This window comes from Desulfobacula sp. (assembly GCF_014237455.1).
Taxonomy (GTDB): domain Bacteria; phylum Desulfobacterota; class Desulfobacteria; order Desulfobacterales; family Desulfobacteraceae; genus Desulfobacula.
In genome coordinates this window covers 1-57,671 of record NZ_JABZFL010000002.1, presented here as the reverse complement: position 1 = coordinate 57,671, position 57,671 = coordinate 1, and the positions used below count along the sequence as shown (strand labels likewise).

44 protein-coding genes (1 of these 44 running past the window's edge) are annotated in these 57,671 nt (G+C 42.0%); 23 read left to right on the top strand and 21 right to left on the bottom strand.

The window, feature by feature from the left end; translation table 11 throughout:
• Positions 1 to 1,274, top strand: partial view of a sigma-54 dependent transcriptional regulator gene (locus tag HGJ91_RS00310; protein ID WP_291345668.1) — the 3' portion only. Its footprint begins 73 nt before the window's first position; 1,274 of the gene's 1,347 nt are visible here — the last part of the coding sequence; the start codon falls outside the window, past its left edge; the stop codon is at positions 1,272 to 1,274.
• A gap of 11 nt (positions 1,275 to 1,285) precedes the next feature.
• On the opposite strand, the gene tyrA is transcribed toward HGJ91_RS00310, so the two are convergent.
• On the bottom strand, positions 1,286 to 2,428 hold the full coding sequence (gene tyrA, locus HGJ91_RS00305) for a bifunctional chorismate mutase/prephenate dehydrogenase (RefSeq protein ID WP_291345667.1): 1,143 nt from the start codon (positions 2,426 to 2,428) through the stop codon (positions 1,286 to 1,288).
• 217 nt (positions 2,429 to 2,645) lie between these two features.
• Between tyrA and HGJ91_RS00300 the strand changes: the two genes are divergently transcribed.
• Positions 2,646 to 3,536 (top strand): DMT family transporter, encoded by an 891-nt coding sequence (locus HGJ91_RS00300; protein ID WP_291345666.1) that lies wholly within the window; start codon positions 2,646 to 2,648, stop codon positions 3,534 to 3,536.
• 70 nt (positions 3,537 to 3,606) lie between these two features.
• On the opposite strand, the gene fabG is transcribed toward HGJ91_RS00300, so the two are convergent.
• The 4 genes from fabG to HGJ91_RS00280 all read right to left on the bottom strand — a co-directional run bounded on the left by fabG (position 3,607) and on the right by HGJ91_RS00280 (position 8,292).
• Complete coding sequence (gene fabG, locus HGJ91_RS00295; protein WP_291345665.1) at positions 3,607 to 4,350, bottom strand: 3-oxoacyl-[acyl-carrier-protein] reductase; 744 nt, start codon at positions 4,348 to 4,350, stop codon at positions 3,607 to 3,609.
• Between the two features lie 175 nt (positions 4,351 to 4,525).
• Positions 4,526 to 5,041 carry a hypothetical protein gene (locus tag HGJ91_RS00290; RefSeq protein ID WP_291345664.1) on the bottom strand — a complete coding sequence of 172 codons (516 nt, stop codon included), beginning with the start codon at positions 5,039 to 5,041 and terminating at the stop codon, positions 4,526 to 4,528.
• Entirely contained in the window at positions 5,025 to 7,253 is a 2,229-nt protein-coding gene (locus tag HGJ91_RS00285; protein WP_291345663.1) for an efflux RND transporter permease subunit, read from the bottom strand. The genes HGJ91_RS00290 and HGJ91_RS00285 overlap by 17 nt, the downstream gene beginning before the upstream one ends.
• 127 nt (positions 7,254 to 7,380) lie before the next feature.
• Positions 7,381 to 8,292, bottom strand: coding sequence for an MBL fold metallo-hydrolase (locus HGJ91_RS00280; RefSeq protein ID WP_291345662.1), 912 nt, complete (start codon positions 8,290 to 8,292; stop codon positions 7,381 to 7,383).
• Positions 8,293 to 8,474: 182 nt separating this feature from the next.
• Between HGJ91_RS00280 and HGJ91_RS00275 the strand changes: the two genes are divergently transcribed.
• The 12 genes from HGJ91_RS00275 to HGJ91_RS00220 all read left to right on the top strand — a co-directional run bounded on the left by HGJ91_RS00275 (position 8,475) and on the right by HGJ91_RS00220 (position 22,536).
• Positions 8,475 to 10,298 carry a PAS domain-containing sensor histidine kinase gene (locus tag HGJ91_RS00275; protein ID WP_291345661.1) on the top strand — a complete coding sequence of 608 codons (1,824 nt, stop codon included), beginning with the start codon at positions 8,475 to 8,477 and terminating at the stop codon, positions 10,296 to 10,298.
• 374 nt (positions 10,299 to 10,672) lie between these two features.
• Entirely contained in the window at positions 10,673 to 10,924 is a 252-nt protein-coding gene (locus HGJ91_RS00270) for a hypothetical protein (protein WP_291345660.1), read from the top strand.
• A gap of 327 nt (positions 10,925 to 11,251) precedes the next feature.
• Positions 11,252 to 11,857 carry a hypothetical protein gene (locus tag HGJ91_RS00265; RefSeq protein WP_291345659.1) on the top strand — a complete coding sequence of 202 codons (606 nt, stop codon included), beginning with the start codon at positions 11,252 to 11,254 and terminating at the stop codon, positions 11,855 to 11,857.
• A 28-nt stretch (positions 11,858 to 11,885) separates the two neighbouring features.
• Positions 11,886 to 12,143: a hypothetical protein gene (locus HGJ91_RS00260; protein ID WP_291345658.1), complete on the top strand. Its 258-nt coding sequence runs from the start codon at positions 11,886 to 11,888 to the stop codon at positions 12,141 to 12,143.
• A 5-nt stretch (positions 12,144 to 12,148) separates the two neighbouring features.
• Positions 12,149 to 12,532: a hypothetical protein gene (locus tag HGJ91_RS00255; protein ID WP_291345657.1), complete on the top strand. Its 384-nt coding sequence runs from the start codon at positions 12,149 to 12,151 to the stop codon at positions 12,530 to 12,532.
• Between the two features lie 590 nt (positions 12,533 to 13,122).
• On the top strand, positions 13,123 to 13,695 hold the full coding sequence (locus tag HGJ91_RS00250) for a response regulator (RefSeq protein ID WP_291345656.1): 573 nt from the start codon (positions 13,123 to 13,125) through the stop codon (positions 13,693 to 13,695).
• Between the two features lie 14 nt (positions 13,696 to 13,709).
• Positions 13,710 to 14,588 (top strand): methylenetetrahydrofolate reductase, encoded by an 879-nt coding sequence (locus HGJ91_RS00245; protein WP_291345655.1) that lies wholly within the window; start codon positions 13,710 to 13,712, stop codon positions 14,586 to 14,588.
• A gap of 14 nt (positions 14,589 to 14,602) precedes the next feature.
• Positions 14,603 to 15,889, top strand: a complete 1,287-nt coding sequence (locus tag HGJ91_RS00240) for a (Fe-S)-binding protein (RefSeq protein ID WP_291345654.1) — start codon at positions 14,603 to 14,605, stop codon at positions 15,887 to 15,889.
• A gap of 15 nt (positions 15,890 to 15,904) precedes the next feature.
• Complete coding sequence (locus HGJ91_RS00235) at positions 15,905 to 20,347, top strand: NAD(P)-binding protein (protein WP_291345653.1); 4,443 nt, start codon at positions 15,905 to 15,907, stop codon at positions 20,345 to 20,347.
• 89 nt (positions 20,348 to 20,436) lie between these two features.
• Positions 20,437 to 20,865, top strand: a complete 429-nt coding sequence (locus HGJ91_RS00230) for a hydrogenase iron-sulfur subunit (RefSeq protein WP_291345652.1) — start codon at positions 20,437 to 20,439, stop codon at positions 20,863 to 20,865.
• Positions 20,866 to 20,904: 39 nt separating this feature from the next.
• Positions 20,905 to 21,582, top strand: a complete 678-nt coding sequence (locus tag HGJ91_RS00225) for a methylenetetrahydrofolate reductase C-terminal domain-containing protein (protein ID WP_291345651.1) — start codon at positions 20,905 to 20,907, stop codon at positions 21,580 to 21,582.
• 21 nt (positions 21,583 to 21,603) lie between these two features.
• On the top strand, positions 21,604 to 22,536 hold the full coding sequence (locus tag HGJ91_RS00220; RefSeq protein WP_291345650.1) for a methylenetetrahydrofolate reductase: 933 nt from the start codon (positions 21,604 to 21,606) through the stop codon (positions 22,534 to 22,536).
• Positions 22,537 to 22,603: 67 nt separating this feature from the next.
• Here HGJ91_RS00220 and HGJ91_RS00215 read toward each other — a convergent pair whose 3' ends face one another.
• Positions 22,604 to 23,287 (bottom strand): histidine phosphatase family protein, encoded by a 684-nt coding sequence (locus HGJ91_RS00215; RefSeq protein ID WP_291345649.1) that lies wholly within the window; start codon positions 23,285 to 23,287, stop codon positions 22,604 to 22,606.
• A 112-nt stretch (positions 23,288 to 23,399) separates the two neighbouring features.
• On the opposite strand from HGJ91_RS00215, the gene rocF reads away from it, so the two are divergent.
• Together rocF and HGJ91_RS00205 are read left to right on the top strand one after the other, a co-directional pair.
• The gene (rocF, locus tag HGJ91_RS00210; protein WP_291345648.1) at positions 23,400 to 24,311 is read left to right on the top strand and encodes an arginase; all 912 of its coding nucleotides are present in this window, start codon (positions 23,400 to 23,402) and stop codon (positions 24,309 to 24,311) included.
• Positions 24,308 to 27,196, top strand: coding sequence for a DEAD/DEAH box helicase (locus HGJ91_RS00205; RefSeq protein ID WP_291345647.1), 2,889 nt, complete (start codon positions 24,308 to 24,310; stop codon positions 27,194 to 27,196). Before rocF ends, HGJ91_RS00205 begins: the two co-directional genes overlap by 4 nt.
• Positions 27,197 to 27,208: 12 nt before the next feature.
• Here HGJ91_RS00205 and HGJ91_RS00200 read toward each other — a convergent pair whose 3' ends face one another.
• Together HGJ91_RS00200 and murJ are read right to left on the bottom strand one after the other, a co-directional pair.
• Positions 27,209 to 27,964 carry a Sir2 family NAD-dependent protein deacetylase gene (locus HGJ91_RS00200; RefSeq protein WP_291345646.1) on the bottom strand — a complete coding sequence of 252 codons (756 nt, stop codon included), beginning with the start codon at positions 27,962 to 27,964 and terminating at the stop codon, positions 27,209 to 27,211.
• Positions 27,943 to 29,556, bottom strand: coding sequence for a murein biosynthesis integral membrane protein MurJ (gene murJ / locus HGJ91_RS00195; RefSeq protein ID WP_291345645.1), 1,614 nt, complete (start codon positions 29,554 to 29,556; stop codon positions 27,943 to 27,945). Before murJ ends, HGJ91_RS00200 begins: the two co-directional genes overlap by 22 nt.
• A 234-nt stretch (positions 29,557 to 29,790) precedes the next feature.
• Here murJ and HGJ91_RS00190 point away from each other — a divergent pair, with 234 nt between their 5' ends.
• The gene (locus tag HGJ91_RS00190; protein WP_291345644.1) at positions 29,791 to 31,731 is read left to right on the top strand and encodes a Na/Pi cotransporter family protein; all 1,941 of its coding nucleotides are present in this window, start codon (positions 29,791 to 29,793) and stop codon (positions 31,729 to 31,731) included.
• On the opposite strand, the gene HGJ91_RS00185 is transcribed toward HGJ91_RS00190, so the two are convergent.
• Genes HGJ91_RS00185 through HGJ91_RS00155 form a run of 7 tightly spaced genes read right to left on the bottom strand, consistent with a single transcriptional unit; the run spans position 31,728 to position 41,207 of the window.
• On the bottom strand, positions 31,728 to 32,309 hold the full coding sequence (locus tag HGJ91_RS00185) for a 1-acyl-sn-glycerol-3-phosphate acyltransferase (RefSeq protein ID WP_291345643.1): 582 nt from the start codon (positions 32,307 to 32,309) through the stop codon (positions 31,728 to 31,730). The genes HGJ91_RS00190 and HGJ91_RS00185 overlap by 4 nt on opposite strands.
• Positions 32,310 to 32,322: 13 nt before the next feature.
• Positions 32,323 to 33,573, bottom strand: coding sequence for a hypothetical protein (locus HGJ91_RS00180; protein ID WP_291345642.1), 1,251 nt, complete (start codon positions 33,571 to 33,573; stop codon positions 32,323 to 32,325).
• Complete coding sequence (locus tag HGJ91_RS00175; protein ID WP_291345641.1) at positions 33,570 to 36,797, bottom strand: type I restriction endonuclease subunit R; 3,228 nt, start codon at positions 36,795 to 36,797, stop codon at positions 33,570 to 33,572. Before HGJ91_RS00175 ends, HGJ91_RS00180 begins: the two co-directional genes overlap by 4 nt.
• Positions 36,784 to 37,419: an abortive infection family protein gene (locus HGJ91_RS00170; protein ID WP_291345640.1), complete on the bottom strand. Its 636-nt coding sequence runs from the start codon at positions 37,417 to 37,419 to the stop codon at positions 36,784 to 36,786. The genes HGJ91_RS00175 and HGJ91_RS00170 overlap by 14 nt, the downstream gene beginning before the upstream one ends.
• Complete coding sequence (locus HGJ91_RS00165) at positions 37,419 to 38,645, bottom strand: restriction endonuclease subunit S (protein ID WP_291345639.1); 1,227 nt, start codon at positions 38,643 to 38,645, stop codon at positions 37,419 to 37,421. Before HGJ91_RS00165 ends, HGJ91_RS00170 begins: the two co-directional genes overlap by 1 nt.
• A complete protein-coding gene (locus tag HGJ91_RS00160; protein ID WP_291345638.1) occupies positions 38,632 to 39,660 on the bottom strand; it encodes a PDDEXK nuclease domain-containing protein in 1,029 nt (342 codons plus the stop codon). The genes HGJ91_RS00165 and HGJ91_RS00160 overlap by 14 nt, the downstream gene beginning before the upstream one ends.
• Positions 39,657 to 41,207 (bottom strand): class I SAM-dependent DNA methyltransferase, encoded by a 1,551-nt coding sequence (locus HGJ91_RS00155; RefSeq protein ID WP_291345637.1) that lies wholly within the window; start codon positions 41,205 to 41,207, stop codon positions 39,657 to 39,659. The genes HGJ91_RS00160 and HGJ91_RS00155 overlap by 4 nt, the downstream gene beginning before the upstream one ends.
• Before the next feature lie 383 nt (positions 41,208 to 41,590).
• Between HGJ91_RS00155 and HGJ91_RS00150 the strand changes: the two genes are divergently transcribed.
• The 6 genes from HGJ91_RS00150 (at position 41,591) to aroF (ending at position 49,986) form a co-directional block, all read left to right on the top strand.
• Positions 41,591 to 41,869 carry a hypothetical protein gene (locus HGJ91_RS00150; RefSeq protein ID WP_291345636.1) on the top strand — a complete coding sequence of 93 codons (279 nt, stop codon included), beginning with the start codon at positions 41,591 to 41,593 and terminating at the stop codon, positions 41,867 to 41,869.
• Between the two features lie 54 nt (positions 41,870 to 41,923).
• Positions 41,924 to 43,270 (top strand): M48 family metalloprotease, encoded by a 1,347-nt coding sequence (locus tag HGJ91_RS00145; protein WP_291345635.1) that lies wholly within the window; start codon positions 41,924 to 41,926, stop codon positions 43,268 to 43,270.
• A 6-nt stretch (positions 43,271 to 43,276) separates the two neighbouring features.
• Positions 43,277 to 45,109 carry a UbiD family decarboxylase gene (locus HGJ91_RS00140; RefSeq protein ID WP_291345634.1) on the top strand — a complete coding sequence of 611 codons (1,833 nt, stop codon included), beginning with the start codon at positions 43,277 to 43,279 and terminating at the stop codon, positions 45,107 to 45,109.
• A gap of 99 nt (positions 45,110 to 45,208) precedes the next feature.
• On the top strand, positions 45,209 to 45,580 hold the full coding sequence (locus HGJ91_RS00135; protein WP_291345633.1) for a hypothetical protein: 372 nt from the start codon (positions 45,209 to 45,211) through the stop codon (positions 45,578 to 45,580).
• 1 nt (position 45,581) lies between these two features.
• Entirely contained in the window at positions 45,582 to 47,849 is a 2,268-nt protein-coding gene (locus tag HGJ91_RS00130) for a hypothetical protein (RefSeq protein WP_291345632.1), read from the top strand.
• Positions 47,850 to 48,117: 268 nt separating this feature from the next.
• Positions 48,118 to 49,986, top strand: a complete 1,869-nt coding sequence (gene aroF, locus HGJ91_RS00125; protein WP_291345631.1) for a 3-deoxy-7-phosphoheptulonate synthase — start codon at positions 48,118 to 48,120, stop codon at positions 49,984 to 49,986.
• Between the two features lie 65 nt (positions 49,987 to 50,051).
• Here the strand turns inward: aroF and HGJ91_RS00120 are convergent, their stop codons facing one another.
• From HGJ91_RS00120 to HGJ91_RS00095, 6 genes are all read right to left on the bottom strand, one after another.
• Positions 50,052 to 51,005: an NAD(P)/FAD-dependent oxidoreductase gene (locus HGJ91_RS00120; RefSeq protein ID WP_291345630.1), complete on the bottom strand. Its 954-nt coding sequence runs from the start codon at positions 51,003 to 51,005 to the stop codon at positions 50,052 to 50,054.
• Positions 51,006 to 51,017: 12 nt separating this feature from the next.
• Complete coding sequence (gene cfa / locus HGJ91_RS00115; RefSeq protein WP_291345629.1) at positions 51,018 to 52,139, bottom strand: cyclopropane fatty acyl phospholipid synthase; 1,122 nt, start codon at positions 52,137 to 52,139, stop codon at positions 51,018 to 51,020.
• A gap of 225 nt (positions 52,140 to 52,364) precedes the next feature.
• Positions 52,365 to 53,249, bottom strand: a complete 885-nt coding sequence (locus HGJ91_RS00110) for a DMT family transporter (RefSeq protein ID WP_291345628.1) — start codon at positions 53,247 to 53,249, stop codon at positions 52,365 to 52,367.
• 9 nt (positions 53,250 to 53,258) lie between these two features.
• Entirely contained in the window at positions 53,259 to 54,941 is a 1,683-nt protein-coding gene (gene ettA, locus HGJ91_RS00105; RefSeq protein WP_291345627.1) for an energy-dependent translational throttle protein EttA, read from the bottom strand.
• A gap of 13 nt (positions 54,942 to 54,954) precedes the next feature.
• On the bottom strand, positions 54,955 to 55,332 hold the full coding sequence (locus tag HGJ91_RS00100; protein ID WP_291345626.1) for a RidA family protein: 378 nt from the start codon (positions 55,330 to 55,332) through the stop codon (positions 54,955 to 54,957).
• Between the two features lie 16 nt (positions 55,333 to 55,348).
• Complete coding sequence (locus HGJ91_RS00095) at positions 55,349 to 57,475, bottom strand: DEAD/DEAH box helicase (RefSeq protein ID WP_291345625.1); 2,127 nt, start codon at positions 57,473 to 57,475, stop codon at positions 55,349 to 55,351.
• Positions 57,476 to 57,671 lie beyond the last annotated feature (196 nt).

The window sequence follows — 57,671 nt, the reverse complement described above, 5'->3', positions numbered from 1 at the left end:
GAGTTGATGTTCATCTGGCAGATGATGGGACAACTGCCGTTGCAATGGTAAAAGAACAGCCCTTTGATATTGTTCTGATGGATATGAAAATGGTGAAAATGTCCGGGATGGAAGCGTTGCAGCTGATTAAAACCTATAATCCTTCCCTGCCTGTGATTATCATGACGGCCTATTCATCCGTTCATACAGCCGTAAATGCCTTGAAAATCGGTGCCTATGATTATCTGACCAAACCATTGGATTTTGATAAGCTGAAACTGACGATTGAACGTATCTTTGAAAGCATTTCTTTGAAAACGGAAAACAGGCATTTGAAGACCCGGTTAAAGGAGCAGTCCTTTGCCCATGACATCATCGGAAAAAGCCCTGCCATACTCTCTTTGATGGACACCATCCACATGGTGGCACCGACCGATGCCAATGTCCTGGTAATGGGAAAATCGGGAACCGGTAAAGAACTGGTGTCATCTGCCATTCATTTTAATTCTTCACGAAAAGATTATCCGTATGTAAGGATCAATTGTGCCGCTATTACAGAGACCCTGCTTGAGTCCGAACTTTTTGGCCATGAGAAAGGATCGTTCACCGGTGCGGATAAGAAAAGAAAAGGAAGATTTTTACTGGCAGACAAGGGCAGTATTCTATTGGATGAAATCGGTGAAATGAGTCTTGCCATGCAGGTAAAGCTGTTGAGGGTGATCCAAGAAAAAGAAATCACACCCGTGGGAAGTGATCAAAACATTAAAACAGATGTGAGGATTATTGCCGCAACCAATAAGGATTTAAAAAAATTGTCCGAGCAGGGAAGCTTTCGTCAGGATTTATACTACCGGCTGAATGTTGTGACTGTTGAAGTTCCACCCTTGAGGGAGAGGAAGGAAGATATCCCAACCCTTGCGTTGCATTTTTTAGAAATGTTTTCAAAGAAAAACAAACGGGATATCAAAGGCTTTTCACCTGATGCCATGGATGCCATGATCCGGTATGAATGGGAAGGCAATGTCAGAGAATTGATGAATTGTGTGGAAAGAGGCGTCGTCCTTGCCAGATCCGATTATATCTGCCTGGAAGACCTTTCGTTTATGAAGGCAAACATAGTTGGCAATATTGATGCCGGGACGGATTTTGGGAATATCAGGCTTTCACAGATAGAAGAGAAAGCCATTCTTTCCACCCTTGAATCGGCCGGCGGCAATAAAAGTGAAGCTGCCAGAAGGCTTGGTATCACAAGGAAAACCCTGTTAAAAAAATTAAAACAATATGGAAAAAGCTAAATTAAAATCTATTAAAATCTTTCGATCAGTTTGTCGATCAGAAAGGTGCTTTCCCGCATGGCCTGTTCACTGAAGGGGCCAAACCAGTTGGCGATATGATTGAATTTTTTAATAAAAAGATGCTTATCATTGGCTTCCAACATCTCAAGATGGTTATTCAAGGATGCAATATAGTCTTTTAAAAGACGTCGTCGTTCCTTTGTTGCAAAAATAATTTCAGAATAAAGAGGAGCGTCCTGGGCAAACAGCCTTCCCACCATCCCCAGCTCAAGGCGGTAAATCGGGCTTGAAAATTCAAGGGTACTTTCAATGCGGGCATGCTTTTCATATAAAAATTGTCCAAAACTAAAAGTGGCAAAATGGCGCAATGCCTGAACAATTCCCATTATTTCATCATGGTCTTTGGCCTTCGACCGGACAATAACGGCACCCCAGAGGGTGAGCTGTTCCACCAGCCACTGGCAGCGATCCGAATCTCTTCCCGGGGTGACAATAATGATCTGTTTGTCAAGAGAGCCTGTGGTAGGACCAAACAAAGGATGAAGTCCTGTCACGGGGCCTGGATGGGATCCAAGCATTTTTTTCAATGGTCCCGCTTTGATGCTGGTCAGATCGGCAAGAATGGTTTTGAGTTCAAGAAATGGTGCAATCTGTTCAATAATATCTTCGGTTTTTTCAATGGGGACACAGATAAGGCAAAGGTCAATATCTTTGCAAAGTTTTTTTGCTTTATCCCAGTCCTCTTCCGTAAGGATTCTAACTTCATAACCGGATTTTTGAAAGAGTGAACCAAAAAATCGTCCCATCTGACCGGCACCGCCGATAATTAATATTCTGGCATTCGGCCTGACACCTTTGTGCTCCATCTGGTCGGTCTGCTTGACGCGTGACTGCTTTAAAATCACCCGGTAAAGGTCTTCCATAAAATCAGGATCTATATTTACTTTTCCGGCCTGAATTCGAAGTTTTGAAATCAGATCTTCCTCCCTTGCAGGATGATACACCGGAATATAGTGCTTTTTCTTTAATTTGACCACTTTTTCAACCTGGGCCTGGCGTTGAGAAAGAAGGGAAAGTATCTGCGAATCAATGTGATCAATATGGGTCCGTAAAGAAAGGATTTCTTTGTTAAATGTAGGGTTGTCTTTTTCCATCTTTTTCTCTTTTTAAGTCGTTGAACCAAAGGCAGCATGGATTACCACTAGAGCCTAACAATTTCAGGAGCAATTGGCAATTTCAAATTTTTGTTTGATAATAAATCCCAAATCGGGACAAATGAAACAAAAAAATCCGGGGAATGATTTGCTAAACCACTCTAAATGGTTTATAGAAAATCTTTTGTTATTCAAGCACACTAAGGAACTTTAAACAGTGCAGGAAAAGTTTCAATTTGATTTAAAGGTATTGATTGGATGCATCTGTGTTTTTGGTTCGGCCTTCTTTTTTTACCTGGCCACAGTCATTATCAAGTGGGCACGGATCAAAGGGTTGCAGATCGATACCGCTTCTTTTGTGTTTGCAAGATTTTTATTGGGATTTATCAGTGTGTTGATCCTGGTAGCCCTCAAAAAGAAGAGAATCAGAGTTAAAAAAAAACGGTATCTAATTGGCAGGACGATTGCCAACTGTGTTGCAGTATACTGTTTTTTTAAAGGGGTTGATTTAACATCCGTGGCCCAGGCCAATATTTTAAATATGACCTATCCCTTGTTTATCGCAATTTTTTCATGGATTTTTTTAAAGGAACAGCGGGATGCCATTGCAATCCTTATTGTTGTTTTTGCATTTGCAGGGGTCTGGTTGATTTTAGCGCCTGGAAAAATGAGCTTTAATATGGATTCTTTATGGGCGCTGGCATCGGGGATCAGCGCGGCCATTGCCATTATGTACCTTAATCTTTCAAGGCAGATGCATGATACGGAAACCATTTTGTTTTTCCTGTTTGGCCTTGGGTCTGTACTAATTTTTATCTTCTTTTTTAATAAGATGCATCTGCCCCAATACTCAGAATTGAAATATCTTTTTTTCTGTTCATTCTCTGCCATTGTGGGGCAATACCTGATTACCCTTGGTTTTAAATATGTGACCGCCATTGAAGGGGGTATTATTTCTTCAACCCGGATTCTGCTGGCAGCCGTGTTAGGTCCTGTTATTGCAATGGACCCGGCCCTTTCGGCTTCCGGATGGACAGGAGCGTTCCTGATTTTTACCGGGAATGTGTATTTAACCCTGAGAAAGACCGGACGATACAATAGCAAATAGTTGAAACCCGTATTTTGCCAGGATCAGTGTCGGTGTGCTGACAATACCGGCGGTACCTTTCCGATATATTTTACAGAATTCCTCCATTAATACCAATCACCTGGCCGGTAATATATCCAGCGTCTTTTGAACATAAAAAAAGAACAGTTGCGGCAACTTCTTCAGGCTTGCCAAGCCTGCCTGCCGGTATGGTGTCCGCGATTTTTTCCAAAGACAACCCCTTAATCATTTCGGTTTCAATAAAGCCCGGTGCTACTGAATTTACAGTGATATTCCTTTTTGCAATCTCACGGGAAAGTGCCTTGGTTGCTCCGATAAGACCCGCCTTTGATGCAGAGTAATTCACCTGACCCGCCTGTCCGATCTGGCCTGATGTTGAAGATATGTTGATAATTCTTCCAAACCGTTTTGGCAGCATGTTTTTGACGACAAGCCGTGTGACATTAAAAAAACCTGTCAGGTTGGTATCCAGAACGGTTTGCCAATTTGTTTTTTTCATCCTGACCATGAGCTTGTCATCCCTGATGCCGGCATTGTTTACTAAAATATCGATTTTCCCTTGTTCCTTAATGATTTTTTCAATGGCTTTTTCAGATTCCTCCTGATTGGTGACATCAAACTGAAGAAGAGCTCCATTCCCTCCGCTGCTGATAATTTCTTTCAGAGTTGTGTCTGCTTTTTCCCGGTTTAAATTAAAATTTAGATATACAAATCGGTCGGTTTTGGCAAGAGCCTTGGCTATTGCTTTTCCAATCCCTCTACTGGCACCTGTTACAAGAGCGATTTGAGTATTATCGGTTTTTGTTTCAGACATGTTTTCTCCTTTTTCCTGGATTAACAATTAAAGCGGTATTTGATTTTTTTAAAAACCTACGGTGGATCCTATCGTTTGGACAGCCAACAGAAAAACCAAGCTCTAATTTTATTAATCATATATCACATATTTGCATCGCTTGAGCAGAAAAATTTTTGAGTATGAGAATGGACACTCAAATATCCGTCGGAGCCCGTGAGGAGATTTTTTGGACAATCATGCGTGTAAATCCCGAGATGATTTGTTCCATTATATAATTATGATTTTCTATGAAAATAGTTCTCGCAAATGGAGAACTCATCTTTATCCATAATTGAGTGGGTGAAACTTTCCAAATGAAATTGACGGTAGTGTTATTTTGAGAAGGCAAAAGGGAACAAAGTCCTTCTCCACGCAAATCACCAGTTACAGTGAAGGATAAAAATGAATATCGCATAAAATCCTTTATGGCGGAATCAAACGTAATACTATAGGGAAGAAGACCTTTCCAAGTAGATCTTATGTTGTTTCCTATCTGAAGATGGTCAAATTCATCAAGTTGCTCGATTCTTTCCAGCCCATCACACCAAAAAGGCCATTGCTTATAGTTGATCAATTCATCCCAAATCAATCCTATAGGTGCATCAATATCCCAGGAATTATTAAAGCAATATTGGTTTTTTTTATTTAAAAAGTCATAAAAGGGGTTCATTATGGTTATTTTTAATTCCTTTGTTTTGTATTTTAAGTTCAGATGATAGTAGAGAAGATAGAGGGTCGGACATTATAACAATAGCAGGCATAAACATAAGATCGCCAGCCAGCGCAACGATTGATGCTGAAGAAATTAACAACCCCAGGGAAAAAACATGCTGGAATGAAGAAAAAAGTAACCCCATAGCAGATAAGAAAAGGACAGCAGTTGTTGAAACAAGAGCACGGGATGTTTTGTAGTAGGCTGTTGACAAACACTCGTGAACATTGCTGGTCTCTTTTAAATGCATCATTTTTCTTTTTAATTCTGTTAGGTAATGAATGGAATCATCCACGGATAATCCGAAAGAGATTACAGCAGCAAATATGGTTAACGGATCAAGGGGGATATGAAACCAACCCATTATTCCAAAAATTGTGATAAGGGGAAACAGATTGGGAATCAAACTCAGCAAACCAAGAACAAAAGATTTAAGCTGGATCATCATTAAGACGGTAATAACAAATAGTGCCCAAAACAATGTTTTTAGTTGGGATGAGACCAGATCTGCGGTTTGTGATCTAAGCATGATCAATTGGCCGGATAGGGCGACCTCTATTCCTTGAGAAAAGGTGTGTTCAGCTTTATTTTTAACCTGTTTAAGGATAGCTTCTATTTGATCTGATGAATGATTTTTTATATGGATAATCAATCTAAGGCTTTTTGAAATCGGATCAAAATAGGATTTCATCATCTCATTTTCAGAATCTTGGGACACAAGCTGCCGGAATACAAATTCCGGCATCACACCAGAAGGGGACAATCCGAGGGATAGGCGAAAGACAAGAGGTGTCAACGATTCAACGCTTTGAATGCCAGGGATGGACTTCAAAGTGTTTTCAAATTGATAAAGATTGTACCAGAATTTTCTATAATCAAAACTCTTGTCCTGGGATTTTAAAATAATGGAAAAAGAGTAACCAGTAGAGATATGCTGCTCAATAAAATCAAGGTCTTTAGCTTCTCGTGTGCTCTTAATGACGGGATTTGTTAAATGTTTTACAGCTTGGATTTTAGGAATTCCTGATGCCATGATAATGAAAAATAAAATCCCTGCCAATACTATTATGCCAGGTTTTTTGAAGCCTATGGTTAGGTACTCTTTGACAATCCGATCTATAAAATCTCCTTCTGTTTTAGGATGGACCCTATGATTAGATATAAAATATCTTGGCAAACAAAAGGATGTGATCGCTAAGGCCAATAGAAAAGCCATCATCACTCCAATGGAAATAATGATGCCGGCCTGGCAAACCATTTTAACAGGACTTATTGTCAAACTAAGAAATCCGGCTGAGGTGGTTAAAGCACACATAAAACAAGGACGTATAATTATTTCAAATGTCTTTTGCAGTGCAACGTCTTTTGAATAATCTTTCAACGATTGAAAATATTTTGAGACAATATGAAAAACCGTCGTTGTAGAAACAACAAGGATAAATCCAAAACTTAGACCTGTAGCAAGATTTAACTCAATTCCGAAAACGCCCATGATTCCCAGGGTCCATATCAGAGAACCCAAACTTGCCAGCATGACCATCATTCCGGCCCTCATGGTTTTAAAAAGGTAAAAAGCAATTAGGGTTCCAAATAGCAGACCGAGTGATCCAAAAATAAGAGCATTCATAAGATTATACCGTTCAAAAGCAGCTCTTAGGACAGGAATTCCTGCAGCATAACAACGGGGATATTCAGGAAAAGCACTGACAACAATTTGTTTCATCTGCTTGAGGTTCTTTTCCAATTGAAATCCATTGAGTTTTTCATTGTCGATTCTTACAATAAATGCGAGGGTTTTCATATCTTTGGAAATCAGTCGATTGAGTCCGGGAATAATATGTAGGGAATCAGAAAGGATTTTTTCATCCCAGAAATGAGAGGTGCTGATTAGTCTGGATAGATTAGACGATTCCATCGTTCCAAGATCAATAACCTTTAAAATAGAATCTATGGAATTGAGTTCTTCATTAACCCTATTCACTCTTTTTTTTAGTTCAGGATCAGTGATGGTTAGACTATTTTGAATAGCTAAGACTATATATTCATCTGTCCCAAAAGTTTCAATGAATGATAGATAATCTTTGTATTCCTCAGAATCAGTCGCACTGAAAGAAACACCAGAAGCATCTATCCGCAATTGAGAAGCAGGTATGATAAAAAGTAGAGTCATCAAAATCAAACACCACATGATGAACTTGTTATAGTGTATCAACCATTCTGATATTTGGTTTGATGAGAAAGGGGATAGCTTTACACGACGCATAAAATTATTTTTCCCGTCTTGGTTTTTTAGTACCTCAACTAAAGTTGATTTTAGACTCTTTTGCCCTCTTTACAATCAGGGCGGCACAGTTTTTAATATTATCTACTGTATAAAGGGCAAACTCATCTTTATAGCTTTTCTTAAATATGTCCCTGGCAAGCGTTTTACCGGAAAGAGTCGACAGCTTTATATTTTTAATGGTGTTGAGTGTAATGTCCAGGGATTCTTGAATGCCCGTTGCCGCAGCTTTCCCCGACAAAGGGCCCTGATGTGCAGGGCAGATAATGGAAGGGTTAAATTCCTTAATAAAATCAAGGGTTGAAAGATATGAATCGGCATGGGTGAAGAATAACGGGAGATATCCTCTGCCTGGAAAATGAAAGCCAAGGCTGTCGGAGCAGAATAGGATTCTTTTTTCGTTTAAAACCCCGATCAGGTTTCCAGGGGAATGGCCTTTGATTTTGATCAGATCCAATGTGATCCGGCCAAGGTCTATTGATTGTTTGTCATGAACAACCATTGATCCGGCAAGATTTGGAATTTTTTCCAATGAAGGTCTGCCGGGTTTGATGTTATGGATAGCCAGGCTTTTTGACATGAATATGTCCTCTTTGAACAGCAAAGGTCCGGCTTTGGGATGTTCAATAAATTCTTTTGCCCCCGCTGCTGAAACAATTCGGGCCTTTGGATATCTTTGGGCAAGGCCTGGCAGTCCTGTGATATGGTCGGAATGGGGATGGGAGGAAATGATAAAATCCGGATCGATATCAAGAAGTTCCAATTGGTTGATCACCGTATCAACGACAGCTGAGATACCCACTTCAAACAGTGCGGAGTGTCTGTTGCCGATAATTAGAAAGAGATTGAAAAAATAATTACCCAGTATAAATATGTTCCGATCAATCTCAATGGGAAATTTATTTTCAGGTATGTAATGATCTTTCATTAATACTCCTTTTCAATCATTTTCAGATATCCTGCTATCAAACAACAGCGTTTATATACTTTTCCTTGATTCAAAGTGTCAAGGAAAAGCCTTCCTGATGTTCAGTCAAGGTCCCTGTCCTTGACAAAAAACAGGGTGGCAAGTATTTAGTTAATTATCATTTATTTTAAAGGAGATATGTCATGGCCGAACACACCCCGAGGCTCTTGGATGCACTGGATGTTTTTGAAGATGGTATTTACATTATCAACGAGGATTATACCGTTGAATACATGAATAAATTCATGAAAGAATTGTTTGGCGAAGGGATCGGGAAGAAATGTCATGAAGTATTGATCGGATCTGATACCCCTTGCGACTGGTGTAAATACGATGAGGTTTTTATTAATAATGAAACGCATCACAGTGAGGTCTATATTGAATCCCTTGATAAAATATTTGTCCTGTCAGAGCTTCCGGTAGTCAATCAGGACGGAACCAAATCAAAACTTTCCATCTACCGTGATATTACTCACAACGTACTGCAGGAGGAAAAACTAAAAGCCTCTAAAGAAAGCTATCAAAGACTTTTTTCACATGCCGGATGCGGGGTATTTGTCAGCAGTAAAAAAGGGCGATTCCTTGATGTCAATCCTGCGCTGTTAAAGATGCTTGGGTATCAGGATAAGGAAGAATTTCTTTCGCTTGATCTTGCAAGAGATGTCTATTTAAGTCCCGATGACAGGCGTAAGTACACTGAAATTATAGAAAAAAAAGGCCGGGTTGTTGATTATGAAGTAAGGTGGAGAAGACGGAACGGGCACATACTTCATATTCTTTTAACCAGTAATGTCCGGTATGATCCCAAAGGGGTGATCCTTGGTTATGAAGGGATTGTTGTCGATCAGACCCGAAGAAAAAAAAGTGAAAATCAGATAAAAGAAGCCCATGATTTTTTGGATAAGATTATTTCATGTTCCCCTAATGCTATTATGGCGATGGATATGAGGGGGGTTATCAAGCTGTGGAACCAGGGGTCTGAAGATATCTTCGGACTTGATGCCGACGAAGTGGTTGGAAAAATGAGTATACAGCAGATTTTTTCCAGTAAAGTGGCTAAAAATGTCATGGGAATGATAAGAGATGAAAAGTTTGGGGGTAAAGGTAAGCTGAATTCCTATCTATTGAACTTTAAAAAGGAAAATGGAGATCTGATCGAGGGAAATCTTTCTGCCAGTATCCTTTATGATGAAAAAGGGGATGAACTGGCATCTGTAGCAATATTTGCCGATTTAAAGGAGCAGTACCAGGCAGAAAGAGAGCTCAGCGAAGCCAGGCAACATCTGCTCCAATCTGAAAAACTCGCCGCCATGGGAAGGCTTACTTCCCAGATTGCCCATGAACTGAACAACCCTTTGTTTGGCATTATGAACACCCTTGAATTGATGAAAACCGAAATTTCTCCTGAAAACAAGAGGCGAAAACTTTTGGATATGTCTTTGTCTGAGATTGAGCGGTTGGCGGATATGTTGAAAAAAATGCTTTCTTTTTCAAAGCCGGATCAGGACAAACGTATAGAGATAGATATTAATGTGATTATTGATGAACTGATGATGTTATATGAAAAACGGTTCAGGGAAAACAGTATAAAAGTAAGCCTCGATCTTGTTGAGGATCCAGGCGCTATTATAGCATCCAGAGATCAATTGCGTCAGGTATTTATCAATATGTTTTCCAATGCCATGTATGCCATGCCGGATGGTGGAAGCCTTGATATATCCACTGAGGTTGCTGCCGGGAAGCTCTTTGTCATTATCCAGGATACGGGAACAGGTATAAAACCCGAGCATGTGAAAAAGATTTTTGATTCTTTTTTTACCACCAAAAAAGAGAGTGTTCAGGGAGTGGGGCTCGGGCTTTCTGTCTGCTATGGTTTTATTAAAGACCATGGCGGAGACATAATAGTTGAATCTGAAGAAGGACAATGGACAAAGTTCGCCATCATGCTTCCCATCGTCCGTAAATAAGCTGTAAATGATAATTTTGCTTTAACCCGGCCGAGGCATGCTTGCAGGGAATCGTTGATTGGGCATCTGTATTTTTACCCATAATCATGGTAAATCCAACCTTTTTTTAAATCGAATATGGTTACTGACGTAAGTTGAAAAAGCTCTTTTAGCTTTGGTTATGCTAATCTCCAATTAAAATGAATATCGGGATAAGATCTTGGCTCTGTTTTTGTATGTATCAAGTGGATTTTGTGAAAGATCGTTGAGCTATAAAGAGACAGATGCAAATGTACCAAAATACATTTCTATTTCAGTCTTTGAACTAGTATACAGGCAGGGGGTTTTAGTTTATTCTATGGTTAATTTTAACCCTTAAATTAAAGGAAAAATCAATGAAACCATGCTACTTATGCAGAACTATTGCAAAAATAGTTGAGCGTCCTGATGGGTATGACGGTAATTTTGTAAAATGTCCCGAATGTACTGAATATAAAATTACCAGGAATGCTATCAGAAAAATTTTAAACACAGGACCACCATACTCATCAGAAAGTCTCGTGAAAAAAATAAAACGCATTTTTAAAGAGACGAAAAGAAAACATGAAGTTACCACTATAGAATTAGAATTACATAAAACAGGATAAATTCATGGGAGCCTTATATTTTCTTCACATAGGAAAAAGAGCGAACTCCGTAAGGTCCCCTCTTTTTTCAAAAAGCTGATCTGCACTTGACCGTCTTTGGAATATCATTGACGCTGCCAAAACAAAATAGTTAAGTCAATCAAGGCCATTGTTTTATTGATATTTTTTCAATAGCCTTCCTCCACCCCAAGGAATTTGAATAACCCTTGGAGATTACTTTTATAGGATAATATTATAAAAATGCATCAGATGCAAAAAAGTTATTGACAAATCCAAAACGAATCATTATTTTTTGATATAATCATTTACCTAATCGGAGGATATATCATGAAAAATGATCAAAAAATTTCTAATTTTCCAAAAATTAGAAACCTCGCTGATAAAAAGTCTGTTCGCACAACGTTTAAGTTAAGCAATAAATGTATCAATGTTTTGAATAAGCTCTTGGAAACACACAATATAAGACCCAAGGAATTGTTCGATCTTATATGTATTGACAATATAATCGATTCTATTTCCGATTTTCAATCGAATACTACAAGAAAAATCAATAAGGATTCTTCCGTACAATTGATACGAAAAACTTTTGTCATAAGTAAAGGAGCACTGCGTATATTCAATAAAAAATCAGAAGAGTTTAAGTTATCAAGAGATTCAGTAGTTGAAAGAATAATTTTAATTTACAAAGCTCTCTTAGATTCTGTTACAGAAATTGAAAGAAAAAAAGAAAAAAAGGCGTATTCAATTATATCTGATTTTGTGCAGAAGGCTGATGATATTGAAAATAAACTTGAATGCCTACTTAGAAACGATGACCCAATACTTGAAAGATTTGGTCTGATTATCGTCATAATTCAAAATCTCCAAATGGCGATTCAATCAAAGCTGGAAGATGGTGTTTTAATAGACCCTGATGATTTCAGTCAGTCTTAAAAATAAATAATTATTCGGAGAAAATATCATGAATATTACAAAACATGCCATAATTAGATGTCAACAAAGAGGTATCTCAGAAGACATTATCGATTTGATTTTTCAACTCGGCAAACCAACATCAAGACCTGGAGGAGCGATTGAATATAAGATCAACAAAAAAGATAAACTTAAACTACAGGCACAATTAAAGAAATTGGCTAATCGCCTTGATAAGGCAGCAAACAAAGCGGTGTTAGTAGTAAAGGATAAAGTCATAACCGTTTATCATAAAAAAGGGGATTAAGAACCATGAACGGCCTAAAACATGCATGCAAGAATAATCAATCGGGTAAGTATTTTTTATTCATAGAAGAAAAAAATAATGTAGAGTTCTTACTATGTATCCCTACCGGTGAAGTGAAAACTCTTGAGAAATCTCTTTTCCGAGAGATAGAGGAAGTCGGTATTATCGACTTGCTAAATAACGGTCTACTTACTCAGCATCAAATTGATGGATATAAAAAATTTGTGGAAATAGATTCATTTGAAATATTTAACGAAATAATGAAATCGAGTGAGGATGCAAATAGCTTGATTGAAAAATTACAAATAGCACAAGAGAGCATGTCAAAGAAGCAATATGAATTTGTTATTAACCTTTGGACAACCAAAATTCACAGATTAATAAAATGAAATACATTTTAATACCGTTTACAATGTTCTTTTGGTACTTTATCACTTATTATGGGATGTATTTTGCGGTTAAACCGGTAACAAAAAAGACGATTATGAAAAAGGTTCGCCTTTACGGAGTATTTTGGGACGTCTTGTTACAGGCTTTGTCGAGCGTAACGCTAAGTGGCGGGAACTGTTTGAGCGTAGCGAGTTTTTCCGCCACAAGTGCAGCCCGACATAGAGCCTGTCAAGGCATTCCATCCAGCGACGGAAAGGCGAACCAACCTGAACGGGTAAGAAGGTGAACATAAAAAAGTTACTTTCGCTCACCCTGATTTTTCGCCCGGTCTTTCAATTTTTTTTCCAACGCCCTGAAATTTTTTTAAAAAAAATATCAGGATGCTAAAATATTTTTTTTATCCTGTATTGATATTTTATCTTCACGATTTGTTGAAAGCCTTTGTGACAGCGGGTATTCTTTGTTTTGATCGCAATAGTTATTATGCTTATAATAGTTATTATATTTATTTTTTATTACTTGACAAAGTAAATTATATATAATAACTATAATAACTATAATTCTAAAATCTTTAAAATGAGGAGGTGTTATGGAAGACACGTTGACTGTATTCACCGCAAGCAAACACTGTAATGTTTCGTCTAAAACCATCATCAACTGGGTGGAAGCCGGACACATTAAAGCGTATCGTACTGTTGGCGGACATCGCAGGATAAAAAAATCTGATCTTGAAACCTTTATGAGAAGCCAGGGGATCCCTATCCCTGAGGAAAAAGATGAAGGCGCCAGGAAAAAGATTCTGGTTGTGGACGATGATATGATCATTGTTGAGTCAATTGTACAGGCTCTGGAGGAAGATGAATTTAATTATGAGGTTCTTTCCGCCTCGGATGGTTTCGAAGCCGGACTTCAGGTGAACCATTTTAATCCTGACCTTTTGATTCTTGACATTATGATGCCTGATATCAAAGGGTATGAAGTCTGTAAAAAAATTAAGACCAACGAGAAAACAAAAGACACTAAAATTATCGTATTATCTGCATATCTGGATGATGATAAATTCGCGCAGATGAAAGAGAACGGTGCGGATGTCTGTTTTTCAAAGCCATTGCCCCTGCCCAAGCTTAAGGATGAAGTGGCCAAATTACTCGGATTAAAATAAAAAGGAGGCAAATCATGAATTTAAAGGAATCTTTGGAAAAAAAGAGATTTGTTGTGACGTCCGAATTACAGGTTCCCCTCGGTGATGAAGAACCCGGGGTTATTATTGATAGCCTTAGCAGGGTAAAAGGCCGTGTGGATGGGGTAGCTGTTTCGGAAATAGAACTTGAAGGTGTTGTGAGTGACACCATCAAAACCTGTGGCCTTTTAAAAGAGAATAATTTGAATGCGATTTACCAGACCACTACAAGAGATAAAAATAGATTCCAGCTGCAAAAAGATTTGACAACTGCCCATGAGACCGGTGTTGAAAATCTTCTGGTATTTACGGAAGACTACAGGATTGCAGGAGATACACTCCAGGAGTCAATGTTCTTCCATGTTGATTCAGGAAAATTGGGATCGGTTATGGATCACTTGAAACAAGGGGTGACTATTGAAGGAAAAGAGCTTGACAGCAAGATTGATTTTGTCTTGGGATCCGGCATTGAAACACCCTGGGGAAAAAACATGCCAAAACGCGGCATGGAAGAAATGGAAGACATGATGAATGTGGGTACGGGGTATTTTTTAACGACGCCTATTTTTGATGTGGATCAGTTTGCCAGGTTCATGAAGCAGGTTGAACCTTTTAAAGTCCCTGTCATTGCTGAAGTCATGATTTTGAGAACAGCAGGGATGGGCAAATTTTTGAACCGCCATTTTAAATCCGGACTTGTACCTGAGTGGGTTATCCAGAACCTGATGAAAACACCGAATAAAAAAAAGGCAAGCATGGAGCTTTTTGCCGATACTGTAAACAGCCTGAAAGATATCTGCCAGGGGGTTCATATTATTACCATCGGCGGCGTTGATAATCTGGTGCAGTATCTGAATGCAGCCAAATTAAGATAAGGGAGAATTTTAAAATGGCAGAGGCAATTAAGATTGATGAACTTGACATTGAGTTTAAAGATGAGGTTCTATCGAAGGTGCCGGAAGCGAACTTTGATCTTTGTCTGACATGTGGGACCTGCACGGGTGGATGTCCCGCATCAGAACAGTTTGGCATGGATCCCAGAAAGCTCATTAGAATGCTGAACTTAGGGATGGATGATGAAGTGCTGAAAACCGATTGGAAATGGGTTTGCAGTATGTGCGCACGTTGTGTGTCAGCCTGCCCCATGAAAATTAATGTGCCGGCATTGATTTATAATCTGCGTGCAAGCGTTCCCAGGGAAAAGCGGCCCAAAGGAATTCTTGGCTCATGTGATCAGCATATCAGAACCGGCAGTGCCATGGGAGCTGCAAAGGATGATTTTGAATTCACTGTACTGGACGTGGCCGAGGAAATCAGGGAAGAGCATCCGGGATTTGAGGATTTACAGGTCTCGGTGGACAGAGTTGGTGCTGTAATGGCACTCAACCAGAATTCAAGAGAACCGGTGACAGAACCTGAGGAAATGGGGCCTTTATGGAAAATTCTTCACACAGTGGGGGCGGATTGGACATATCCTTCAGTGATGTGGGCTGGAGAAAATTACTGCATGTTTTTGGCCGATAATGAGGGATGGAAATACATAATAGAGGAGTTTGCTCACCATGTGGACAATAATTTAAAAAGCCCTCTTGTGGTCAATACTGAGTGAGGGCATTCATACTTTGCAATCCTGGAGGGATTGCGCAGATTCAAGATACCTCATAAGTTTGAATTGATAACCATTATCGAGCTGTATGCACAGTGGATCAGAGAGGGTAAGCTGAAAGTCAACTCTGATTGGAATAAAGATATCAAAGCCAAATTTACAGTTCAGGATCCCTGCAATATCGGAAGAAAAACCGGGTCTAATAAAATTGTAGATGATCTAAGATTTGTTGTTAAAACTGCTGTGGGCGAAGAAAATTTTATTGATACTGTCCCCAACCGGGATAACAATTATTGCTGCGGCGGCGGCGGCGGTGCTTTGCAGGCCGGATTTCCCGATCAGAGAAGGGCCTATGGCAGAACAAAATTTACTCAGATAGCGGTAACCGGTGCAAATTATGTGATCGCACCCTGCCATAATTGTCACGCTCAGATTGAAGATATTGGCGAACATTATGGCGGCAATTACCATGTGGTTCATTTGTGGACGATCATATGCCTTGCCATGGGTGTACTTGCTGACACGGAACGAACCTATCTTGGGCCGGATCTGGCTGAAGTGGGACTATAAAAAGGAGGTATCCAAATGGCCGAAAAAGGTAGAGGGTCGGTAATGGTAGTCGGTGCCGGCATAGCAGGTATTCAGTCATCCCTGGATCTGGCGGATTCAGGATATTTTGTATACCTCGTAGATAAAAATACAGCCATTGGCGGAACAATGGCGCAACTGGATAAGACCTTTCCCACAAACGATTGCTCAATGTGTATCATATCCCCAAAACTTGTTGAAGCAGGACGTCATCTCAATATTGAGCTTTTGACCATGACCGAAATTGAAGAAGTCACGGGGGAAGAAGGGGATTTTACGGTTAAATTAAAGGAAAGATCACGGTTTATTGATCTTGATAAATGTACAGCCTGCGGAGAATGCTCTGATGTGTGTCCGGTTGAGCTTCCCAGCCAGTTTGATGAAGAACTTCAGGATAGAAAAGCCGCATTCAAACTATATCCTCAGGCAATGCCATCGGGCTATGCCATAGAGAAAAAAGATAAGGCCCCGTGTCGTTTGACATGTCCTGCCGGACTGAATGTGCAAGGGTACGTCCAGATGGTCAAAGAGGGCAAATACAAAGAATCCCTGGAAATTATTATGGAACAGCTCCCGCTGCCGGGAGTCTTAGGGCGGGTCTGCCCCCATGAATGTGAAGATGCCTGCAGACGTTGCCAGGTGGACGAACCGGTTGCCATCCGGGATTTGAAACGTCTTGCAGCAGACAGTTTTGATGCAAGAAAAGTGGAAATTAAATGTTCGGAAAAGATCGGCAAAAAAGTGGCTGTCATCGGTTCCGGTCCTGCCGGGCTATCCGCTGCCTATCACCTGGCAAAGCAGGGGGTTGATGCCACCATATTTGAAGCATTGTCCCAGGCTGGTGGTATGCTCAGGGTCGGCATCCCTGCTCACCGCCTGCCAAGAGAAGTCCTTGATAAGGATATAGAGGTTGTCACCAACTTAGGGGTTGAGCTCAAGCTGAATTCCCGCCTTGGCGAGGATTTTACCGTGGACAGCCTTATGACTGACGGCTATGATGCGGTCTTTCTGGGCCTTGGTGCTCACAGAGGTATCGAACTTGGCATTCCGGGTGAAGATCTTGAAGGGGTCCGCCAGGGGGTTGATTTCCTAAGAGAACTTAACCTGACCGGAACAACAACGGTCGGCAAAAAGGTCTGCATTATCGGTGGCGGCAATGTGGCCATTGATGTGGCAAGATCTGCGGTTCGACTGGGTGCGGAAGACGTCACCATTCTGTACCGAAGGACAAGAAAAGAAATGCCGGCCTGGGAAGAGGAAATCTGTGCTGCAGAAGACGAAGGTGCTAAGATTACTTATCTTGCAGCCCCCCAGAAAGTCATTGAAGAAAACGGCCATGTCAAGGCCTTAAGGGTCATTAAAATGGAACTGGGTGAGCCGGATTCTTCCGGCAGAAGGCGTCCTGTTCCCATGCCGGGCAGTGAATATGACATTGAAATGGATCAGCTCATTCCCGCTATCGGTCAGCGCCCGGATCTTTCTGCGTTAGAAGATCTTGCCGGTTTGAAGATTAGCAAATGGAACACAACAGAGGTTAATCCCGTCACCTTTGCCACGGACAAAGAAGGGGTGTTTGCAGGTGGTGATGTCCAGACAGGTCCGGGCGTTGCCATTGGTGCCATTGCAGCCGGAATGGAAGCGGCTGAATCCATAGTTAAATATTTTAAAGGTTTGGATATGGAAAAAGGCAGACAGCTTCCGGTGGTTGAAAATCCTGAATTCCGTCCGATAACCGAAGACATGGCCAAGGAAAGCCGGTATAAGATGCCGGAGCTTTCGGTGGCAAAACGGGATGGTAATTTTAATGAGGTGGAACTTGGATATGGCGAGGAAGAGGGCCAAAAAGAAGCGGCAAGATGCCTGAACTGTGGATACTGCTCCGAGTGTATGCAGTGTGTGGACGCCTGTCTTGCAAAGGCTGTGGATCATTCCATGACAGATATGAGGCATACTATTGACGTGGGTGCCATTATTCTTTCCCCGGGGTTTGCACCTTTTGAACCCACCCAGATGGTTTCATACTGCTACGGACACAGCCCCAATATTATGACCAGTGTGGAATTTGAAAGAATCCTGTCAGCATCCGGTCCTTATGCCGGTCACCTTGTGAGGCCTTCCGATCATGTGGAACCCAAAAAGATTGCCTGGCTCCAGTGTGTGGGTTCAAGGGATATCAACACGGGGGATCATTCTTATTGCTCCGGTGTCTGCTGCATGTATGCCAACAAACAGGCTGTCATCGCAAAGGAACACAGTGACAAGGGATTGGATGCCGCCATCTTTTTTATGGACATGAGAACCCATGGAAAAGAATTTGACAAATACAATATCCGGGCCCAGGATGACAGCGGGGTTCGGTTCGTCAGGTCCAGAATTCATTCTGTTTTTCCAGAACCCGGTGATAAATACAGAATTGTTTACTCCAGCGAGGCAGGAAAGACCGTTGAAGAAATTTTTGATATGGTCGTTCTTTCCATAGGATTGGCACCGAACAAAGATGCTCAGGGACTTGCAGACAAAATGGGCATAGAACTCAATAATCACGGCTTTGCCCGGACCGATAATCTGTCTCCGGTCTGTACCAGTAAAAAAGGTGTCTATGTCTGTGGAACCTTTCAGGAACCCAAGGATATTCCCGCCTCTGTCATGGAGGCATCAGCCGCAGCCGCAACAGCATCCATGGCATTGAAGGACGGCAGATGGAGCGAGACGAAAACAAAAGAGCTGCCACCTGAGAACGATTTTTCAGGTCAAAATCCCCGTATCGGTGTATTTGTCTGTAATTGTGGCATCAACATCGGTGGAATTGCTGATGTGCCTGCAGTCAGGGACTATGCGGCAACGCTTCCCTGGGTCGTCCATGTAGAGGACAATCTGTTTACCTGTTCCCAGGATGCCCAGGATCATATGAAAGAGGTGATCAAAGAGCAGAAGCTCAATCGGGTGGTGGTGGCATCCTGTTCACCCAGAACCCATGAACCCCTGTTTCAGGAGACAATAAGGGATGCGGGTCTGAACAAATATCTGTTTGAGATGGCCAATATCAGGGATCAAAATACCTGGGTCCATATGAAAGAGCCGGAAAAAGCGACACAAAAAGCAAAGGATCTGGTTCGAATGGCTGTGGCAAAAGCTGCTTTTGTGGAGCCTTTGCACCAGGTCAGTCTGGATATTAAAAAATCTGTTCTTGTGGTGGGCGGCGGTGTGGCTGGCATGGAAGCGGCTCTTGTCGCAGCCAGCCAGGGCATTGATGTTCACCTGGTTGAAAATACTGCGCAGCTTGGCGGAATTGCCAGGAGTCTGAATACCACCTGGCAGGGAGAAAAAATACAGAATTACCTTGAGGATCTTATTGATAAAACCAATGTCAGCAAGTCCATAAATCTGTACTTTGATTCCGAAGTGGATTCTTTTACTGGCTCTATGGGGAATTTTGTTACCACCATAAAAAGCAATGGAACCAATGGGAACAGACAACAGACAATTGTTGAACACGGGGCTGTCATTCTTGCTACTGGGGGAAAGGAATACAAGCCTCAAGAGTACCTCTACGGCGACCATCCGGATATATTGACCCATCTGGATATGGATGCGGCTCTGCGGGAAGGTGATGAACGAATTGAAAAAGCAAAGGCCATTGTCTTTATTCAGTGCGTTGGATCCAGAAATAATGAAAATCCTTACTGCAGCAAGGTCTGCTGTACCCACAGCCTGAAAAGTGCCATTGCGGTTAAAATGATGGACAATAAAAAGAGAGTCTATGTGGTTTACCGGGATATCAGATCATATGGTTTCAGAGAAGACCTCTACCAGAAGGCGCGGGATATAGGTGTTCTTTTTATCCGGTATGATCTGGAAAAAATGCCGAATTTGAGAGAAAATTCCAACAAGGAGCTTGAGTTATCCGTTATTGATCACGTTCTACAGATGGCGGTAACCATTCGTCCTGACATGGTCATACTGGCATCCGGGGTTGTTCCGGGCGATAATAAGAAACTGTTTGAAAAATTCAAAGTGCCGACAAACGATGAAGGCTTCCTTGTGGAAGCCCATGCAAAGCTCCGGCCGGTGGATTTTGCATCAGACGGCTTGTTTGTAGCGGGTCTGGCCCATTATCCCAAACCCATTGAAGAGAGTATTGCACAGGCAAGAGCGTCTGTTGCCAGGGCCATGACAATTCTCTCCAGGGATTCCTTGATGGTCGGCGGTGTTGTGGCAGAGGTCACGCCTGAAAAATGTGCGGTTTGTTTGACCTGTGTTCGAACCTGTCCTTATGGAATTCCCTATATCCATGCAGATGGGTATGCTCAGATTGATGCATCCGAGTGTCATGGATGCGGCGCCTGTGTGGCGGAATGTCCGGGTAAGGCAATCAAACTGAATCATTTTACAGATCAGCAGATTATGGCAAAGACGGATGCACTTTTTGAAGAGGCATAAACCATAAATAGACGGGGTCAGGCTTGCATTGTTGCATTATTGAACCCAATAACGCAACAATGCAAGCCTGACCCCAGCAACGGAGGTTAATGATGACCCAAGAATTTGAACCCAGAATCATCGCATTTTGCTGTCAATACTGAGCTTATGCAGCCGGGGACCTGGCAGGTTCCATGAGACTATCCTATCCTGCTGACATAAAAGTTATTCAAGTGCCATGCACGGGAAGGGTGGATATCCTTCATTTGCTCAATGCCATTGAAGATGGAGCGGACGGTGTATACGTGGCCGGATGCCTTGAAGGCGAGTGTCATTACATAGAAGGTAATCTTAAGGCCAGAAGAAAGGTTGAGTACGTGAAAAAAACCCTGACAGAACTGGGTATTGAGCCTGAAAGGGTGGAGATGTATAATCTTTCTTCAGCACAGGGGGCACGGTTTGCCGAGATTGCCATTGAGGTGGTGGACAAAATCAGGGAGTTGGGACCCACTCCGGTTAAGAGCACTCATGCGGCGTGAAATCAAAGTCAAAGAACTTAAAAAAGATAGAGGTGAATCATGATAGTAGCAGATCGGAAGTCTCTTCAAGAGATATTAGCGATGGTTAAAGATAATAAAAAGATTCTCATCGCCGGATGCAAAGGGTGCGTGACTGTCTGCAATGTCGGCGGGTTAAAGGAAGTTGAAATACTGGCATCTTCAATGAAAATTGCCAGGAAGAAAGAAGGAAACGACATTGATATTGATATTCATGTTTTGGAAAGGCAGTGCGACACCGAATATGTGGCAGGGATCAGTGATATAGTAGATGACTATGATGCAGTAATTTCCCTTGCCTGCGGCGTCGGGCCTCAGTTTTTATCTGAAATGTACAAAGACCAGACTTTTTATCCGGGTGTTAACACCACCTTTTTTGGTGGTGCCACCCAGCACGGAGTCTGGGAAGAAAGGTGTGCAGGCTGTGGTACCTGTGCCATCCATAATTTCGGCGGCCTGTGCCCTGTTGCCAGATGTGCAAAAAGTCTTTTAAATGGCCCCTGCGGCGGTTCATCCAATGGCGTTTGCGAAATCAACAAGGATACTGAATGTATCTGGGATTCCATTGTCAGAAAGAAAATGGATGCAGGACAACTGGAAGATCTCATCGGTGTAAAAGGCATTAAAGACTGGAGAACGGCAAGGGATGGCGGTCCGAGAAGAAGCATCAGGGAAGAACTGGTTCAGGGAAATATTTAAAACACAAAGGAGAGAACCAAAATGAGTGAGCTTAAATCAGGAAGTAATCTTGAAAAGGTTCTGAAAGCCGGGCATTTCGCATTTACAGGAGAATGCGGTCCACCAAAGGGTGCCAATGTGGAGCATCTTACAGAAAAATTTCAATATCTGAAAGGCAATGTGGATGCCGTCAATATAACCGATAACCAGACTGCCGTTGTGAGAATGTCTTCTCTTGCCGCATCAAAGCTAATGGTTGATGAAGGGCTTGAGCCCAATTTTCAGATGGTCTGCAGGGATCGAAACCGTCTGGCCATTATGAGCGACATACTGGGCGCCCACGCACTGGGTATTAGAAATATGCTCTGTCTTTCCGGTGATCATCAGACATTCGGCAACCACCCCCAGGCAAAAAATGTTCATGATATTGATTCCATGCAGCTCATTGCACTGGTAAAGAAAATGCGGGATGAAGGAAAATTCATGAATGATGAAGATATTGATGTCCCGCCTAAAATGTTTATCGGCGCTGCCTGCAACCCCTTTGCCGATCCTTATGAGTACAGGGTGTACAGGCTTGCCAATAAACTAGAGGCCGGAGCTGATTTTATCCAGACCCAGTGTATCTTCAACATGGACAAGTTCAGGGATTTCATGAAGAAAGTCGTGGACATGGGGCTCCATGAAAAATGCTATATCCTGGCAGGGGTAACCCCCATGAAAAATGCAGGCATGGCAAATTTCATGTCAAGATTTGTCCCCGGCATGGACATCCCGGATTCCCTGATCAAGCGTCTTAAAAGCGTGGATAAAAGAGACCAGGCAGAAGAAGGCATACGTTTTGCTTTGGAACAGGTCGAAGAATTCAAGGAAATGGAAGGGGTGGCAGGTGTCCACATGATGGCTATTGAATGGGAACACAAGGTTCCTGAAATTGCCGAACGGGCAAAAGTACTGCCAAGACCGGTCGTTTGAGTTTTATCCAGTCAAAGGGATGATCTGATTAAGATGTTTTCTTCAGGTCCTCCCTATATTTCATTTATTACAATACTACCGGGCTTGCCTGGTAGCTTGTAATATAGTATTGATTTTTTTTTTCAAAAAAAATAATCCCGTCAAGGTAACCCACATCCCCTGCCGTTTCATGTTTAAGCCCCAGTTTAAATTCTTTTAAAGGGAAAATATTCCAGTCATGGGAGACACAGATGGCAATCTGGTTTTCTGTGAGATTTTTTATTTGTTCAATCATAAATTCAGTTAAAAGGTCTGATGTCCTTTCCGGGTTTTCCATAATATTTTCATCAATACGGTTATCAAACCAGTTCCGTAAAAAATTTTTATTTCCGTCCTTTTTAATATGGTGAATGATTTTCTGGGTATCCTTTGCATAAAAAGGTGCCAGCATATCATATGTGCAATTATGATCGATGGCCCGGTTGTTTTTATTGGTGTACCCTTTATCAATCAGAAAAGCAGTTTCAATACATCTTCCCAGAAAACTGGAAGATAATTTTGGCAAGGGTCTTGATCGAATGGTGGTGCCAAAATCAACGGCAAACTCCTTACCGGCATCTGTTAATCCCATGAAGGGTTCCAGCTTTGGCTCTTGTGTGAATAATCTTTCGGAATGACGGATAATTACACTGATTTTTTTTATCCCGTTATCCAGCAAATGATTAATGGTATCAATGGTTTGTTTTGTTTTGATTTCGTACTTTTGTGTCATGTATGAGGCGCTCCTGAAAACGTGTGAAGGTTTATCTTTTTGTTGAATAGTTTTCATACTCTATGCTATATGAGCTGTCAAGCCGGGAAATAATCTTTAAGGAGTAATTTCAATGGCAAAAAAAATCAGTATTATCGGGGTTCCTATGGATTTCGGACAGCTGCTTCGCGGGGTTGACATGGGACCTGCGGCCGTCAGGTATACAGGATTGATTCCAAGGCTCAGGTCTTTGGGACACGAAGTCGTTGATACAGGGGATATCCGTATTCCCATCCGGGATTTCGATGCCAGTATCGGCAAGGATGACGAGGGTATTGATGAAGATAAATATTTAAAAGAAATTACCCTGATCTGTGAGTCCATATATAAAGTGGGTAAAGCGGTTGTTAAAAAAGGACACTTTCCCTTATTTATCGGCGGAGATCACTCCATTGCAGTGGGAACGGTTGCTGCTGTCACAAACGATGAGCCCACAGGGCTTATCTGGATTGATGCCCACGGGGATTTCAATACACCGAAGACCTCTCCTTCCGGAAATATCCATGGGATGCCGCTGGCTGCGCTTATCGGGGAAGGCCACGCCTCTCTGGTCAATGTGGGCCGGCCCGGCGCAAAAATTCATCCTGACAATGTGGTGATGATCGGTCAAAGAGATCTGGATGCAAGTGAGAAAGAAAGGTTTAAAAAATCAGGTGTTACCGTATTTACCATGCGGGATATTGATGAGCAGGGTATCAGTTCTGTTGCCAACAAAGCCCTGATGAAGTTTGTTCATTTAAAAAGAATCCATTTGACTGTAGACATGGATGCGCTTGATCCTGTTGAAGCACCTGGAGTGGGAACACCGGTTCCCGGAGGGATTTCTTACCGGGAAGCCCATCTTTTAATGGAGATTCTTGCAGATTCGGGTAAAATCACCTCAATGGATCTGGTTGAGATTAATCCGATCCTGGATGTTGCCAATAAAACAGCAGAACTGGCAGTGGAATTGACGCTCTCCGCATTAGGGAAGAGCATTTTGTGAGTCTGGATGAATATATTCAATCCCTGAAAAATTATAAAGGGTTTGCAGGGGATATTGTCTGCCACAGAACCCTTCCGCCCAGAGAGGCAATTTTTGCTTCTGCCGATCCTGAACTGAAAAACAATCTGTCATTCATACTGAAATTTTTAGGTATTAAACGGCTTTACAGGCATCAGAAAAAAGCCATAGAGATGATTCGTAATGGCATTCACACTGTTATTGCGACACCTACGGCCAGCGGTAAAAGTCTTATATATAACCTCCCCGTGATAGACAAGCTTATTGAAAATCCACAATCCCATGCCCTTTATCTGTTTCCTTTAAAAGCGCTGGCGAGGGATCAGCTGGATACGGTTCAACACTTGCTGACCGCTGTAGGGATAGAAAATACAGCCGCTCCGAAATTAAAGGCTGCCGTATATGACGGGGACATCTCCTCCTATCAAAAATCAAAAATCAGAAAGGCATTGCCTCATATTCTGCTGTCAAATCCGGAAATGCTTCATTTAGCCCTGCTGGCCCACCACCATTTGTGGGAGGATTTTTTCAAAAATTTAAAATATATTGTCATTGATGAAGTCCATACCTATCGGGGTGTCATGGGCTCCAACATGGCATGGGTGTTCAGAAGACTTCAAAGGATCTACCGTCTTTACGGGGCAAGTCCCGTGTTTATTTTCTGTTCAGCCACCATTGCAAATCCGGCATCTCTGGCCCAAAAGTTAACGGGTCTTGATGTCCGTGTCGTGGATGACTCAAGCTCTCCTGTAGGGAAAAAAGATGTTATTTTAATGAGAGGACTTGAAGGGGCTGCAAAGACAGCGATTGCCCTGATTCATTCGGCTGTTCACAGGAATTTGAGGACGATTTGTTATACAAAATCCAGAAAAATTACAGAACTGATTGCGATCTGGGCATCCCGGAGAGCCGCCTCTTTTTCAGACAGGATCAGTGCCTATCGGGCAGGGTTCTTACCAGAGGAAAGACGATCCGTTGAAAAAAAACTTGCCACAGGAGAGCTTTTAGCTGTGGTGTCCACCAGTGCCCTGGAATTAGGGATTGATATCGGAAATCTCGACCTGTGTATATTGGTAGGATATCCCGGGACCATCATGTCAACCTGGCAGAGAGCCGGCCGTGTCGGCAGGGATGGCAAGGATTCGGCATTGATACTCATAGCTCATGAAGATGCGCTGGATCAATATTTTATCAATCACCCGGATGTTTTTTTTAATATGCCGCCTGAAAAGGCAATTATCAATCCCCGGAACAGGGTCATCTTAAAACAGCACCTGGAGTGTGCAGCAGCAGAGTTGAGCCTGGATCGGTTTGAACCGTTCTTAAATGATAAGACGATTCAAAAAGCCATATCAAAATTGGAGTATTCCGGCAGACTTTTAAGAAGCCGCCAGGGAGACATGTGGTATGCAGCGAGGAAATCACCCCACAGGAATGTCAATTTGAGAGGAACCGGAAAAAGTCTTCCCATTTTCCTTGAGAAGACCAAACAAATTCTTGGCGAGATTGATAAGCACAGATCCTATTTTGAAACCCATGAAGGCGCCGTCTACCTGCACAGGGGAGAATCTTATATCATCTCCCGGTTTGACCATGAAAAGGGGAGTGTTGAAGCAAAGAGAAAAGATGTGCATTATTTTACAAAGGCACGCTCTTCAAAATCTACAAAGATTATTAAACAGATTGATTCGTGCAGGGTCAAAGGCACAAGGGTCGGGTTTGGAGAATTAAGAATTACCGAACAGGTAACAGGGTATGACAGACGGCTTGTGTCTAATCAGAAATCCATAGGTATCGTACCATTGGATTTGCCAAAACTTGAGTTTGAGACCCAGGGCCTCTGGATCGAAATCCCCGATTATGTCAGGGATAAAATTGAGTCTGACCGGATGCATTTTATGGGCGGGATTCATGCATTGGAGCATGCCGCCATAGGGATTATGCCCTTGCTCGTGATGACGGATAGAAATGATCTGGGGGGAATCTCCACCCCCTTTCATTCCCAGACAGAGAAAGCGGCCGTGTTTATATATGACGGTGTTCCAGGTGGCCTTGGATTTTCCAAGCAGGCATTTGAACACTCGCAAGAGTTTCTTGAAAAAACCTTTGACGCCATCCAATCGTGTGATTGTGAAACAGGGTGCCCGGCCTGTGTGCATTCTCCCAAATGCGGGTCTGGAAACCGGCCCATTGATAAGCTGTCATCTTTAAAGATTCTTGAGATGATTTTATCCGGTAAAGAAAAAGAAACGGTTTATAAAATCAATGAACCAGATGTTGAATCCATGTCTGAAGAAACATCAGAGTTTGATTCAAAAACAATCCATAAAGATAATTTGCGATATGGGGTCCTTGATATAGAAACCAGAAGATCTGCCAAAGAGGTTGGCGGGTGGAACAAGGCTGAAAAAATGGGGGTCAGCTGTGCCATACTCTATGATTCAAAAACCGATACGTACCAGGAATATCTCCAGAAAGATATGGAATCACTTTGTCAAGACCTTCAAAAATTAGACCTGGTAATTGGTTTTAATATTATTCAGTTTGACTATAAAGTATTATCCGGCTTGTCAGACTTTGATTTTTTTTCGCTTCCCACCCTGGACATCCTGATAAAAGTTCATGAAAGATTAGGGTATCGGCTTTCTCTTGACCATTTAGCATCACAGACTCTTGGGTGCGGCAAGAGTGCCGACGGCCTGATGGCTCTCAAATGGTGGGAGCAGGGCAGGATTGATAAGATAATTGAGTATTGCAAACAGGATGTAAAAGTCACCCGCGATTTATATCTGTATGGAAAAGAAAATCAGTTCCTGGTGTTTAAAAACAAGTCTGGCAATCAGGTCAGAGTCCCAGTTAATTTATGAAAATTGTTGTCTTCATTCAGAGATAACCTGCCCCATAATTTTTTTTAAGACATCTCCTGCCTTTCCCCTGATAAGAACATCACACATTTTATCGTAGGGTGTTTCAGAAAGGTTGATGATGACAAGAAAGGCACCTGAATTTTTCGCATATTCAGGCATCAAAGCTGCCGGTTGTACCAGAAGTGTGGACCCCACTACAATAAAGACATCACTTTTTGATGACAGCGTGGCAGCCCTTTGGGTTCCTTCAACCGGCATGGCCTGGCCAAAAGAAACCGTGTCCGGCTTAAGAAAACCGCCACACGAACAAACAGGCGCCTTGTCTCCGGCATCTATCATTGCCTGGGCCTTTTCCCAGGAGATCAGCTTTTTACAGCTCATACATCTGACGCGCCGGGTATTGCCATGAAGCTCGATAATTTTTTCTTTTGGAATCCCTGATGCTTCATGCAGTCCGTCAATATTCTGGGTGATGAGTGCCTTTAAAATTCCAAGCTCATGTAATTTAGCTATGCTCATATGGCCTTTATTGGGTTTGGCAACAGACAGGCTTTTTTCCATATCAAGCCGCTGTTCCCAATATCTGATCCTTGATTCCTCAGAAGACATGAACTCATCAAAGTATACGGGCTTAAATTTATCCCATATGCCTCCCTGGCTTCTGTAATCGGATATTCCGCTTTCCGTTGAGATACCGGCGCCGGTAAAGACAACCAGGTGTTTTGATGTTTTAATTTTTTGGGCGACTATTTGTGCTTTTGTATCCATGGGAAAAGCCTTTTAAAAATATTTTCATAGAGAATAAGAATCTCCTGAATTTTAAACATAAACCCTGTTACAAAAAACAAAGACAAAAATTCAATTCCGATAAGGCAGGCAATCGTAAAAGAACCCAAAAGTGTGGAATGATCAATGAAATTCCTCAAGCCAACAGCGGAAATAAAAAGAATAGATCCAATGATGAAGCTGATCGGGATCATTTTAAGGAAAAACAGATAGACGTCTTTTTTTTCAGTATTTGAACTTTTTTTGTTCCAGCATTCAAACAGGACAACTGCCTGAATGATAACAGACAGCGATAAGCCTAATGCCACTCCTTTGGCCCCCATCGTTTTCATGAAAAAGAAAATCAAGGGAAGGGTAACTGCAACGCAGAGAGTTGTAAAAATGGCGGGGAAAAGGGTGTTTTGAATGGCATAATATCCCCTTGACACCATATTTTGAGCTGAAAATGCAAAGGCGCCCACCATGAAAAACGGCAGAATCCCTGCAGTTATCAAGGTCGCCTGAGCATCGAATTGTCCTCTTTGAAAAAGAATCGTCACGATTTCATGGCTTAAAACAATAAAAAGCACAGAAAAGGGAATGACAAGAAAAATAAATTTTAATGTTTTGTTTAACAGACGGTTTAATTCAAAAATGTCACCTTTCTGGGCAAGTTTTGCCATGAAGGGGTATGATGCAATTCCAATGGCCTGCCCGAAAAGTCCCACAAGAACAAACATCACCCTGAGGGCATAATTCATGGCAGCAATACTGCCTTCATTCAAATAGGACCCGAAAAATTTTAAGAGGATTTCCGTTGAAAACGTCATGGTAAGACCTATCATCAAAGGCAGTGTGAGTGTAATGTATTTTATCAGATCAGGATGAGTAAAGCTTATTATAGGAGAGTATTTGAGCCCCAGTTTTTTGGCCCCCAGCAGCTGAAGTCCAAAATTACCAATAAATGCTCCGGCAAGGACTCCCCAGGCAAATCCTTCCATGCCCATGAAAGGGCCGAGAATAAGTCCGCCCAGAATAATACTTAAATTGTATATCAAAGGAGCGAGGGCAGGGATGAAAAATTTTTCTTTTGCAAACTGAACAGCCATAAGCAGTCCGCCGCTGAAAAAGAAAAATTGAGCAGGAATGATAATCCGGGTCATTTTTACAGCAAGGGCAAACGTATGGGGATCTTGAATGCCGGGGGCAAAAATATGGACAAACTTTGGTGCCCACATCATCGTGATCAGAATAAACCCTATAAGAAGAAGTCCAAACCCATTCATGATAATCGAAAACACTTTGTACCCGTCATCTTCCCTGTTCAAGGAAAGATAGTGGGCAAATATCGGAATAAAGGTGATAGACAGAAAACCGCTTGCAACAATATGGTTAAGGATTTCAGGAAGGATAAACGCAATCTGATAGGCATCAACCCCGGCTTTTATACCGCCGAAATTTGCAATTGCCATTTCACGGAAAACACCGATTACACGACTGGCAAATACAGATGCCATCATGATAAAGGATGCAACGCCCACTTTTTTTAATATATTTTCATTTGCCATAGCAGTAATATGGATAGGGTTTATCATAAAGGATTGGCAAATAAAAGTCTTACGCCGGAAAATAGCAGGGTTATTGCAAGTGGAAGGGGTTTAGCATCGAGCAGGGAGTGCTGATCATTTATTGACTTTATTCTTTATTTTCAATAAAAATAGTAGAAAATATATTTTTCACATCAAACATCAATGGTATCCAAAACTCCGGCACCGTGGCGATGGGAACAGGCGGTCCAGGCGAAATCTGGATCAATAAAGGGGAAGACGATGAAAATAACCCCTGAAAATATCAAATCAGGCAATTATAAAAACAGACCGATTCCAGATGGCTTCCTGTCTCGACGTCTTGTTATAAAGGCGACAGCCGGGATAGCATTGTTATGGTTTCTGCCTGTATCCATTGCCGGGGCCGGGGCAGCAGGACCCGGAGATTTTTCCTGGACAGATATTTTCATCGGCCTTGCCGGGGGCCTTGCTTTTTTTCTATATGGAATGGAAAAGATGAGCAATGGCATGAAAACTACGGCAGGCAATAAAATGCGCTCCATCCTCGCCTCCCTCACGCGTAACCGGTTTATTGCTCTTATTGTGGGTGCTTTTGTTACCATGGTGATTCAGTCAAGCAGCGCCACAACGGTAATGCTGGTCAGCTTTGTCCAGGCAGGTCTTTTAAATCTGGCCCAGTCCATGGGGGTTATACTGGGGGCTGACATCGGTACCACTATTACCGCCCAGATGATTGCATTCAAACTCACTGATTATGCCCTGCTGATGGTGGCAATTGGATTTCTTATAAAAATGTTCGGCAAAACAGAAAAAATAAAATCTGTGGGAGATATTCTTCTGGGATTCGGCATTCTTTTTTTTGGAATGAAATTGATGAGCGATGTTATGAAACCCCTCCGTACTTATCCCGCATTCATTGACCTTATGAAGGATCTGGAAACTCCTTTCATGGGTATTGTCTTTGGTGCAGCCTTTACCGCCATTGTCCAGAGCAGCAGCGCCACAACCGGTGTGCTCATAGTCCTGGCTCAGCAGGGCCTTATTACTCTTGAAGGCGGCATCCCTGTTATTTTCGGCGCCAACATCGGCACATGTGTTACCGCGGCCCTCGCAGGAATTGGGGCGTCCAGGGAGGCCAAACGAGTGGCCATTGCCCACATTATGTTTAAGCTTGCCGGGGTATGCCTGTTTATTTTTTGGATTCCCCAGTTTGCCGATCTTATCCGGGCGCTGGCTGATAAATTTAATTCCGGAACCGCACGGCAGCTGGCCAACGCCCATACCCTGTTCAATGTGAGCCTGGGACTGTTTTTTCTACCTTTTATCAGTTTTTTTTCTAAAATTATTTATTTTATCTATCCTAAAAAAATAAAACCCAAATCCCAGGAACTTGCCACATGGTATATTGAAGAGGCCATGCTGGAGACCCCCTCCCTTGCCATTGATCTGGCCCGGGCTGAAATAGCTCGTATAGCAAAGATTTTGGGCCGGATGCTCGATGCGATCATCATTCCCTTTCTTTCCGATGAAAAATATATGTTGCGTCAATTAGGTGCTGGTGAGGACGTACAGCTTCTGCTCAAAGAAATTCCAAAAAGGGATGCTGTCTTTCCAGACCTTACCCTGCTTCAGGGTCTTGATATGCGTGAGAGGAAAATAGATTTTCTGGAAGAGAAAATAAGTGCTTATCTTACCCATATTGCCCAGGGAAATATTACAAAGGAGCAGGCAGAGGAAGCCTTTGGAATGGTTTCCATTGTAAAGGATATGGAAAGCATGGGGGATATCATCCATAGAAATATGGTGCCCCTGATTGCCAAAAAGAAGCAGCTTAAATTTGATTTTTCCTTTGCCGGAAAAGAAGAATTGCTCATCTACCATGGCAAGGTGTCAAAACAAATCAGATTCCTTGAAGCGGCCTTTAAAGAAACAAACCCCAAACTGGCATTTCATATCATGAAAAAAGAAAGAAAATATCTGGATCTGGAATCAAAATACCGGGCAAGGCATCTAAAACGGATTGTTCTGAAAAATGAGGAATCCATTGCAACCACTGAAATCCACCTGGAACTCATGGACCTGATGAAACAGGTGTTATTGTATTCTGCCAATATTGCCAAGACGTATGCCGGGGCAACACCTGAAAACGGGGAAAAGCATGTTGTTCTGGAAAAAAAACAGGAGGAATCCAAATCAGCCTAACCCATGTTATAAAAAACTTGATTGACCCCTTTCACTCCTTTAAAAAAGGTTTTCATTACTGAAAAATCTTCTTCCATATTTTCGGTTGTATAAAAAGGCTCTGAAAAGACGACATTTTTTTTAGCGTAATCGAAAGAGACCATCACAATGGGTATCCTTGCTAATTTTGCAATCCAGTAAAACCCTGTTTTCCATTGCCCTGGGTTTGAACGAGTTCCTTCCGGTGCGATTGCCAAAACAAATCGATCCGTTTCATTTATAATTTTAACGATATAATCGACCTGGTTGTAGTGCTTGTTTCGTTTCACTGGATATCCACCCAACTTATAAAAAATCCATCCCCATGGTGGTTGAAATAAAATTTCCTTGGCCATAAAATTTGCTTTCAACCCAACAGCGAACCTAACTGCAACCCCAAGAAAAAAATCAAGGTTAGATGTATGGGGTGCAACAATGATAATATATTTTTTTTTATCTGGAGCCGTGCCTGATATTGTCCAGCCTAAAATGGAAAAGATCCATTTAAACAGCTTTTCCATCCAGGTGCTGCTCTTTTCAATAGCGTTTGATTTTTTCATTATTTCCAGTTCTCTATAAGCTCTTCCAATCAGGGATAACCCTTTCAAATTCATCCTGAAAGGCGGGTCTTCTATCGTTGTTTAATTTTATTGGTAATGCGTATTTTTTCCATTTATCTGTTTTTTCCATAACATCCACTATAACCCGTCGAACTCTTGCAACTGCAACAGCATTTTCTGAATAGGTTTTTCTGGTTGCAGATGTATTAAGATTGCCAACAAATAATTTATAAAACCTGAGGATTTGTTCCGGATATCGATTTTCAAGTTCTTCTGCTACAGAAAATACCTCATGGGAGCCATAATAAGACAATCTTCTATCCTTCTTGAAGTATTGAAGAGCTGCTTCATATTCCTGCCGGTACAGATGAATTTTTACGGCCTGGATATTAAAATTTTTTTTCATTATCTTAAGGAGCTTTGGTTCATATTTTCCCCACTCTTCTTTTTTGCATTCCTTTTTGATTTCTTTATATGAAGACAAGGTAAGGCTGTCTGTTTTCTGGGAAAAATAATATTCCAGGTATGTATCGCGATCTCCTGCTTCCTTTGCTCTTTCAGCCAGGAATATTTTAAGCTCATCCATTCTGCCCTGACCAAATTTCATACCTTTTTGAGCAGTTTCAACAGCTTTTGATTTTTCTCCAGTCTCCCAATAATATGAAGCTAAGTCATAATAGTCCATACCATACTTCATTTCGAGTAAACGAAGTTCAAGATATTTTTTATGCTCCCCGATTCTCCTGTATATACCTCTTGCGTTTTCTATAGGCCAATCTCGCTTAAGGTTTTCAAATCGTTCTGCCAACTCTTTTAAGCTTTCATCATTTTTACATAAAGCATAAGCTATGTCATACAAGCTGTCGTCCATTCCCGCATTGCCGCTTTCAATATAAGACATCACTTCATTTAGTAGCTCATACCTGTCTTCATCAGTTAAGGTTACCTCCTTGAGCTTTTTATACAGCTCATACAAGCCTTCCCCTACATCTTCCATCAAGCTGTAATCACCGCCCCCATATTCATCAAGTTCTGATAATTCAGGCTCGACTTCATGCCAAAGTGTCAGTGCCACAGAAGAATCAGCATCAGCAGTTACAGATGAGCTTACTGTGACTTTTTCCTTTAAATGATTGATACAAATTCTACGAATTGACAGATCGGTTCCCATCAATTCTTTAATCAGTTCAATTAAATCATCTTTAGAAGCAGCATTAAGCATGCTGATAAGAGGGTCTTTGTTCTTCGTGTTTTTATTTTTCATAAGTTACCGCCATTTACATGAAAATCTGAAAACAGGTTTGCCTGATCTAATACCATTTCTGTTGCAAGAGCCTGCATATCAGGGGGATAGCCGTATTTACGCAGCAATCGCTTTACAATGACTTTCATTTTAGCCCTGATATTCTCTTTTATATTCCAGTCAATGGTGACATTGCTTTTAATTTTTTCCACCAGCACTGCGGAAAGCTCCCGCAGCTTATCTGTTCCCATGACATCACGGGCACTTTGATTCTGGGACAGGGCATCATAGAATGCCAGTTCATGGATTGATAGACCAAGCTCTTCGCCCCGTTGATCAGCTCGTTTAATATCCTTGGCAAGCTTGATCAATTCTTCTATGACTTCTGTGGAAGTCAGAAGCCCGTTCTGATATTTTTTGACTGCGGTATCCAAAAGGTCTAAAAGCTTTCTGCTCTGGACAAGATTGGTTTTTTTCCTGGATCTGATTTCATCGTTGAGAAGTTTTTTCAATAGCTCAAGGGCAAGGTTTTTATGTTCCATGCCTTTGATTTCATCCATGAATTCATCAGACAATATTGAGATGTCGGGTTTTTTAATCCCGGCTGCATCAAAGATATCAATCACTTTTTCAGAAACAACCGCCTGGTCAATGACCTGGCGAATAGCAGTTCCAATTTCATCGGAGGTCATTGCGCCTTCTCTGATACCAAATTTTTGAAGCCTTGCTTTTACCGCCTGAAAAAAAGAAACTTTTTCTTTGATATCCATGGCCTCATCCGAAGGAATGGAAAGGGAGAAGGCTTTTGAAAGGGCAGTGACTTCGTTGACAAACCTGTCTTTTCCATTATCCAACCCGAGAATATATTCTTCTGTTTTAAGGATGATGGATAATTTTTCTTTCATATCGGTAGAGAAATAAGTGCCATAGGGTAGTTTTTCCAACATCTGTTCAATTGTTTCAAGCTTTGAAAGCATCAAATTGGTGGCATCTTCCTGGGTTTCAGTGGGCTTGCCTTTCCCCCCGCTGGCCGTATAAAAAGAGAGCGCCTTTTTCAAATGAGAGGCAATTCCAATATAATCCACAATTAAACCGCCGGGTTTGTCAAGGTACACCCGATTTACCCTGGCAATTGCCTGCATCAGGCTGTGACCCTTCATGGGCTTGTCAATATAAAGGGAGTGTAGACACGGCGCATCAAATCCGGTGAGCCACATATCCCGGACGATAACAATCTTAAGTGAATCTTGCGGATCTTTGAACCGGTCTGCCAAACGCCGTCGTTGGGTCTTGCTGGTATGGTGTTTTTCCATCTTCGGGCCGTCCGATGACGAGGCAGTCATCACAACCTTGATAGCCCCTTTATCAAGATCAGTGCTGTGCCATTCAGGCTTAAGCTTAATAATTTCTTCATAAAGTTTAACAGCAATCCGTCGGGTCATGGCAACAATCATGGCCTTGCCTTCAAACACGGAAAGTCGCGCTTCAAAATGAGTTACCATATCTTTAGCAATATGGGCCACCCGGTCCTTTGATCCCACAATGGCTTCCACTCGGGTCCACCTGGCCTTTGCCTGATCCGTGGCTGATATATCTTCTTTCTCCAGATCTTCATCCAGTTCATCAATCATTTTTTGACCTTCTTCATCAATCTTGATCCTGGCAAGTCTGCTTTCATAATAAATTTTAACGGTGGCGCGGTCTTTTACCGCCTGGGAAATATCATAAATATCAATGTAGTTTCCAAATACCGCAGGGGTATTCTTATCTGTAAGTTCCACCGGCGTACCCGTAAATCCGACGAAGGTAGCATTGGGTAAGGCATCCCGGATATATTTGGCAAATCCGTAAAGGGTCTTTTTCCCGGTCACATTGCCGTTCTCATCTTTTATATCCACTTCTCTTGCTTTGAACCCGTACTGGCTGCGGTGGGCCTCATCTGCAATGACCACAATATTGGACCGGTTCGATAGCAGTGGGTATATGGCTTCTCCATTTAAAGGTGAAAATTTTTGAACTGTTGTAAACACGATCCCACCGGAAGCCACCTTTAACAGTTCCTGGAGTGCATTTCTGTTCTCTGCCTGAACCGGGTCCTGTCGCAGCAACTGCCGGGATGCAGCAAAGGTGTCAAAAAGCTGGTCATCCAAATCATTCCTGTCGGTCATAACCACTATTGTAGGGTTATTCAGTGTCAATACCAATTTACCGGTGAAAAAGACCATGCTCAGGGATTTACCGCTTCCCTGGGTATGCCAGATTACGCCGCCCTTCCTGTCCCCTTTTTTCTGATTTTGGACCGTGGGAAGACCATAAACCGCAGGCTCTTCTCTTACAGCCAGTTCATTTGCAGGCCTTGCTGAAGAAGCCCTGATAACGGACTCAAGCGCTTTGTTTACAGCAAAATACTGATGATAGTAGGCGATCTTTTTCTCGGTCTGAACCATGGTCATACCGGTCTTAGAATCCTCTTTTCCGGATTTTTCAAACACAGTAAAATACCGGATCAGATCCAGAAGGGTCTTTTTATTGAGCATACCGCAGATCAGGATTTCCAGTTGGTTAACAAGCTTTGAGGCTTCAATTTTCCCGTCCTTTGTTTTCCAGGCGGAAAAACGGTTGAATCCTGAAGACAAAGAACCGACCCGGGCATCCAAACCATCTGAAATCACCAATAAACTGTTAAAGACAAACAGGGAAGGAATCACTGTTTTATAGGTCTGAAGCTGCTTGTATGCCGTGGTAAGGGTTGCAGTTTCATCAATCGGATTTTTCAGTTCCATAACAATCAAAGGCAGACCATTGACAAACAGGACAATATCCGGCCGTTTGTTAACATTTTCTTCTGTCACGGTGAACTGGTTCACCACCAAAAACTCATTGTTTTCAGGTGTATCAAAATCAACAAGCCAGACCTTGTCCCCCCGTGTGTCCCCATCTTTTTGATACTCAACCTCTATTCCATTGGTCAAAAAGGTGTGAAAGATTTCGTTGGTGTTGACCAGATCAAGGGAGGCCATTGTGGAGATTTCCCGGATAGCCTGCAGCCTTTCAGCATCCGGGATGGACGGGTTCAACATATTCACCGCATGGGTGAGCCTGTTTTTTAAAATAACTTCCGTATAAGAGGCTCGTTCCGGTTTTTCCCCGTCCGGTGCCATGGTAGGGCCGTAAACATATTCATAAGCCTCCTGTCGGAACAGCTCAATGGCAAAGGATTCAATTTTGTTTTCAGATAGTTTCATCCAAATCTCCCAGATATTCCTGATATTTCACACCATATGCAGTGGTGTCCACAGAAAGCAGGACTTCGCTTGTGGGATAAGGAATGCCTATTACATCGACATCTCCATATTCATCATCCAGGAATTCATTAAACTCAGAATAGTCAATTTTCTCTTCTTTCTTGTTTTTTTTATTTGGAAATTCAATTTCATAATATTCAATGAGAAAAACAGCCATCACCTCAATGGAATTGACCAGAAAAGCTGCGCTGAGTTTCTCAAGCTTATTGTTCTTCAATTCATCGATTGATTTTCCATGGGAGGTCTCTCCATGGTTGTTTCTTAACTCTCCCAGATTCTGCATGGCCGTTACCATGCCGCTGCCAAATTTTGAAATCTGGTTTTCTGCAAAGATCCCCAGGTGTTTCAGGGTTCTGGAAACCAGTTTGTTGATGGAGTCGGTCTCTCCATAGGGTTCAGAAGTTTTGGATAAAATGGTTTTACAGATGGATTCGATCAGGGCTTTGCCGTTTTCAACTGAGGAAATAAAATCACTTTCAAGAAAAGTTTCAATCCGATTGATATAGGTGCTTAAGCCTTCCCAGGCATCATAGGTGGATATGGTGTCCCTGAGTTTTTCCATTAGTCACTGACCCTGATTTGACCGGACATGAGTTTGGGTAGCATGGTATCGCGGGTATTGGTTAGGGTTTGGATTTGGCCATTATTATTAAAAATCTTATCTCTTATATGTATTGCTATTTTGTTAAATTTCAATACCAAACCATCTTCAGGAATAATCAATTCAATATTTCTGAAATCAGTTTTATTAAATTTGGGTTGTGCACTTCCTCCTATTATGGAATGCAACGTATGTTTACCAATATTTGTGAAAAGATAATGATAAAGATATTCAGTGTAATCTTTAGAAAAAAACATAATCGAATTACTTCCCAATGTCATTGGTATATTTAACCATGATGGCGGTCTGAATACTGTGCCTGCATTAGCTCCAATATTTGAAATAATAACCTCATCACCATGCAATTTTGATTTTTTTAAGAAATTATATGAAAAATTATCAACATATTTTAAATTTGTTGTAAACCCTTTATTATAGTCGACAAGTCTTACGTACATTGCAAAGTTCTCAGCATCATACGTTGTCACATTTTCTTTTAAAGATTTAAAACTACCGTTTGCGACGAAATCTGTCACGGTAACAAGGTCAAGTATCTTTCTTGTATTCCAACCTTGCGGAATCTCCCCCAATTCCGATCCAACCATCTCCCCGCCATTATCCTTATAGGGTTTCCCATTTTCATCCGGGAAATTAAAATCAATAAACCATTGTTTAAAAAGGGTCTGGGCGATTTTTTCAAGGGTTTGGTTTTGTTGCTGGAGGTTGCCGATTTTTGAATCTATACACGATAGAATTTTAGCGATTTTTTTTTGTTCGGACAAATTTGGCACCCTTATCGGAAAAGGATGTATGTAATTTCTGTTTAAAGATGGCACAGCGCTTCCAGAATTCAAACTTTGAAAATTTAATTGTGTTAAAAAATAATATACAAATTTTGGATCACTATTATGGAATTCTTTAACATATAATGTGGTATTATGAGCCCAAAACCTTTTTCTATGAAAAAAGGGGTTTCCTATGCTCCCACTTCGGCCAATAGTTATCCCATTCTCTTTTGTTGTAAATTCGTTGTGATACCCAATAATACCATTCGACCCAATAATTGGATATTGTCCACCTTTAAATTTGGTTTTTGGCAAATCATGCCCTCGTTGAAAGGTTATAATATCGCCTAAGGTTTTTTCTTCCCAATCGCTTATATCTTTACCAATATCAGATCTCATCATTCATCTCCTGCTGTTTCATAAACAATCGCAATTTTTCCTCCAACAGTTGCTTGTCAGGCAGGTAGAGCTGATACTTGGATACAAAAAGCTGATTGGAAATGGACCCTGTGGCATATTCAACCAGAATTTCATCCTTATCAGCCGCCAGAATGATACCGATAGGCTCTTTGTCATCGGCCATGTTTTCTTCACGTTTGAAATAGTTGAGATAAAGGTTCATCTGGCCAATGTCCTGATGGTTGACTTTACCACTCTTCAGGTCAATGAGGACAAAGCATTTGAGGATGCGGTGATAAAAAACCAGATCCGCATAATAATGGGTGTTGTCCAGAGTCATTCGATATTGCTGTCCGATAAAGGCAAAGCCTTTACCCAGTTCCAGAAGAAAATGCCCCAGTTTGTCAATGAGCGCATTTTCCAATGATCGTTCACCAATTTGAACATGCTCCGGGATATCCAGAAATTCAAACACATAGGGATCTTTGATGATGTCCTTTGAGGCCTCGATCGTCTGGCCTTTTTGTGAAAGAGCTGCAATCTGATTTTTATCCCGGCTTAAGGCAATACGTTCAAACAAAGAGGCGTTCCTCTGGCGTTTGAGTTCCCTGACCGACCAGGTGTCTGACAGGCATTGTTTTTCATAAAAAGAACGGCCCGCATCATCGGAGATGGATAGCAGTTCAACATAATGGGACCAGCTCAATTTACCAGACAGTGTCTGGCGTTTTGGGTAATGGACATATAAAAGACGCATGTATTGAAGATTTGAGCGGCTGAACCCTTTGCCATACTTGTTTTTCAGGTCCTTTGACAATCGGACCATAAGTTCTTTTCCGTACTCAGCCTTCAGGGAGCCGGCCTGCTCAAATTCCACAATACTTTTTCCCACCTGCCAATACGTGTCCACTAAAATGGCGTTAACCTTTTTTATGGCCTGGGTGCGTCCTTGTTCCAGGAGTTTTCCAATATCACCGACCAGGGAGTGGTAGGAGGTTTCAACCGGTTTTTTTGTCATATCTCAAACCCTATCTTGGAGAGCTGTTTTTTAATTTCAATATCAAGCGTTTGGGCTTCTTCCATCTGTCCTTTTAACTGCCCGGTCAGGGATTTCATTTTATCTTCAAAAGGGATGCCGTCATCTACTTCATCTGGAATCCCCACATATCTTCCCGGGGTTAGAACAAATTTATGCTTGATAATCTCATCTATATCAGCAGATTTACAGAATCCTTTGATATCTTTATAGACACCGACGTCTGCTGATTTCCAGTCATGATAGGTTCGGGCAATTTTCAGGATATCCTTTTCATAATCAAAAGCCCGGTTGCGACGGTCTATCATATATCCCATGTCCGAGGCATCCATAAAGAGAACCTCGTTTTTCCGGTTTCTGTTTTTATTGCCGTTTTTATAACGGCTTAAAAACCACAGGCAGGCGGGTATGCCGGTGTTGTAGAACAACTGGGTGGGCAGCATGACAATACAGTCCACAAGATCGTTTCCCACAATTTTTTTTCGGATGCTGCCTTCGCCCCCGGTATTGGAAGAAAGAGACCCATTGGACAGAACAAATCCGGCCATGCCCGTGGGAGCCAGGTGATAGATGAAATGCTGGACCCAGGCAAAGTTGGCATTCCCTTTTGGGGGCGTACCGTATTGCCAGCGGCTGTCTTCCAAAAGAAGATCGCCTGACCAGTCACTCATATTAAACGGGGGATTGGCAATAATGTAATCTGATTTAAGATCGGGGTGGGCATCTTTGAGAAAAGAGCCTTCATTGTTCCATTTAACATTGGACGCATCAATTCCTCTGATGGCAAGATTCATCTTTGCCAGCCGCCAGGTTGTCTGATTGCTCTCCTGGCCGTAAATAGAAATGTCATCCAGTCGCCCCTGGTGGTTTTCAATAAATTTTTCACTCTGGACAAACATACCGCCACTGCCACAACACGGGTCAAAAACTCTTCCTTCATAGGGTTCCAACATCTCTACAAGCAGCCGAACAATACTTTCAGGGGTGTAAAACTGTCCCCCTTTTCTTCCTTCTGCCAAGGCAAATTGACCGAGGAAATATTCATACACCCGTCCTAGAACATCTTTGGCACGGCTTTTGGCATCGCCAAGGGCAATTTTGCCGACAAGATCGATGAGCTGACCAAGGGACTGCTTGTCAAGGTTGGGTTTTGCAAATTCTTTGGGCAGAACACCTTTAAGTGTTGGATTTTCTTTTTCAATGACGACCATGGCATCATCAATCCGCTTGCCAATATCCGGTTGTTTTGCATGGGCGGCAAGATAGCTCCACCGGGCGGTTTCAGGAACAAAGAAAATACTTTCTGCCTTATATTCATCCTTGTCTTCCGGATTGGCATCTTCATATTCTCCTTTTCCTTCGATAAGTTTTGCATAAAGCTCTTCAAAGGAGTCTGAAATGTATTTGAGAAAAATCAACCCCATAACAACGTGTTTGTATTCTGAGGCATCTATGTTCTTGCGCAGTTTATCTGCTGTCAGCCAGAGAGTTTTTTCAAAAGGCTGATCGTCTGCTTTTTTTTTTGCCATTCTGTTGTGCTCCTCATAAAAACTCCCACTCAAATTTTAAATTCAGCGGGTATGATAGACCGTTGCAATTAACGACGTAAGTTTTTTTCAATATGAATGATATCCAACCTCAGATAATTGTAGAATAATTTAAAAATATATTTAGCAATATCTAAATGCCCTGTAAAGCGATATTGAAATTATACATCAAATCCGGATCTGGGTTTGCCACCTAATGCAAAACAATCATTTAAAATATGGTGTTTTTTACAGATAATATTAAGCTGTTTTTGCGCTGCATGCGATTGCCTCGGGGAAAATAGTTTGACTTGAGCAATACTTGCAGAATATATTGAGGCAGCATCAAACTATTTTTAAAAATTCAGGAATAAGGAAAAAAGAAAATGATGACAAGACTTGGGATTTATTCCTTGCTGGCAGGCTTTTTTGTGGGGCTTTTCACCGGCATCTCAAAGTTTATGGAAATCAAAAACTTCTGGGTTGATTTAACGATTTCAAAAATGATCGGAGAAGACAATTCTGAGGCCATTATAGGGGTGATAGACGTTGTCTTTGTACAAAATTCACTCGATTTTCTGATTTATGAGCTGCCGTTTTTTTGTTTTTTACTTGGCCTTGGTATTATTTTTTTGATTATCAGTCTGTTTTTGAAAACGCATTAGTCCCGTTTTTATAAACTGATGGACAGAACAAAGGATAGGATTTGCAATAGGAAAATGAATAATTCAATATCTAAGAACCCAATTTCAAGAAGGCTGTTTTTAAAATATGGGGCCTTTATGTCTGCATCCATTGCAGGCCCGATATTTTTCACCGGGTGTGGTGTTGACCCTGTCACAGGAAAAAAACAATTGATGATGGTTTCCAAACAGCAGGAGATCGGGATCGATAAGCAGCAGTCATCTTTTCAGTTTTCTTCAGATTACGGCATTACCCGGGATGCTAAAATTAATCAATATGTATCTGACGTTGGCAAAAGACTGCTGCCAAATGTTCACAGGCCGGATATGCCGTATAATTTTCACTGTGTGAATGCAACCTATATTAATGCATATGCATTCCCCGGAGGCTCCATTGCTGTAACAAGAGGAATTTTATTGAAACTTGACAATGAGGCGCAACTGGCCTCTTTGTTAGGCCATGAGCTGGGACATATCAATGCAAGGCATATGGCAGAACAGATCTCCAAAGGACGGCTTTCTTCAATGCTTGTGAGCGGCTTATCCATTGCAGCAAGTTCCCATGGGTCTGGGGTTGGTGAACTGACGCAACAGCTTGGCATGCTGGGCCAGGGATTACTTTTATCCAGGTACAGCCGGGATAATGAAAGAGAAGCAGACTATCTTGGCAATGAGTATATGGTTAAGGCAGGCTACCCTTCCAAAGGGTTTGTCGGACTCATGGAAATGCTTGACTCTCTGCACAAAGAAAGCCCGGGTTCTGCCCAGGTGCTTTTTTCAACCCATCCAATGAGTGTGGAACGGCTAAGTTCTGCGGTTCAAAGAGAAAAAGGGGTTTACCGGCAGACAAAAGATTATCCGTTGAATCGAGAAAGATATATGGATAACATTGCTTTCTTACGGGCTAAAAAAGAAGGCATAGAACTTTTGCAGCAGGGAGAAAAGCATCTGGTCAAAAAGGAGTATGACAAAGCTGAGAATACGTTTAAAAAATCGATCCATAAATTAAAGTATGATTATACGGCTCATATCTTAATGTCCAAATGCCTGATGCTCAGGAAAAAACCGGCAAAGGCCCTGGCATATGCCAACACGGCGAAAAAGCTGTATCCCGCAGAAGCCCAGGGTTATTATATTGCGGGGATTGCAAGCAGTGAGCTTAAAAAATATGGGAAGGCCTATCAAAATTTTTCTAAATGTGATGAGCTTTTGCCGGGCAACCCGCAAATGACCTTTTACAAGGGATATTGCCTTGATAAGAAAGGTGACAATGACCCTGCAGCAAATAACTACATGCTATATTTGAAAAAGATTAATTATCAACCCAATAAATATTCCAGGTATGCATATAACCGGTTGAAAGAATGGGGTTATGCCCAATAGTCAATTATGAAATTTTCAAGCCTTAAGCACTGCATAGACGTCTTGGAAAAACAGGGTGAACTCGTAAAAATTCACAATCGGGTTGACCCTGACCTTGAAATGGCTGAGATCACAAGAAGAGTATTTAATGCCAATGGACCGGCAGTATTGTTTGCCAATGTCATGAATAGTAAATTTCCTGCTGTATCAAACCTGTTCGGCACATGGGAGCGAACGCTTAAAATTTTTGAACCCCAATTGGCGTCTGTAAAAGCCCTCGTCAATATTAAATCAGACTTGGGATCGGTTTTTAAATCTCCCGGGAAAATATTGAAAGCTCTACCGGCAGTATACCATTCACTGCCTTTGAAAATATCCAACCCCAAAGTTCTGAAAAATAGATGCCATATTCAGGATCTTCCCATGATTAAATGCTGGCCAAAGGATGGCGGGGCATTTATCCTGTTGCCCCAGGTCTTTTCCAAAGATCCTGAAAAAGATTCTATTTTTAGTTCAAATTTGGGCATGTACAGGATTCAGGTTTCAGGAAATGATTATGATTCAGGCAAAGAAATCGGTCTTCATTATCAATTGCACCGGGGCGTCGGTAATCACCATAAAAAGGCCCTTGAGAAAAATCAGGCTTTGCGGGTCAGCATCTTTATCGGTGGGCCGCCTGCCCATACACTGGCTGCTGTTATGCCGCTCCCGGAAGGCCTTCCTGAAATTGCCTTTGCAGGAGCGCTTGCCGGTAAGAATTTTAAATATGCCAATAAAAATAATTATTTGATTTCTGCGGATACGGATTTTTGTATCACGGGAATCGTTGTTCCGGGGAAAACAAAAAGAGAAGGCCCGTTTGGCGACCACCTGGGCTACTATTCCCTTGAACACGAGTATCCGTATGTGAAGGTAGAATCTGTCTATCACAGGAAAGATGCCATCTTTCCTTTTACTGTGGTGGGCCGTCCTCCACAGGAAGATTCCAATTTTGGCAGATTGATCCATGAGATCACAAGATCGGCGATTCCAGACAGCATCCCGGGCGTTACTGCCGTGAATGCAGTAGATGATGCAGGGGTTCACCCCCTGCTTCTTGTCAAAGCCCATGAGCGGTATGTCCCTTATGAAAGAAGGGTGCCAAGGGAATTGTTAACCCATGCCAGCAGGATTCTGGGTACGGGTCAGTTATCTTTGGCAAAATATCTGATGATCTGTGCTCACGAAGACAACCCCGAGTTGAACGTGAAGGACGAAAAAGCATTTTTTATCCATATGCTTGAACGAATTGATTTTGCGTCTGATTTCCATTTTTTCACAAAAACAACCATGGACACCCTTGATTATTCCACCAGGGACATAAACCAGGGCTCCAAACTGGTGATTGCAGCGGCAGGTGAAAAAAGACGCCACTTGAAAATTGAATTCTCACAGAATTTTTCTTTGCCTGAGGAATTTGTACACCCAAAAATTGCTGCGCCGGGCATGGTAGTGCTTGAAGGACCCCGTTTTAAAACATATCCAAAAGGCAAAATACAAATTAATCGGTTGAAAAAGTACTTGCAGACTCAAACTGACTTAGACTCACTGCCCCTGTTTGTGGTGGTGGATGATGCCGATTTTGCAGCCAAATCATTTTTAAATTTTTTATGGGTAACTTTTTTAAGATCAAACCCTTCCCATGACATTTACGGGGTCAATGAAAAAATCCTGTTCAAACACTGGGCGTGTAACCCGCCCTTAATTATAGATGCCAGAATAAAACCCTTTCATGCCGATCCATTGGTATCTGATAAAAAAGTGGTAGAAAAAGTGGATGCATTGGGAAAAAAGGGTGGACCGCTTTTTGGAATAATTTAGCAGGAAGAAGGCATGAAAAGAATGGTTCAAACACTGAAAGAACAAGTAAAATAAAGTTTTTATTAAAATAAATAAAAAGGAATAAGGAGCTTACAAAACATGGAGGAAAAACCATTAAAAAGTGTTTTTTTTCATTTTCGGTTTAAATTTCTTGCAATCACAGCCATCTTTTTTTTGCTATGGGTTATTCTTTCCGGCTCGGCAGAATTTGATCAGTTTGCAACAACGCTTCAATTTAAATTATTGGGCCCGTTTTTTATTGGCTCAGGAATTTTTTATCTGGTTTTCAGGAAAGTTCCCGTCAAATGTCCCAATTGTAACAAATTTGTTTCAACACACAAAGACTGGCATTGTCCCGATTGTGATAAGATGCAGGGCAAGAAACGCTATCTATCGGATAAGTGTGTTCACTGTAAACAAATGCTGGCCACTTCTTTTTGTGACCACTGCAAAGAAGAATTCAGGCTTTAAAATGAGCGTCTGGCCTTCCAAAATACCCAGTCTGGATCAATTCCCGGTGACAGAGTATGCCATATCCTTTTCTCTGGATCGATTAACACCCGGTGTGGACAACAACAGATATGACGTATATTTGAGCGACACCTTCTGCAAGGTTTCAGACCAGTTTATTTTACATACCATAGAAGATAATGCCATGCCCGGAAAAGGCAGGGAAATCGCCGGAAAAGGAAGCGGTGCTGTTGAGAAGAATCAATTTAAAAACAGTTACCGTGAGGTGATGCTTTCTGCCATTAACCGTGCAAAGGCGGAGCGGGAAATACAAGTGGATTACATTGCCCGAACAGCGGTTGCCAAGATGCTGATTCAGGGAATCGCGGTCTGTTATGATAAATTTATTGCCACTATCCGATTGTTGATCCGGGAAAAGGAGAATTCCGGACGTTTCTATATGGATGATGCCGTTGTTTTGAAGGCAGAGCTTTCTGAAATTCTGCTGAATAAAGACCCAATCATCCGGGCCACTGGGAAAATTATTTTTGAGCATATAAATGATGTTGATCAAAAGGAACTGAATGGTATTCGGAAGTCAAATTTCGGTATGGATAGTATTTTGCCCGAAGATCTGTTTTTAAATCCCTTTTTACATATCGAAAAAAATAATGATTATTTCATGATCGACACCTATGATATTCTTCCGGGTCAGCGCATTGATGACGCGGATAAGTACGATCTGTTGCTATCCAGCATTAAAAAACATTTGCGCTCCATGGGCAGACCCGGTCTTTCCCAAAAGGGTTCAAAAGATCATGGGACAGGGGGTGTGGTCAGTGATAAACAGGTGGACGCCTGGATAAAACAGATTGGAAATGTTGACCTCCTTTTTGATTTTGTTTCCACCAGAGAATTGTACAGGGCACAGAGAAAACAGGGTAAAAAAAGGAAAGAATTGAAGGCCCTCAGGCAGATGGCCCAAAGACAGCACCGGATGTTGCGGTTTTTTTATAAAAAACTTAAATCTTCCGGGGTGGTGGAAAGAATCTGTGCGTCCTATGAGATAAGATCGGTCTATCCGGAGTACTGTCCTCCCCTGGTTCCCCAGGTTATTTTACAGTTTATGATAGTTCCCGGCACCAGAAAAGTTAGTATAAACCGTCTCAAGCGGTTGGCAAAAATTAATCAGGTCCCCTTTTCCGCGAGATCGTTGAAACGGTGTCAAAAGCGTATTAAAGGTTTGCGGACCTCACAAAAAGAGGCATACCTGATACGGTTTTTCAAAGGATTTTTTCGTTATCACAGGGATTTTGAAAATTTCAAGCTGTTGGAGAGGGCCATGGCGCTTGTTTATCTCGTGAAGGAGGAAAATCATATTCGACTTTCCAGGGTAAACAACACCCTTTACGAATTTCTCCTTTCCCATGAATCAACCACCGAAGAAAAGCCGGTGATCAGCCACACCATATTAAAGGTTGATATCAGAGGATCCACGGATATTGTCCACAAAATGAAAGAGCAGGGATTGAATCCCGCATCCTATTTCAGCCTTAACATGTTTGATCCCATAACAGAGATTATTCCCGAATATGGGGCTTTCAAGGTCTTTGTTGAAGGGGATGCCATGATTCTGGGAATCTATGAAAGACAAGAAAGTCCGGAAGGGTGGTACAGTATCGCCAGGGCATGCGGCCTTGCCACACATATTCTTCTGATCATACAGCAATATAATCGTAAAAATAGAAAATATGATTTTCCCTTTCTGGAAGTGGGTATCGGGATTACGTTCCGGAAGGGTCAGCCAACCCTTTTTTTTGATGGTGACTTTCAGATTATGATCTCATCCGCCATCAATATGGCAGACCGTTTGTCAGGGTGCTCCAAGGCCGCCAGAAAAATTATGGATTCCATGGATACACCGTTTAACAATTATGTTTTTCAGACTGCGTCCAACGAGGATGTGGTTGCCACATCCGATGATATTTCCAGGCGATACAATGTCAATGGGATAGAACTTCATCCCTCGGCCTTTAATAAATTATCCCAGGAGATCAGGCTCAAGCCGGTTGAATGCGTTATCCCAAAGATTCAATCGGAAAAAATAAAATTTTTTACAGGGATTTTTCCCACTGTTACCGGTCGAAATCAATGGCTGATCATCCGGGAGGGTATCATTCCGAATGTTCATGAACATGATCTTGGTCTCATTGCCATGACCGATAGAAAATATTATGAAGTGTGTACGAATGCAGCGGTTTATGACTATTTCAAGAAACATGAATTTTAGTGTTAATTTTTGATATTGACAAGAATTGAAATGATCTGTAGAGTGCTTAAAAATTTTGGTTAAAAAAATGAATAAAATGACACACATAAACAATTTTAATTTTGGACGCTTCTTTTTCTTTTTTAGGAGCGTTCATCCGGTGTGACGTTTTATTTTTTAGTTAAATAAAACCCCGGGTGGACATTAAGCCACCCGGGGTTTTTTAGTTTTCAGGCCCCGGAAAAATTCCCCGGGGCCTTTTTTTATGTAATTTAACAGGAGAGAGAAAATGATTCTTGTACTTGAAAGCAACATTACTCAAAACCAGAAAGACAAAATTAAAAACATGATTTCGGATGAAGGGTGTATCACACGTGAAATAATGGATGCGGGCAGAAATATAATCGGAATCATCGGCAAAACCAAAAAGAGCCTGGATGAATTTAAACAAATAGACGGGGTTGCTGATGTTGTCCCGATAAAAACATCCTATAAGCTTGTCAGCCGGGAGTTTAAATCAGAAGATACCAAGGTGAAAATCGGTAATGTTGTAGTGGGGGCAGACCGGATTGTCATTGTGGCAGGGCCCTGTGCCGTTGAAAGCCATGACCAGGCCATGACCATTGCAAAAGAGGTTAAAAAATATGGTGCTGTTCTCTTTCGGGGGGGTGCATATAAACCCAGGTCTTCGCCATACTCCTTTCAGGGACTGGAAGAAGAGGGCTTGAAAATTCTGGCTGATGTCAGGGAAAAGACAGGACTTGGCGTGGTCACGGAAATCACATCTGTGTCCCAGGCGGATTTGATGATGAAATATGTTGACGTGGTTCAGATCGGTGCTCGTAACATGCAGAATTTTGAGCTTTTAAAATGTGTCGGCCGCATGGATAAACCGGTTGTGCTGAAAAGGGGACTTGCCTCTACAATCCAGGAATGGCTGATGTCTGCAGAATATATTATGGCAGGAGGCAACAACAATGTTATTCTTTGTGAAAGAGGCATCAGGACCTTTGAGCCTTATACAAGAAATACACTGGATCTATCCGCCATTCCGGTCCTGAAACAATTGACCCATCTGCCCATTATCATTGATCCAAGCCATGCAACCGGCATCAGGGAAAAAGTAAGCCCCATGGCAAGGGCTGCCGTGGCAGCAGGGGCGGATGCCCTTATGATTGAAGTTCACAACGATCCGGATCATGCGCTTTCAGACGGGCCCCAGAGCCTTTATCCGGAACAGTTTGGTCAACTGACCCGGGATATCTATGTGATTGCACCGGTCGTCGGTAAACAGCTTGATTTCGATTATTTGAAAAAATCAGAAATGATCAATAATACCAAAGTCGAAGATTCAAATACAGCCGCCTTTATCGGCGAATATGGTGCTTACAGCCATAAGGCAAGCCTTGGTTATTTCGGTGAAGAGGTTACCCCTGTCCCCATGAAAACATTTAAAGATATTTTTCATGGAGTCCAAACCGGAAATTGTCAATATGGCGTTATTCCGCTGGAAAATTCTCTTTCCGGGTCCATCCATGAGAATTTTGATCTGCTCCAGGAATATGATCTCAAAATAATCGGAGAGATTACCATAAGGATTAAACACGCATTAATTGTCCATGAAAATGTTTCAAAAAATGATATCAAAAAAATCCTTGCGCCGCCTCCGGCATTTTCCCAATGCAAAAATTACCTGGACCAATATCCTGATATTGAACTGATACCGGTAAAGGCCACATCCAGTGCAGTGAGGCACGTCAAAGATTCCGATGACAAACAGGCTGCAGCTATCGGATCAACCATGGCTGCAAAGATTTTTAATATGAATATCCTTGAAGAGTCTATTGAAGACAATCCAAGGAATTACACAAGGTTTGCCATTATTGCCAAAGAGATCAAAGGCCATAAAAAAGTAAGTAAAACATCCATTATTTTTTCCACTGGTCATAAGCCGGGAGCGTTATTTGAAGTGATGAAGGTGTTTTCAGAATATCAAATCAATCTTGTCAAGCTGGAATCACGCCCCATGCTTGGGAAGCCTTGGGAATACATGTTCTATGTAGATATTGAAGCTGACATTGAACACCCTGACCTTGCACCTGTCATGGTAAAACTTCAGGAGAGATCGGAAAATCTTAGAATTTTAGGAAGGTATTAAAGGGCTTTTTTAAATAAGCATCCCTGATACAATATTACGACAAAGAGGTTTGTAGACCGTAAGTTTTAATGATTTTTTGTCAGAAAAATACCGGGCAGGCTGAATTTTGTCAAACCATGGGGCATGAATTGTTTATGATTTGCAATGGCATCTGCTGCCATAATCCCGCTTTTAATGGCGGCATGTATCCCTTCTCCCATGTCCAGGGTTGATAGCCCTGCAGCATCTCCAATGATAAACAGATTGTCCCTGTTGTAGGTATGAGTTTTATGAAAAAAATAATAATTGTGCCCTTTGGGGTCGTGGGGTGCCTGTTTTATCAGGGAAAGCTTTACAAGTTTTTTAGCAAAAAGATGCCAGTGATCCATGATGGTCCTGTTTTGCTTCTTTAATTTTAAAAACTTTCCGCCGATTCCGATGTTCAACCACCCGTTGCCCTTTGGCAGATACCAGGCATATCCCGGCAGCCGGTTTTCAAAATACCAGATATGGCATCTGTTGTCTGAAAAATTGCATTGATATTCCTTTTCAACTGCTGAAATTATTGCCTTTGCTGGCCTTGGCGCTGTCTTGCCGAAAAATTTTTTATAAACAGGGCAGTGGGTGCCGCCCGCACCCACCAGGTATCTGCATTGGTATGTATCATCAATGATATAATATCCCTTGTGCTTTCTGATTAGCTTCACTTTATGGGTGTAAATAGGAACTTTGGCACGCAAGATCATCCATTCATCAAACTCATATCTTCTGATAGCATACTGGCATGTTCTGACAGGAAATTCTATACCGAACAGATGAAAATGAATCCGGTTAAACCGGTTCAGGGTATGGGGATAGGTTTTTGGATTTAAATCAAGGGTTTTGAATACCTTTGGAGTTACCCATCCGGCACAGGTCTTTTGGCGCGGAAACGACTTTTTGTCAAGGATCAGGGTATCAAGACCTGCCCGTCTCAAGGACCTTGCGCATGCCGAACCTGCCGGTCCCCCGCCGACCACAATTATTTTAGATTCTATCATCCAAATAAAGCTTTATGAGATCCGGCAATCCGGCCTGGTTTTTCCGGGCTTGGTCATGACTATCTGCCATAACTGCATTCTTCTGGATCGAAATCCCCCGGCACAGCTTAAAAGATAGTACTCCCACATCCTAAAAAATCGCTCCCCGTATTTATTTTTCAATTCCGGCCATGCCTGTCTGAAATTCTTGTACCAGGCCATGAGGGTTTTATCGTAATCTTCCCCGAAATTATGCCAGTCCTCCATGACAAATAATCCTTCCATGGCCTTTCCCAACTGGGCAATAGACGGCAGCACTGAATTGGGAAAAATATATTTTGTGGTCCATGGATTACATGTTCTGCGGCTGATATTGCTTCCAATGGTGTGAACAAAGGCAATACCGTCATCTTTTAATAATTGGTTTGTCAGTTTCATATATGTCCGGTAATTTTTATATCCTACATGCTCCATCAGTCCGATGGAAACAACCCGGTCATAGAGCCCGGATGCCTTCCTGAAGTCATCCAGCCGGGTCTCAACCGGCAGGTCTTGGCACAGCTTTTTCCCGAATTCAACCTGTTTTTTTGACACGGTAAATCCTGTCACCCTGACGCCATAGTTTTGCGCAGCATATTTGGCGAACCCGCCAAACCCGCACCCCAGCTCAACAATTTCCATTCCAGGCTCAAGTCTCAGTTTCCTGCAAATCATTGAAAGCTTGGCTTCCTGGGCTGCTTCAAGGATCTTGGCATCCTTCCAGTAGCCGCAAGTATACTGCATTTGTTTATCCAGCATTTTCCGGTAAAGATCATTACCGATATCATAATGTTTTTTACCGACTATGAAAGCGCGCCTGGTATTTTGCAGATTAAAAGTCTTGGCTTTAAATATGTTCCATGTTGTGGCCCAGTCCTGTTGTATTTTGCTCAACAGTTTGGCGCAAAATATTTTTTCAATAAACTGGTCAAGAGCCTTGCACTCCCACCACTGGTCCATGTAAGATTCTCCAAGCCCCAGTGTGGTCTGTTGTAGAACACGCTCAAAGAATTTATCATGATGGACCTGGATATCATAGGGTTTGTCTCCGTTGACTGTAATTCCTGCGGCCTCCATTAAACTAAAGAATGTTTTCTTTTCCTTTTTATTATTCATACCGTCCACCTATATCTGATAATGGATTTAATAAAAATAATCAGGTTGAGATCGTCTCTTCGCTTAATTTTTCAAATGATGTTCATCCAGCTTCTGAAGTATGCCTTATTCTATCGCAAAAATTACCCGGATTTCAAGTAAATTTTATCAGTAAATTTTATCGGTATTTCCTTTGGAGCCGGACATTGATATCCGGCGAGAAAAAATGCTTTTGCTAATCAGCTGTCAGTTCCGCTTACCCTCCTTCTCACGACTTAGGCGGCCGGCAAGAATGGTTGTGCCGATGATAATCAAACCTCCGACAAGGGTTCTTGCCTGGGGTATTTCATTGAGCATGAAAAAAGCAAGAATGATTCCGTAAACCGGTTCAAGCCCTGCAATGACGGCTGCGGTTTGTGCCCTTATAAAGGTCAGTGATTTTATAAATAATGTATGGGCAAGGGCTGTGCAAACAACGCCTAAAAAGATGAGATTGGGAAGATCGGAGAGTTGCGGAGGTTCAACTTTCAGGGTCGAGATTGGCAAAACCAAAAAGATGGCCGCAAAAAGGTTTTGATAAAATGCCACGGCAATAGAATCGGAGATTCTTGCATTTCTCCTGTTTACAAGGGATAAGAGTGCAAAGGTAAATCCGGAAATGATCCCGAAAAATCCGCCTTTGGTGATATTGTTTGAAAAATCAAAATTCGGGATAACAAGAAGAATGCCGACAAAAACAGCACCGGCGATAAAAATATCTATTGTTTTCAGCTTTTCTTTGAAAAACAGGGGTTCTAAAAACGTCACAAATAAAGGAAATGTGGAAAAGGTGACAAGCCCTACAGCCACACTTGAAATCTGAATGGAAAGAAAGAAGCTCCACCAGTGAACCGCCAGAAGGATTCCCTGGAAAATGAAAAAAGAAATTTCTTTTTTACCAAAAGCAAACAATACGGTTTTTGAAAAAAATCGTGAAAATATAAAGAGTGCAATGGAAGCAAAAGAGGTTCTTCCAAGGACAATATAAAGGGGGCTGCAGGACAAAAATTTGCCGAAAAGCCCTGCAAATCCGAAAAGGAAAACGGCAATATGGATTTGCGCGATCCCTTTATTTAATATGGATGGTTTCAAATTAAATCATCACCTGGTGAGTTGCCGGTATTTTATCCGGGTTGGTTGACCCACCTTTATCCCAAGTCGTTTTTCCCGGTCTTTTTCATAATCGGAATATGATCCTTCAAAAAACAGGGTCTGACTGTCTCCCTCAAAGGCCAGGATATGAGTGGCAATACGGTCCAGGAACCACCTGTCATGGCTGATAATAACGGCACATCCGGCAAAGTTTTCCAGGGCTTCTTCCAATGCCCGCAGGGTGTTGACATCCAGATCATTGGTGGGCTCATCCAATAACAAAAGGTTGGCTTCCTGTTTCAGCATGGTGGCCAGATGGACCCGGTTTCTTTCACCCCCGGAGATATCTTTCACCTTTTTTTGCTGGTCAGATCCGGAGAAATTGAATTTTGCCACATAGGCTCTTGAGTTCAATTCTCTGCCGCCAATGAGTATTTTATCGTTTCCACCTGAGATCACTTCGAAAATCGTTTTGTCAGGATCAAGAGTATCTCTTTCCTGATCCACATAGGCAAGCTTGACACTCTGACCCAGTTCAATTGTTCCCGAGTCGGGTTTTTCTTTGTCCGTGATCATGTTGAAGAGTGTGGTTTTACCGGCTCCATTGGGTCCGACAACACCAACGATTCCGCCCGGGGGGATGACAAAGTTCATATTCTCGACCAAGAGCTTGTCTTCAAAAGCCTTGGAAATATTTTTAGCCACAATGACCTTTTCTCCAAGTCTTGGACCTGGCGGAATGAATATTTCCATAGTACGTTCCTGGTCTTTGACATCCTTTTTTAAAAGCTCCTCATAGGCCTTGATCCTGGCCTTTGATTTGGACCGTTTGCCTTTGGGAGACATATTGATCCATTCAAGCTCCCTTTGAAGGGTTTGCTGACGTTTGGAATCTGATTTCTGCTCAGTGGCCAGCCGTTTTTGTTTTTGATCCAGCCATGAAGAATAATTGCCTTTCCAGGGGATTCCTTCTCCGCGGTCCAGCTCAAGAATCCATCCGGCTACATTGTCCAGAAAATACCGGTCATGGGTGACGGCAATAACAGTTCCTTCATACCGGCTTAAATGTTCTTCAAGCCAGGACACAGATTCGGCATCAAGATGGTTGGTGGGTTCATCCAGTAAGAGAATGTCAGGTTTTTGCAGTAACAGCCTGCAAAGGGCAACCCGTCTTTTTTCACCACCCGAAATTATATTGACCGGCGTATCCCCGGCGGGACACCGCAATGCATCCATGGCCATTTTCAGTTTGGAATCAAGGTCCCAGGCATCCATATGATCCAGCTTTTCCTGGATTTTTCCCTGTTTTTCGATGAGCTTGTCCATCTCATCATCAGACATGGGATTGGCAAATTCTTCTGAGATTTTCTCATATTCATTTAACAGGGCAACGGTCTCTTTAACCCCTTCTTCAACAATCTGTCTAACCGTCTTCTGGCTGTCAACAAGGGGTTCCTGTTCAAGTAAACCCACGGTCAATCCTTTGGAAAGGATTGTCTCGCCGGGAAATTCAGTATCAAGGCCAGCCAATATTTTTAACAACGAACTTTTACCAGAGCCGTTTAACCCCAGGACTCCGATTTTTGCCCCGTAAAAATAGGACAGGGAGATATTTTTGAGCACCTGTTTTTGACCATGAAATTTACTCACATTGATCATGGAATAGATCACTTTTTTTGTATCCCGGGTCATTTTTTAAAATTCCTTATTCAATAACAGCAATGCACTCTATCTCAACAAGGGCATCCTTTGGCAGCCTTCCCACTTCAAATGCGGATCTTGCAGGTTTGTGGCCCGCAAGACATGCCTCATATACCTTGTTCATCCCCAAAAAATCATCCATGGTATCCAGAAAGATGGTGGCCTTTACAATCTTATCCAGGCTTGTACCAACTTCTGATAATACAGCCTCAATATTTTTCATGACCTGATTTGTCTGCGTTTCAATATCGGTTCCCACAATCTCCATGGTTTCAGGATCAAGGGGGATCTGTCCGGAGCAGAATACCATATCGTTATGGACAATGGCATGGCAGTACGGGCCAATGGCAGCAGGGGCTTTTTTTGAAAAAATCTGTTTCATTATAGTCTCCTTTAATTTAAGTTTCACTGGAAAACGTCACAACCGGTTCTTTCAATATACACACTATCGCATCTTTTGCTGTTTTGGCAATAACAGGGAAGCTCTCTTCCAATTTTGATATCTGTCTTAAGTTTTCACCGGTTCTTAAAATCAAACGAGCAAAATCTCCTTCTGCAAAATCTGACTGGGTGACCAGATTTTCCCAGGGTTCATCATGAGCCCAGGAATAGAGCAGCAGGCTTGGCTGAATAAACAGGTTGGGTGCATCAAACCCCTTTTTCAGCAATTTAATGGCAAATGGTTTTAATCCTTTCCTTGCATTCAGAAAGGCTTCCTTTAATCGTTTGGGCAGGGCTTTATTGTATAACGGGTCATCTGTAAATTCTTTTTCATTGACAAAGGAAGCAATAATGGCAGCCAATAAAGCAGGATCAGTCTGTGGCAAGAGATTTTCCCTGATACTCTGGGCCACCAGGAGCGGAGAGTCAAGTCTCAGTTTTGAAGCCCAAAGGCCATCCTCAGTGAGTTTTCCGTTATCGGTAACAAAATTTTCTTCGGCCAGAAAGTCCATGTGATCTATAAAATCAAGCCAGAGAAATTCAAGATCCGGGCCGAATTTTTTCCTTGCTTTTCCCCCTTTTTTCTTTTCTGACAGGATGAGATAGGAGGCAAATGATTTTTCAAGAAGCGGTTTTATCTGATCCGGTGTATGGGACAGCAACAGGTTTAAAACCATGGAAAAATTGATGGTTATCTGGCTTTCTATATCTGAGGGCGGGGCGTTGTTCAAGGTTGCAACATGTTTTAAGTTCATGAACTTGCCGGGTAAAATAATTCCAAATCCAATGTTATCCATTCCCCTTCTTCCGGCCCTGCCCGACATCTGGGCAAATTCACTGGGGGTTAACGGCATGAATTCTACCCCGTTGAACCGGTCAGAGTTCAGGACGACAACAGACCGCGCAGGGAAATTGACACCTGCCGCCACTGTGGATGTGGCAAACATGGCATCCAGCAACCCGTCTGCCATAAGGGTTTCAACCACTACCTTCCATGCCGGAAGATGGCCGCTGTGGTGGGAGGCTGTGGCTGTCTGTTCCAGGTATTTGCGCTGGTTGTGGTTTGCAAGATGCGGATTGCCTGAGGTAAGTTCATTGATTTTGTTAAACAAAGCCTCTTTTTTTTCCGGATTTCTGGATAACAAATTTGAATTGCAAAGTTTTATGGCCTGATCACATTCGGCTCTTGATTTTAGAAAAAATATGGCCGGCAACAGATGATATCTATCCAGGATGCGAAGAATGTCTCCAAATGGAGGAAGTTTTCCGGCAAATGACATCCGGGGTCTTTTAGTATGATCAAATTTAAATACTTTTTTATGAAGAATTTGTTTTTTACCCTTGATCTTTTTTTGCATCAAAGGGAACAGGGTCCCGGAAGGGTGCAAAAAAAGCGGGAAAAGGGGGACGGGGCGATTATGTTCTTCTATGACATGGCATTTTTTCCCCCTGATAGATTCAAGCCATTTTGCGATCTGAAACGGATTTCCAATGGTTGCCGACAGTAACAGCAAAGGGATTCGAACCGGCAGATAGATCATGATTTCTTCCCAGACCACGCCTCGCTGTTCGTCTCCAAGAAAGTGGGCTTCATCCAGAATAATCAGATCAAAGGTTAAATTTTCACCGGTATGCATGGCATCATAAAGCTGGTTCCGTAAGATCTCTGTAGTACCGATAACAATTGCGGCATCCGTGTTTTCTTTAATATCGCCAGTGAGAATGCCGACATTTTCTTTACCGAAAAGCTTTGAAAACTGAGCATGAATGGAATTGGTCAACGCCTTTAAAGGGGTGGCGTACCAGACCTTTCCTTTCTGCTGCATTATTTTCCGGGCAACCTGCTCAGCGATCCATGTTTTCCCGCTGCCTGTGGGGGCTGTTACCAGGCAGTCAGATTGCTTTATCGCTTTAAGGGCTTGAATTTGAAACGGGTCAGGTCTGAACTGATTTTGATCCGGGGTTCCTATTTTTTCAAACACATGTCTTAAAGATTTGTCAGAACCCGGCTTCATTGGTTTTATGTCCGGCCGGTGTTCTGATTTTTTATAGGGTCTTTTTGGAGAATAAAATCTTTTTTTCATGACTGTGATAAACCATAAAAATCAATATTATGCAACTCTTCAGACAGGCAATCCCAGACAAAAGAAAAGAATATCTTTAACTGAAGTTTCCCATAAAAGCATCATGCCACTAGCCGGAACAGAGCGGCTACAATGGAATTATTAACCAGTTTGCCACTTGGCGGGCAAAGTAATGTAAAATTATCATCCAGCGCGG

Excerpts from the sequence above, each read along its gene's own strand:
- tyrA (WP_291345667.1), bottom strand. The coding sequence starts at position 2,428 with ATGGAAAAAGACAACCCTACATTTAACAAAGAAATCCTTTCTTTACGG.
- fabG (WP_291345665.1), bottom strand. The coding sequence starts at position 4,350 with ATGTCTGAAACAAAAACCGATAATACTCAAATCGCTCTTGTAACAGGT.
- HGJ91_RS00290 (WP_291345664.1), bottom strand. The coding sequence starts at position 5,041 with ATGAACCCCTTTTATGACTTTTTAAATAAAAAAAACCAATATTGCTTT.
- HGJ91_RS00285 (WP_291345663.1), bottom strand. The coding sequence starts at position 7,253 with ATGACTCTACTTTTTATCATACCTGCTTCTCAATTGCGGATAGATGCT.
- HGJ91_RS00280 (WP_291345662.1), bottom strand. The coding sequence starts at position 8,292 with ATGAAAGATCATTACATACCTGAAAATAAATTTCCCATTGAGATTGAT.
- HGJ91_RS00275 (WP_291345661.1), top strand. The coding sequence starts at position 8,475 with ATGGCCGAACACACCCCGAGGCTCTTGGATGCACTGGATGTTTTTGAA.
- HGJ91_RS00270 (WP_291345660.1), top strand. The coding sequence starts at position 10,673 with ATGAAACCATGCTACTTATGCAGAACTATTGCAAAAATAGTTGAGCGT.
- HGJ91_RS00265 (WP_291345659.1), top strand. The coding sequence starts at position 11,252 with ATGAAAAATGATCAAAAAATTTCTAATTTTCCAAAAATTAGAAACCTC.
- HGJ91_RS00260 (WP_291345658.1), top strand. The coding sequence starts at position 11,886 with ATGAATATTACAAAACATGCCATAATTAGATGTCAACAAAGAGGTATC.
- HGJ91_RS00255 (WP_291345657.1), top strand. The coding sequence starts at position 12,149 with ATGAACGGCCTAAAACATGCATGCAAGAATAATCAATCGGGTAAGTAT.
- HGJ91_RS00250 (WP_291345656.1), top strand. The coding sequence starts at position 13,123 with ATGGAAGACACGTTGACTGTATTCACCGCAAGCAAACACTGTAATGTT.
- HGJ91_RS00245 (WP_291345655.1), top strand. The coding sequence starts at position 13,710 with ATGAATTTAAAGGAATCTTTGGAAAAAAAGAGATTTGTTGTGACGTCC.
- HGJ91_RS00235 (WP_291345653.1), top strand. The coding sequence starts at position 15,905 with ATGGCCGAAAAAGGTAGAGGGTCGGTAATGGTAGTCGGTGCCGGCATA.
- HGJ91_RS00225 (WP_291345651.1), top strand. The coding sequence starts at position 20,905 with ATGATAGTAGCAGATCGGAAGTCTCTTCAAGAGATATTAGCGATGGTT.
- HGJ91_RS00220 (WP_291345650.1), top strand. The coding sequence starts at position 21,604 with ATGAGTGAGCTTAAATCAGGAAGTAATCTTGAAAAGGTTCTGAAAGCC.
- HGJ91_RS00215 (WP_291345649.1), bottom strand. The coding sequence starts at position 23,287 with ATGACACAAAAGTACGAAATCAAAACAAAACAAACCATTGATACCATT.
- rocF (WP_291345648.1), top strand. The coding sequence starts at position 23,400 with ATGGCAAAAAAAATCAGTATTATCGGGGTTCCTATGGATTTCGGACAG.
- HGJ91_RS00200 (WP_291345646.1), bottom strand. The coding sequence starts at position 27,964 with ATGGATACAAAAGCACAAATAGTCGCCCAAAAAATTAAAACATCAAAA.
- murJ (WP_291345645.1), bottom strand. The coding sequence starts at position 29,556 with ATGATAAACCCTATCCATATTACTGCTATGGCAAATGAAAATATATTA.
- HGJ91_RS00190 (WP_291345644.1), top strand. The coding sequence starts at position 29,791 with ATGAAAATAACCCCTGAAAATATCAAATCAGGCAATTATAAAAACAGA.
- HGJ91_RS00185 (WP_291345643.1), bottom strand. The coding sequence starts at position 32,309 with ATGAAAAAATCAAACGCTATTGAAAAGAGCAGCACCTGGATGGAAAAG.
- HGJ91_RS00180 (WP_291345642.1), bottom strand. The coding sequence starts at position 33,573 with ATGAAAAATAAAAACACGAAGAACAAAGACCCTCTTATCAGCATGCTT.
- HGJ91_RS00175 (WP_291345641.1), bottom strand. The coding sequence starts at position 36,797 with ATGAAACTATCTGAAAACAAAATTGAATCCTTTGCCATTGAGCTGTTC.
- HGJ91_RS00170 (WP_291345640.1), bottom strand. The coding sequence starts at position 37,419 with ATGGAAAAACTCAGGGACACCATATCCACCTATGATGCCTGGGAAGGC.
- HGJ91_RS00165 (WP_291345639.1), bottom strand. The coding sequence starts at position 38,645 with ATGATGAGATCTGATATTGGTAAAGATATAAGCGATTGGGAAGAAAAA.
- HGJ91_RS00160 (WP_291345638.1), bottom strand. The coding sequence starts at position 39,660 with ATGACAAAAAAACCGGTTGAAACCTCCTACCACTCCCTGGTCGGTGAT.
- HGJ91_RS00155 (WP_291345637.1), bottom strand. The coding sequence starts at position 41,207 with ATGGCAAAAAAAAAAGCAGACGATCAGCCTTTTGAAAAAACTCTCTGG.
- HGJ91_RS00150 (WP_291345636.1), top strand. The coding sequence starts at position 41,591 with ATGATGACAAGACTTGGGATTTATTCCTTGCTGGCAGGCTTTTTTGTG.
- HGJ91_RS00145 (WP_291345635.1), top strand. The coding sequence starts at position 41,924 with ATGAATAATTCAATATCTAAGAACCCAATTTCAAGAAGGCTGTTTTTA.
- HGJ91_RS00140 (WP_291345634.1), top strand. The coding sequence starts at position 43,277 with ATGAAATTTTCAAGCCTTAAGCACTGCATAGACGTCTTGGAAAAACAG.
- HGJ91_RS00135 (WP_291345633.1), top strand. The coding sequence starts at position 45,209 with ATGGAGGAAAAACCATTAAAAAGTGTTTTTTTTCATTTTCGGTTTAAA.
- HGJ91_RS00130 (WP_291345632.1), top strand. The coding sequence starts at position 45,582 with ATGAGCGTCTGGCCTTCCAAAATACCCAGTCTGGATCAATTCCCGGTG.
- aroF (WP_291345631.1), top strand. The coding sequence starts at position 48,118 with ATGATTCTTGTACTTGAAAGCAACATTACTCAAAACCAGAAAGACAAA.
- HGJ91_RS00120 (WP_291345630.1), bottom strand. The coding sequence starts at position 51,005 with ATGATAGAATCTAAAATAATTGTGGTCGGCGGGGGACCGGCAGGTTCG.
- cfa (WP_291345629.1), bottom strand. The coding sequence starts at position 52,139 with ATGAATAATAAAAAGGAAAAGAAAACATTCTTTAGTTTAATGGAGGCC.
- ettA (WP_291345627.1), bottom strand. The coding sequence starts at position 54,941 with ATGACCCGGGATACAAAAAAAGTGATCTATTCCATGATCAATGTGAGT.
- HGJ91_RS00100 (WP_291345626.1), bottom strand. The coding sequence starts at position 55,332 with ATGAAACAGATTTTTTCAAAAAAAGCCCCTGCTGCCATTGGCCCGTAC.
- HGJ91_RS00095 (WP_291345625.1), bottom strand. The coding sequence starts at position 57,475 with ATGAAAAAAAGATTTTATTCTCCAAAAAGACCCTATAAAAAATCAGAA.